The organism is Acinetobacter sp. ABJ_C4_1 (assembly GCF_044538495.1).
Lineage (GTDB): Bacteria > Pseudomonadota > Gammaproteobacteria > Pseudomonadales > Moraxellaceae > Acinetobacter > Acinetobacter nosocomialis_A.
Window position 1 is genome coordinate 1 of record NZ_JBIUCQ010000021.1, and the last position, 45,751, is coordinate 45,751.

At 36.4% G+C, this 45,751-nt stretch carries 41 protein-coding genes and 6 pseudogenes; 13 read left to right on the top strand and 34 right to left on the bottom strand.

Going from position 1 to position 45,751, the window contains the following annotated elements; genetic code table 11:
• Positions 1 to 155 precede the first annotated feature (155 nt).
• From ACIF8R_RS17400 to ACIF8R_RS17475, 16 genes and pseudogenes are all read right to left on the bottom strand, one after another.
• Positions 156 to 317 carry a hypothetical protein gene (locus ACIF8R_RS17400; RefSeq protein ID WP_396482223.1) on the bottom strand — a complete coding sequence of 54 codons (162 nt, stop codon included), beginning with the start codon at positions 315 to 317 and terminating at the stop codon, positions 156 to 158.
• A 473-nt stretch (positions 318 to 790) separates the two neighbouring features.
• A pseudogene (locus ACIF8R_RS17405) lies at positions 791 to 990 on the bottom strand (hypothetical protein); the annotation flags it as partial.
• Between the two features lie 187 nt (positions 991 to 1,177).
• Complete coding sequence (locus ACIF8R_RS17410) at positions 1,178 to 1,537, bottom strand: immunity 22 family protein (protein WP_396482225.1); 360 nt, start codon at positions 1,535 to 1,537, stop codon at positions 1,178 to 1,180.
• 239 nt (positions 1,538 to 1,776) lie between these two features.
• Positions 1,777 to 2,262: a DUF4265 domain-containing protein gene (locus ACIF8R_RS17415; protein ID WP_396482227.1), complete on the bottom strand. Its 486-nt coding sequence runs from the start codon at positions 2,260 to 2,262 to the stop codon at positions 1,777 to 1,779.
• Positions 2,252 to 2,530, bottom strand: coding sequence for a hypothetical protein (locus tag ACIF8R_RS17420; protein WP_396482229.1), 279 nt, complete (start codon positions 2,528 to 2,530; stop codon positions 2,252 to 2,254). Before ACIF8R_RS17420 ends, ACIF8R_RS17415 begins: the two co-directional genes overlap by 11 nt.
• Before the next feature lie 94 nt (positions 2,531 to 2,624).
• Positions 2,625 to 2,945 (bottom strand): annotated as a pseudogene (locus ACIF8R_RS17425) (RHS repeat-associated core domain-containing protein); the annotation flags it as partial.
• Positions 2,946 to 3,156: 211 nt separating this feature from the next.
• Complete coding sequence (locus tag ACIF8R_RS17430) at positions 3,157 to 3,579, bottom strand: hypothetical protein (RefSeq protein WP_001072479.1); 423 nt, start codon at positions 3,577 to 3,579, stop codon at positions 3,157 to 3,159.
• A gap of 368 nt (positions 3,580 to 3,947) precedes the next feature.
• Positions 3,948 to 4,058, bottom strand: a pseudogene (locus ACIF8R_RS17435) (RHS repeat-associated core domain-containing protein); the annotation flags it as partial.
• A gap of 16 nt (positions 4,059 to 4,074) precedes the next feature.
• A pseudogene (locus ACIF8R_RS17440) lies at positions 4,075 to 4,381 on the bottom strand (hypothetical protein).
• A 210-nt stretch (positions 4,382 to 4,591) separates the two neighbouring features.
• Positions 4,592 to 5,236 carry a hypothetical protein gene (locus ACIF8R_RS17445; protein WP_396482231.1) on the bottom strand — a complete coding sequence of 215 codons (645 nt, stop codon included), beginning with the start codon at positions 5,234 to 5,236 and terminating at the stop codon, positions 4,592 to 4,594.
• A gap of 379 nt (positions 5,237 to 5,615) precedes the next feature.
• Positions 5,616 to 7,051, bottom strand: a pseudogene (locus tag ACIF8R_RS17450) (RHS repeat-associated core domain-containing protein); the annotation flags it as partial.
• A gap of 30 nt (positions 7,052 to 7,081) precedes the next feature.
• Entirely contained in the window at positions 7,082 to 7,600 is a 519-nt protein-coding gene (locus tag ACIF8R_RS17455) for a CPCC family cysteine-rich protein (RefSeq protein ID WP_396482233.1), read from the bottom strand.
• A gap of 12 nt (positions 7,601 to 7,612) precedes the next feature.
• Positions 7,613 to 12,460, bottom strand: a complete 4,848-nt coding sequence (locus ACIF8R_RS17460; RefSeq protein ID WP_396482235.1) for an RHS repeat-associated core domain-containing protein — start codon at positions 12,458 to 12,460, stop codon at positions 7,613 to 7,615.
• 12 nt (positions 12,461 to 12,472) lie between these two features.
• Positions 12,473 to 15,619, bottom strand: a complete 3,147-nt coding sequence (locus tag ACIF8R_RS17465) for a type VI secretion system Vgr family protein (RefSeq protein ID WP_396482237.1) — start codon at positions 15,617 to 15,619, stop codon at positions 12,473 to 12,475.
• 570 nt (positions 15,620 to 16,189) lie between these two features.
• The gene (locus ACIF8R_RS17470; RefSeq protein WP_086495825.1) at positions 16,190 to 16,540 is read right to left on the bottom strand and encodes a co-chaperone YbbN; all 351 of its coding nucleotides are present in this window, start codon (positions 16,538 to 16,540) and stop codon (positions 16,190 to 16,192) included.
• An 85-nt stretch (positions 16,541 to 16,625) separates the two neighbouring features.
• The gene (locus ACIF8R_RS17475; RefSeq protein WP_396482239.1) at positions 16,626 to 17,048 is read right to left on the bottom strand and encodes an MAPEG family protein; all 423 of its coding nucleotides are present in this window, start codon (positions 17,046 to 17,048) and stop codon (positions 16,626 to 16,628) included.
• Positions 17,049 to 17,260: 212 nt separating this feature from the next.
• Here ACIF8R_RS17475 and ACIF8R_RS17480 point away from each other — a divergent pair, with 212 nt between their 5' ends.
• Entirely contained in the window at positions 17,261 to 17,578 is a 318-nt protein-coding gene (locus ACIF8R_RS17480) for a helix-turn-helix transcriptional regulator (protein WP_086495827.1), read from the top strand.
• A gap of 50 nt (positions 17,579 to 17,628) precedes the next feature.
• Here the strand turns inward: ACIF8R_RS17480 and ACIF8R_RS17485 are convergent, their stop codons facing one another.
• Positions 17,629 to 18,198 (bottom strand): TetR/AcrR family transcriptional regulator, encoded by a 570-nt coding sequence (locus tag ACIF8R_RS17485; RefSeq protein ID WP_396482241.1) that lies wholly within the window; start codon positions 18,196 to 18,198, stop codon positions 17,629 to 17,631.
• 714 nt (positions 18,199 to 18,912) lie between these two features.
• On the opposite strand from ACIF8R_RS17485, the gene ACIF8R_RS17490 reads away from it, so the two are divergent.
• Positions 18,913 to 20,160 (top strand): serine hydrolase, encoded by a 1,248-nt coding sequence (locus tag ACIF8R_RS17490; RefSeq protein ID WP_396482243.1) that lies wholly within the window; start codon positions 18,913 to 18,915, stop codon positions 20,158 to 20,160.
• 208 nt (positions 20,161 to 20,368) lie between these two features.
• Here the strand turns inward: ACIF8R_RS17490 and ACIF8R_RS17495 are convergent, their stop codons facing one another.
• The 3 genes and pseudogenes from ACIF8R_RS17495 to ACIF8R_RS17505 form a co-directional block, all read right to left on the bottom strand.
• Positions 20,369 to 21,481, bottom strand: a complete 1,113-nt coding sequence (locus tag ACIF8R_RS17495) for a hypothetical protein (protein ID WP_396482245.1) — start codon at positions 21,479 to 21,481, stop codon at positions 20,369 to 20,371.
• Positions 21,482 to 21,915: 434 nt separating this feature from the next.
• Positions 21,916 to 22,329, bottom strand: a complete 414-nt coding sequence (locus tag ACIF8R_RS17500; RefSeq protein WP_396482283.1) for a TetR-like C-terminal domain-containing protein — start codon at positions 22,327 to 22,329, stop codon at positions 21,916 to 21,918.
• A 72-nt stretch (positions 22,330 to 22,401) separates the two neighbouring features.
• A pseudogene (locus ACIF8R_RS17505) lies at positions 22,402 to 22,539 on the bottom strand (TetR family transcriptional regulator); the annotation flags it as partial.
• A gap of 86 nt (positions 22,540 to 22,625) precedes the next feature.
• On the opposite strand from ACIF8R_RS17505, the gene ACIF8R_RS17510 reads away from it, so the two are divergent.
• Positions 22,626 to 23,072, top strand: a complete 447-nt coding sequence (locus ACIF8R_RS17510) for a DUF6130 family protein (protein ID WP_396482247.1) — start codon at positions 22,626 to 22,628, stop codon at positions 23,070 to 23,072.
• Between the two features lie 106 nt (positions 23,073 to 23,178).
• Here ACIF8R_RS17510 and ACIF8R_RS17515 read toward each other — a convergent pair whose 3' ends face one another.
• From ACIF8R_RS17515 to ACIF8R_RS17525, 3 genes are all read right to left on the bottom strand, one after another.
• A complete protein-coding gene (locus ACIF8R_RS17515; protein WP_174736347.1) occupies positions 23,179 to 23,637 on the bottom strand; it encodes a hypothetical protein in 459 nt (152 codons plus the stop codon).
• Between the two features lie 252 nt (positions 23,638 to 23,889).
• Complete coding sequence (locus ACIF8R_RS17520) at positions 23,890 to 24,084, bottom strand: hypothetical protein (RefSeq protein ID WP_284118476.1); 195 nt, start codon at positions 24,082 to 24,084, stop codon at positions 23,890 to 23,892.
• A gap of 159 nt (positions 24,085 to 24,243) precedes the next feature.
• The gene (locus tag ACIF8R_RS17525; protein WP_396482249.1) at positions 24,244 to 25,194 is read right to left on the bottom strand and encodes a 3-hydroxyacyl-CoA dehydrogenase NAD-binding domain-containing protein; all 951 of its coding nucleotides are present in this window, start codon (positions 25,192 to 25,194) and stop codon (positions 24,244 to 24,246) included.
• A gap of 257 nt (positions 25,195 to 25,451) precedes the next feature.
• Between ACIF8R_RS17525 and ACIF8R_RS17530 the strand changes: the two genes are divergently transcribed.
• A complete protein-coding gene (locus ACIF8R_RS17530) occupies positions 25,452 to 26,150 on the top strand; it encodes a DUF1826 domain-containing protein (protein WP_396482251.1) in 699 nt (232 codons plus the stop codon).
• Positions 26,151 to 26,257: 107 nt separating this feature from the next.
• On the opposite strand, the gene ACIF8R_RS17535 is transcribed toward ACIF8R_RS17530, so the two are convergent.
• A complete protein-coding gene (locus ACIF8R_RS17535) occupies positions 26,258 to 26,716 on the bottom strand; it encodes a DMT family transporter (RefSeq protein ID WP_396482253.1) in 459 nt (152 codons plus the stop codon).
• Positions 26,717 to 26,740: 24 nt separating this feature from the next.
• A complete protein-coding gene (locus ACIF8R_RS17540) occupies positions 26,741 to 28,129 on the bottom strand; it encodes an amidohydrolase family protein (protein WP_396482285.1) in 1,389 nt (462 codons plus the stop codon).
• 134 nt (positions 28,130 to 28,263) lie between these two features.
• Here ACIF8R_RS17540 and ACIF8R_RS17545 point away from each other — a divergent pair, with 134 nt between their 5' ends.
• Both ACIF8R_RS17545 and ACIF8R_RS17550 read left to right on the top strand, forming a co-directional pair.
• A complete protein-coding gene (locus tag ACIF8R_RS17545; RefSeq protein ID WP_396482255.1) occupies positions 28,264 to 29,163 on the top strand; it encodes a LysR substrate-binding domain-containing protein in 900 nt (299 codons plus the stop codon).
• A gap of 188 nt (positions 29,164 to 29,351) precedes the next feature.
• Positions 29,352 to 30,380, top strand: a complete 1,029-nt coding sequence (locus ACIF8R_RS17550; RefSeq protein WP_396482257.1) for a MerR family transcriptional regulator — start codon at positions 29,352 to 29,354, stop codon at positions 30,378 to 30,380.
• A gap of 166 nt (positions 30,381 to 30,546) precedes the next feature.
• Here ACIF8R_RS17550 and ACIF8R_RS17555 read toward each other — a convergent pair whose 3' ends face one another.
• Positions 30,547 to 30,759, bottom strand: coding sequence for a cold-shock protein (locus tag ACIF8R_RS17555; RefSeq protein WP_002054492.1), 213 nt, complete (start codon positions 30,757 to 30,759; stop codon positions 30,547 to 30,549).
• Between the two features lie 749 nt (positions 30,760 to 31,508).
• Between ACIF8R_RS17555 and ACIF8R_RS17560 the strand changes: the two genes are divergently transcribed.
• Positions 31,509 to 32,231 carry a type 1 glutamine amidotransferase gene (locus ACIF8R_RS17560; protein WP_396482259.1) on the top strand — a complete coding sequence of 241 codons (723 nt, stop codon included), beginning with the start codon at positions 31,509 to 31,511 and terminating at the stop codon, positions 32,229 to 32,231.
• 176 nt (positions 32,232 to 32,407) lie between these two features.
• Here the strand turns inward: ACIF8R_RS17560 and metC are convergent, their stop codons facing one another.
• The 3 genes from metC to ACIF8R_RS17575 form a co-directional block, all read right to left on the bottom strand.
• On the bottom strand, positions 32,408 to 33,589 hold the full coding sequence (metC, locus tag ACIF8R_RS17565; RefSeq protein ID WP_396482261.1) for a cystathionine beta-lyase: 1,182 nt from the start codon (positions 33,587 to 33,589) through the stop codon (positions 32,408 to 32,410).
• 240 nt (positions 33,590 to 33,829) lie between these two features.
• The gene (locus ACIF8R_RS17570) at positions 33,830 to 34,558 is read right to left on the bottom strand and encodes an AAA family ATPase (RefSeq protein WP_396482263.1); all 729 of its coding nucleotides are present in this window, start codon (positions 34,556 to 34,558) and stop codon (positions 33,830 to 33,832) included.
• A 41-nt stretch (positions 34,559 to 34,599) separates the two neighbouring features.
• Complete coding sequence (locus tag ACIF8R_RS17575) at positions 34,600 to 35,070, bottom strand: Lrp/AsnC family transcriptional regulator (protein ID WP_004702573.1); 471 nt, start codon at positions 35,068 to 35,070, stop codon at positions 34,600 to 34,602.
• A gap of 238 nt (positions 35,071 to 35,308) precedes the next feature.
• On the opposite strand from ACIF8R_RS17575, the gene ACIF8R_RS17580 reads away from it, so the two are divergent.
• On the top strand, positions 35,309 to 35,629 hold the full coding sequence (locus ACIF8R_RS17580) for a pyrimidine/purine nucleoside phosphorylase (RefSeq protein WP_004702576.1): 321 nt from the start codon (positions 35,309 to 35,311) through the stop codon (positions 35,627 to 35,629).
• 120 nt (positions 35,630 to 35,749) lie between these two features.
• Here ACIF8R_RS17580 and ACIF8R_RS17585 read toward each other — a convergent pair whose 3' ends face one another.
• Complete coding sequence (locus ACIF8R_RS17585; RefSeq protein ID WP_396482265.1) at positions 35,750 to 36,454, bottom strand: SDR family oxidoreductase; 705 nt, start codon at positions 36,452 to 36,454, stop codon at positions 35,750 to 35,752.
• A gap of 314 nt (positions 36,455 to 36,768) precedes the next feature.
• Between ACIF8R_RS17585 and ACIF8R_RS17590 the strand changes: the two genes are divergently transcribed.
• The 4 genes from ACIF8R_RS17590 to ACIF8R_RS17605 all read left to right on the top strand — a co-directional run bounded on the left by ACIF8R_RS17590 (position 36,769) and on the right by ACIF8R_RS17605 (position 41,280).
• The gene (locus ACIF8R_RS17590; protein ID WP_396482267.1) at positions 36,769 to 37,587 is read left to right on the top strand and encodes an isocitrate lyase/phosphoenolpyruvate mutase family protein; all 819 of its coding nucleotides are present in this window, start codon (positions 36,769 to 36,771) and stop codon (positions 37,585 to 37,587) included.
• Positions 37,588 to 37,636: 49 nt separating this feature from the next.
• Positions 37,637 to 38,221 (top strand): GNAT family N-acetyltransferase, encoded by a 585-nt coding sequence (locus ACIF8R_RS17595; RefSeq protein ID WP_396482269.1) that lies wholly within the window; start codon positions 37,637 to 37,639, stop codon positions 38,219 to 38,221.
• Positions 38,222 to 38,379: 158 nt separating this feature from the next.
• Positions 38,380 to 40,548, top strand: coding sequence for a TonB-dependent siderophore receptor (locus ACIF8R_RS17600; protein WP_396482271.1), 2,169 nt, complete (start codon positions 38,380 to 38,382; stop codon positions 40,546 to 40,548).
• Positions 40,549 to 40,596: 48 nt separating this feature from the next.
• Entirely contained in the window at positions 40,597 to 41,280 is a 684-nt protein-coding gene (locus tag ACIF8R_RS17605; RefSeq protein WP_396482273.1) for a hypothetical protein, read from the top strand.
• Positions 41,281 to 41,331: 51 nt separating this feature from the next.
• Here the strand turns inward: ACIF8R_RS17605 and ACIF8R_RS17610 are convergent, their stop codons facing one another.
• Together ACIF8R_RS17610 and ACIF8R_RS17615 are read right to left on the bottom strand one after the other, a co-directional pair.
• Positions 41,332 to 41,802: a spore coat U domain-containing protein gene (locus ACIF8R_RS17610; RefSeq protein WP_396482275.1), complete on the bottom strand. Its 471-nt coding sequence runs from the start codon at positions 41,800 to 41,802 to the stop codon at positions 41,332 to 41,334.
• A gap of 232 nt (positions 41,803 to 42,034) precedes the next feature.
• Positions 42,035 to 42,289 (bottom strand): transporter suffix domain-containing protein, encoded by a 255-nt coding sequence (locus ACIF8R_RS17615; RefSeq protein WP_396482277.1) that lies wholly within the window; start codon positions 42,287 to 42,289, stop codon positions 42,035 to 42,037.
• A 295-nt stretch (positions 42,290 to 42,584) separates the two neighbouring features.
• On the opposite strand from ACIF8R_RS17615, the gene ACIF8R_RS17620 reads away from it, so the two are divergent.
• Positions 42,585 to 43,022, top strand: a complete 438-nt coding sequence (locus ACIF8R_RS17620; RefSeq protein ID WP_114271505.1) for a DUF2147 domain-containing protein — start codon at positions 42,585 to 42,587, stop codon at positions 43,020 to 43,022.
• A 95-nt stretch (positions 43,023 to 43,117) separates the two neighbouring features.
• On the opposite strand, the gene ACIF8R_RS17625 is transcribed toward ACIF8R_RS17620, so the two are convergent.
• Both ACIF8R_RS17625 and ACIF8R_RS17630 read right to left on the bottom strand, forming a co-directional pair.
• Complete coding sequence (locus ACIF8R_RS17625) at positions 43,118 to 44,422, bottom strand: MFS transporter (protein ID WP_396482279.1); 1,305 nt, start codon at positions 44,420 to 44,422, stop codon at positions 43,118 to 43,120.
• A gap of 175 nt (positions 44,423 to 44,597) precedes the next feature.
• Positions 44,598 to 45,158 (bottom strand): TetR/AcrR family transcriptional regulator, encoded by a 561-nt coding sequence (locus tag ACIF8R_RS17630; RefSeq protein ID WP_396482281.1) that lies wholly within the window; start codon positions 45,156 to 45,158, stop codon positions 44,598 to 44,600.
• Positions 45,159 to 45,751: the final 593 nt, after the last annotated feature.

Consider the following 45,751-nt stretch of genomic DNA (forward strand, 5'->3'; position numbering starts at 1 on the left):
GTTGTTACTTTATTTTCAAACTTATCAAGTATTTTAGAGTTAAAAACAAAGCCATCTACATTTATAACATAGATGACTTTCAAAAAGTTAATCTATAGAATTAAATTACTCATACATTGTAGCCGCTAATAAAATTTTACCCAAAATTTTCCAGTCTAATTGATTATTTTTCCCAAAGCCTCATAATCACTTACGTTTTCAAAATATCCATCCATATCATCCACCCAACTATTAATCCCCTCAAGATAATCGGCTAAATTATCATTTTCCCATTGATTTGTTGAAAGATCACTCACTAACAATTGTACAAATTCCAAAAAATCTTCTTTAGTATTGATTTTTGGACTTTCTGATTCAATTTATTCACTATTTTACCACCGTAGATTGCCCATTGCCTAATTTTAACCTCATTGAGATCCCACCATTTTTGATTGGCATTTTTCAAATTTTTGAGTCCACTTCTTGAGCATAAGCTCTGCTTTTGCTCTACACATATTCTATAATTATTTAATCTTCAATTAAATAATTATATATTTCACTGAGCCATTTCAAAGCATCTTCATTATTTTCAAAATAAATATTTGATAGTTGAGATATATATTTATAATCAATCATTTTTTTTATTAAAATTTCTTTAAACTCTAATTTTAACAAATCTATTTTTTCACTCTTTACTACCTTTTTATAATTTTTTACTACGTCCTAATATGTGATATCTTCATAATCTAAATCACTAAACCATGCACCAAGCAATTGATACATTAGAGGAAAATTACTTTCAAAATTATCTATCATTAATAAAGTGTTCTTCTGTGCCATCAGCATGTTTAATCTTTTCAAGTTGACCAAAAGCATTTAGAGGTAAACCCTTTATAATTGGTTCCCGATTTTCTAAGGTAAGTTCAGTATAAAATACTCAACTTTTTGTTTTAATACATTTTCAATACTTATTACACGACCATGCTCATCATATTACCACTTGGTCTCTTTACTTATATCTAATCTTTTATTTATGATTTAACAATCAATCTCTTATCCCTTCCCTTTAAAGAAGAGGGAATTTCTTTATTAACTAAATATTCAACACAACTAGACTTGTGCTAAAAATTTACTAACAAGTAGATAACAAATAAAAGTAGAATTTACTATAATCAACAATAAATTCAATCAACATAAATTAATCCCACTCATATTCACCAATATAGGTGAGCGTATTATATTTTTTATCTTTACTTACTTTAATTTGATCATCCCCCCAATAATAAAACATAGCATTAGCTTTATTAATGCCTTTTTCCAAACAGTCTTTTAGCATCTTTTCATAATGTTCAGGCTCTGGAGTTTCTTCAATGATAAGCTTTAAATCATCTACTTCTTTATCAAAATGATATCCCATAAAGTCCTGATCTAGCCAATCCAAACCTACTTCTTTACAAAAATTTGGTAATCCTTCGAAATTATCAAAATAACACCAATACTCTTGTTCATTTATCTCAGTTAATCCCAGCCAAAAATGAAGTTTAGTTTTGAAAGACATTACAGCTCGCTAGTTAATTCTATATATTAACGGTATTAATAGTATAACTTTCCTATATATTTAAAATTAACATTAATTTTTAAAAAATCAGGATGAATATCACTACTATGAAAATAGAAAATCTAATACAACTTATAATAAAAAACTTACCTATTGATCAAAATATTACCCTTAGAAAAAATATCGACCTGATAAGTTTAAGATTATCTAAATAGAGATGCTCTTAAAAATTCTAAAAATTAGCACTTCTTATCCCACCAATCTAATAATGTTTCATCTTCAAAATCTTCATAGTTTTTATAAATATTAGTAAATGACCAATTATTACCTGACAATTGGCTAAAATTAATAAAAAAACTGTTAATTTTTTGAATACCTTGGGCAGAGGGTACAGTAATAGCTATATTGTTTCCACTCAAACCATCTATAGTTCCTCCTAAATAGTCTAAAAGTTCACTTTTAAAATCTTCATAATCTTCAAGTGTTAAATTTGCTTTATAAATATGGATATTAAAATTCCCTCCTCGACATATAATTTTTACGGGCTCATCACTATTAATGAATTCAAAAGTATCTCCTTTTGCTAAATTTAGAGCCAATCCTGGCGCAGATAGTAGCTTATAGATGTTCCCCTCTATACATTCTACGAGGACTTCCTCTAATCTAGTTTTACCAGAGCTGGTTTTTCCTGCATAAATACTTAAAGTTTTAAAATTATCTTCCATATGGCGCTCCACAACTTCCCCTCTCTTTACAAGACATGCCTTCTTTAACATAACCACTATTTCCTGCGCTTAAATTACATGCTGCACCCTCTAATGCTGTATTTCCTGTACTTAAATTACCTCCTTTAGAAGTTAGAACTTTTGTGTGACCTAAATGCATATCATCTGGATTAGTAGAAGTTTGACCACAACGCCAGCAAGTATAAACCCCATTATTATTAGAATTATCTTCATCTAACAATTTTTGTCGAACTTTAAGATTGCCCACTTCGAGATCCTCCCCCAATTTTACTATCTGCTATCTCTTGAGCAGTAGCATTATGACCATCTTTTAAAGCATATTTAGATGGTTTTTTCTTTACTAATCCCAAAGGATCAACCCAACTTACTGGATTCGGTGTATATGCATATACATTATCTCCACCCAATAATCCAATCGGGTCTTTGGAAATAAAACGCCCTACATACGGTGAATAATAACGATAGCGATTGTAATGAAGCCCCGTTTCCCCATCAAAATACTGACCTTGGAAACGGATGTTATTACTAATAATTTCTGAATTTTCAAAGAAATCTGATTTAGCCGGTTCTACCTTACACTCACCCCAAGCTTTATATTGAGCTTTCCAAATGAACGCACCTGTATGATCCGTCATTTCTTGTGGCATACCCAAATGGTCACACTAAATTTTCATCCTTAGATGAAAAAACAAAACTTCGACCGATGTTTCATTCAATTTCTTAAAAACTGTTCTATTTGAAGGCTGTCCCCATTCTTTTATATATAGAGATAAAATGATTGATCTATTTATCAAAAATAAATTTTTCTTTAGTGTCTTGAACCATTATTTAGAACCTCTAGCTTTATAATTTGAATCACTATCAATTTTTTGTTCACCATTGTTCAGGAAAAAAAACACTTTGAGGTTCTAAAATAATACTACTAGGTAACTTATCTATATGGCTTTTTAGATTTAATATTTGGTCTTCATAATTTTTAGCAGAAAATTCTAAATGAAATTTTTCATCGTCATACTCAAAATTCCATACAACTTTTTCCCTATAATGCTTAACCACTACCCCTTCCCAACCACCATCATCAGCAATACCAGAAGCATCGGTAAAGATTAAAAACTTACCATCAGAATTTATTGATTTATGTAATTCACTAAATACAATCATTGCCTCTTCCACAAATTCAAGTGATCTAGAATCTATTTTAAGCCTAATTAACGCGCAATTAGAAAATTCAATATTATCAATATAAATCTTCTGATCTGAGCCAAAAATATCTAATCTTAATTCTAACTGATTCATTTATTACCTCTATCGACATATGGAAATTGTGTAGACCTTGTAGGTTTATCATGGCTGACAAAAACTCTCATTTCACCAGTCGGAGTATCTTTCGTACTAATATTAAAATCATAGGACTTTGAATATTTAGTAGTATTGTGTTCAGCATTATATACAACTGTTCCTGTCCGCATTGTATCTTCTCTCAATGCTTTAACATTGATATCTTGACCAAATTGAGATCTATTTTTTGTTGATGTCTTCGAATCATCATACAAATGCTTTTCTGAATGAGGTGTAATAAAATCTGCCTTATCAGAACCGCCATTTACCTTTTTAAATTCATCTGGAATATCATTTGATAAAGTAGTTGGCGGACAATTTTTGTTTAACCCCAAAGGATCAATCCACCCTACAGGATTCGGTGCATATGCATATACATATACATTATGCCCACCCAATAATCCAATCGGGTCTTTGGAAATAAAACGTCCTACATAATAATTTCATTATTTACTAAGGTATATCATTTAAAGCTTCATATAGTTTAGTTTTAATAATATCGTCTGGTATATTAATTACTTTAAGTAATGTAAAATCCCAATCTAAACTATCACCTATATCTTCAGAAGATGGTTTAGTCCATAAAGGTATAATAGAAAACTTTAGTTCAGGCTCACTATTAATATTAAAGTCAATATCTTTTTTCATCAATATTACTTTTACCATCAAACCAGAATGACTTAGCTTTTTGAATAGACTCTATAATATATTCTGAATTAATATTATTTAATAAAGGTATTATTTTATAGCAAAATTTTATGCATAAAAAATATGCTTACTCTAGTTCCAAATCATACAATTGGTCTATCAAATTATCCAACTCTTAATTTCCCTACTATCACATACTTTAAAAAAATTTATCAAAAGATTACCACTTAAATTAAGTAGCAAGAAAAATAAGAATCATCTTTGATACTTATTTTTCTTTTGGATAGAATAGTTATACCCCGCACTTATTTTAAATAAAATCCTATTCCTTTAATATTATTTTATCAATTTCATTTTTTATAATTATCTTTTCGTCTTTTTTTAAATTATTATATCTTTCAAAAAAATCTACCCCCAAAACTCTAGCAGACCCATTTAAATATACTTCCTCTATATCCTCTTCATTTATATCACAACAACCATTTATAAACTTATTATCAAAATTTATATAAATATTACCAAAAAAATCATTTTGAAAATCAATTGGAAATATATATTTCTCCCTATCTTTATCTTTTTTTGAAAAAAAAGAAAATCCTGAAAAACCACTTTTAAACAGATTCATATTTTGCTCCAAATAATCATGATAATAAGCTATATCATAAATATATAAATTATTATCTATATAAAATTTTTCACTATACACCTTCACCTTATTATATTTAAACATCTTATTTTGCCCAAATGCTCCTTTAAAATTAATCACTTTTTCCATTGATTCCAAATCAATAATTTGGGTTGAATAATTAATTTTAAAACTTTCAGTTAAGAGATAATCATTAATATTTTTCGTAAAAAAATCAATAAATTCATTTTTCCCCCCAAGAATAATTACTACTGATTCCTTTTTAAAATAATCAGGAAGTTTAAGAAATTCTGGTATAACATCAAAAGAACACTTTAGCATCTATGGTCATCGCCTCCATATTTATTTGTAGATCTAGCATTACCATTATCATAAGTTAAATGACCATCTTGTTTTACGCCATTTTTTACTACGTGATAATGTGGCTTCTCATATTCAACTGGGTTTTTATCTTTAAAAACATGCCCTTGTGGATGTAACTGCAATTTATCATTATATTGTTTCCCAGAACCATTTATTTTTATATTTTCAATATACATAGGTTTACCAGATGAGTCATTTCCCATAAATTTTAAAGAACTAGTATAACTTTGTGAGGTTGGTATACCAGCTTGACGCATGGCTTCTCTTCTTGCAGCTCGATTTGTTGAAAACTCTTTATCACCTTTAGTTGAATCTCTTCTAATTTGATTAGTAGTACTTAATCCCAAAGGATCAATCCACCCTACAGGATTCGGTGCATATGCATATACATTATCTCCACCCAGTAATCCGATCGGGTCTTTGGAAATAAAACGCCCTACATACGGTGAATAATAACGATAACGGTTGTAATGAAGCCCTGTTTCTTGGTCGAAATATTGCCCTTGAAAACGGATATTATTACTGATGATCTCAGAGTCTTCAAAGAAGTTAGATTTAGCTTTCTCAGCTTTACACTCACCCCAAGCCTTATATTCAGCTTTCCAAATGACCGCACCTGTATGATCCGTCATTTCTTGTGGTGTACCCAAATGATCACAATGATAGAACCAAAAATCTTTAAAGTCTTTTGCAGTTTTGGTTACTTTCCATAATGGGTCACGTTGTAAACTATAAGGCTTATCTGCCCAGTCAGGTGTTTGATGAAGCTCTATTTCTTCTGCATAAACCGCTTGTGCCAGTGGTACAAATGAATCTTTCTCATATATATAATGCTTGGTAATTTGCTCATTCGACTCATAAGCAAGTGTATTGCCATCCCATCCATAAATGATGTTATGTTCACCACCGGTATGATGATGTTTACTTCGCTTTTGAATACAGCGTCCTAATGCATCATAACGGTACTCTGCCGTATATTCAGCATTACGACTTTTAATCAGCCGTCCACACGCATCCCACTCAAGATATAAATTACCCTTGGTTGATTTCTGGCAAACCAGTTGTCCATAAACATCATATTGGTATTGTTGGTCTAAATATTCTTTAACCACGTTATTAACTAAACGATTATAACCATAGCCTGTTTCATCTAGCTTTTGTGAATGGCTTTGAACTTTCTGACTATGATATGAATCTAGAATGTTACTCGCAGGGTCAAAACTAAATGTTTCTTTACCTAACTTACTGCTAGCCTCAAGCAAACGCCCAACTGGGTCATATTTATAATTGATATTCCCCCTACGCGTATCATTAATTCCTGTTAATTGACCAGTTTTATCATATTGATATAAGCGTTGAATCAACTGCTGGGTTTCTTGAATTGCATTGTTCTGGCTAACTTGTTCATTTGATGGATAACCAAACTCATGACCATTAACAATATTTTGCTGGGTTAAACGTCCCATCGTATCGTAATGTTGTTCTTGGCTAATTCCGTTGGCATAGTGACGTGCGATTTCACGGTGTAAATCATCACGCTCGAAACTTACAGCATCTTGGCCGTTCACAATCAAGCTATGAACATGACCTGAACCATAAGTTAACCAGTCAATCTTTTGTCCATCTGGACGCACAGTCTTTATTCGATCATTAATTTCATCATAACTGTGTTTCCAGACTCCAGTTTTCTTGGTTTTATAGTCTTGATGATGTTTCCCGTCCCAAATTGCCAGCCGCATCATAAAACCATTGTAAAATGGTTTCAGCCACCTTTTTAAGTTATTTTCTTATTCAAGGTTAGAATTAAGTAATAAATTTTTGTTTTAATAGAGAATATTTATTATTTTTGAAAAAAATATTTCTATAATTATGTAAAGTACTTTTATTTGGAAACGAGTAAGTTGTCCCTTCACTTCCATCATCTTCCCATTTACAAATACGACAAATTTCATATTCCGATAATGTCTTTAAAGAATAAAATTCACAACATGGACATTTATATAAACTATTTCTCTCATCTCCTTCCACAACATCACAGATACCAAGATATTCTGATAATTTTTTTGAAATGTACACATTACTATATATCTTATTATTTTCGATTACTCCTATGACAACTACTTCATCAAAAAAATTTGAATATTCAGCAATATCACTAAAATCATTTTCTTTTAAAAAATTTTTCAAATCATCATTAATCTTTATATTTTCGTCTTCAAAAATGAACCAATAATCAATCAAAATATTTAGCTTTTCACTATCTACCATTTGATCAACTTCATATCTTGATATCATATTTAAAGCATCATTTCTTAATAACATAATTAACCTTCTCTATTTTTTCTTGCCAAGTCCACATTTTAAAGAGGCTAAAGCTACTGCCGCTTCAAATGCATTATCATCACGACCATCATTCTTATATAATGTTCTAATTTCCCTAGTTTTTATATTCCCCACAAAAATAGTATCTGTTAAAACATCTGCTTTAACAACAAACGTTCCACCAACAATAGTATCAATAGTGGTAGCGGTATCTGTTGCTGCAAAGTCCTTAGCCTTTTTCAAATATTCATTTTGAGTAATATTTCCAAATTCATGACCATGTTTATTATAATGCTCGACTAATTGTCCAGCTGAAAACCCTTTCCAACTTACATCAGAAGCTTTACATATTTCTTTTTTAGCCAATCCTAATGGATCAATCCAGCCAACAGCATTAGGACCATATTGATAACGGTTATATCCACCCAACAATCCAATCGGATCTTTACTTACAAACCTACCTACATATGGGGAATAATAACGATAGCGATTGTAATGTAATCCTGTCTCTTCATCAAAATACTGGCCTTGAAAACGGATATTATTTGAAATAATTTCACTGTTTTCGAAGAAATTCGACTTAGCTTTCTCTGCTTTACACTCACCCCAAGCTTTATATTCGGCTTTCCAAATAATTGCACCTGTATGGTCGGTCATTTCCTGCGGCGTACCTAAGTGGTCACAGTGATAGAACCATACATCATCAAACTCTTTACCCTGTTTTTCAGTTTTCCAAAGCGGGTCTCGGTGTATGTTATAAGATCTATCTGTCCAATCTGGTGTTTGGTGTAATTCTATTGGACTTAAATAAACAGCCTGTAGCATCGGCACGAAACTGTCTTTTTCATAGATGTAATGCTTGGTCAACTGCTCAGTAGACTCATAAGCAAGCGTATCGCCATCCCATCCATAAATGATGTTCTGCTCTTGACCAGTATGGTGATGCTTACTCCGCTTTTGAATACGGCGGCCTAAAGCATCATAGCGATATTCTACCGTATATTGACTATTATGGCTCTTTATCATGCGGCCATAGACATCCCACTCAAGGTTTAAATCACCTTGACTCGTTTTCTGTCTTACGAGTTGTCCATAAGCATCATATTGGTATTGTTGATCTAGATATTCTTTAACTACGTTATTAACTAAACGATTATAACCATAGCCTGTTTCATCTAGCTTTTGTGAGTGGCTTTGAGCCTTCTGACTATGATACGAATCTAGAATGTTACTGGCAGGGTCAAAGTTAAACGTTTCTTTTCCAAGTTTACTGCTCGCTTCAAGTAAACGCCCTACAGGATCATACTTATAGGCAATATTGCCACGGCGTGTATCTCGAATGGCCGTTAGCTCTCCTGTTTTGTCATATTGATAAAGTCGCTGTACCAGTTGACTAGTCTGCTCTAATGCATTGTTGCGCGGCTTATATTGGTTTTGATAGCCATTTTCATGTTCACTCAGCATCATTTGGCTTTTCAAACGACCTGCCAAATCATATTGCTGTTCTTGACTAATTCCGTTGGCATAGTGCCGTGCAATTTCTCGGTGTAAGTCATCACGCTCAAAACTAACTAGGTCTTGACCATTTACTATTAAACTTTGTACATGACCGCTACCATAGGTCAACCAGTCAATCATCTGACCGTCTGGACGAGTTGTTTTGATTCGATCATTAATTTCGTCATATTGGTGTTTCCACACCGCGGTTTTATTGATTTTATAGTCTTGCTGGTGTTCCTGTACTAAATTGCCAGCCGCATCATAAAACCATTGTAAATTGCTTTGAGCATTTTTAGCTTGAATGATTCGCCCCATATAATCATAGGCAAATTCTTCAGTCTGTTTTTCTTCGAGTTCTAAACCATAGTGACCATAACCCGCAGTACGCTGTTCTAAACGCCCCATACTGTCAAAGATAAATTGTTGAATTCGGTCTTTTGGTGCAGCTCGGTCTTTGAGGTCTTGTCCATAAGCAGATGCAACTTCAATACTGGTTGCAAGTTGGCCCGAGTTTTCATCGTAATGGTAAACCGTTTCCTTACCATCAAAGTCAATTTCTTTAACGAGTCGGCTTGCGACATCATAGAAGAATTGGTAACTGGCACCATTTTCATTAATGAGTCGGGTGAGACGTCCTAATCGATCCCATTTATATTTTAATTTGTGATTTAAAGCATCTGTACGAGACAGAATTAAACCCGCCTCATCATATTCATAGCGAGTGATGTTCTGTTTAGGATCTATATGTGCCAGTAAACGCCCTTCAGCATCATGAATGAAGTGTTCTTCTGTGCCATCAGCATGTTTAATCTTTTCAAGTTGACCAAAAGCATTCAGAGGTAAACCTTTTATAATTGGTTCTCGATTTTCTAAGGTAAGTTCAGTATAAAAATACTCAACTTTTTGTTTTAATGCATTTTCAATGCTTATTACACGACCACGCTCATCATATTGCCATTTGGTCTCTTTACCTGAACAATCTGTATAACTAATTAAATTCCCTTGGTCATCATATTTGAGTGACTTACTTCCACCTTTAGCATCTGTAATGGAAGTGACTAAGCCCATGGCATTGTAAGCATAAGCCGTTTCGTGCTTAAGTGGATCAATTTCTTTGATTAGATTACCAGAACCATCATATTGCTTAAACCAACGTCCCTGCTCAGCATCGACCATCCCTATCAGATTATCTTTGTCATCATATTCAAAGTAGCTAGTTGCACCATCAGCTTGGGTGGTGGTCAACATATTGCCACGCTCATCGTAAGTATATGAAGTTTTTGAGCCATCTTTAGCGATATGTAAAGTGATGTTCTTAGCATTGTCCCTAAAGAACCATTCCTGATAGTTGTCAGGATAAACAATACGGTAGGTATAACCATCTATATCGTAAAAATGTTCAGTAGTATTACCTTCAACATCAGTCACATAGGTTTTCCGGATGTTTTGATCCCACTCCAACTTTGAAGCACGACTAGCATTGTCGGCCCATTCTTCAATGGCTTTTGAAGTAGGTAAAATACCATCCCATTTTAGGTTCATCCCACGATGTGTAAGATCTGTATAACGTGTAATTAAGTGATGGGTATATTGATAATAATAAGAAGCTGCAAACTCATTTGTTGCCTGAACCAAATCACCTTGTTGATCATAGTTATAACTTGCCAAAACACGATCTAACTGGCCATTTTTGATGGTCCAAATATCGGAAACCAAACCTTGGGGAGTTAATTGCAAAGCTAAATGAGCGAGCAAACTCTCGTCTTGTTTAAATAAAATGTCCGATAAAATTGTTTTATTATCCGTAGAAACATGGTCATAACGTAAAGCGACTTTGAAACCATTTTTACGTTCTATATAGGATAGACGATAGTCCTCACCGTATTTTTCATAATAGCGTTTTTCGTCTTCACCGTAGGCAATTAAATGCAGCTGATCTGATAAAACTGTATAAGTGTATTGCTCAATCGGATCATAAATACTTTGTCCCTTCTTTAGGTCTGGCAAATCAATTGCCCGACCATCTAAACCGATGTATTCAAGCCCATTTAAATAGTCTTTATGGTCTTTTTTCTTTGGACTATATTTAAATTTACGAGAAATTTTTGTAGTAAATGGAGTAACCCAACGTGCTCCAAATATCGCGTCATCCATCTGGTAAAGGTTTGAAGCATAGGTACGGCTAATGCTGTCCTGAATTATTCCACCGAGTTGTGCATCAACATGAGTAAAGAACTCTGTACCCATTGCAAAGGTAATCGAACCATCAGTACTACCCATACAATTTTTGCACTTACCAGCATTTTTACCTGATGCTGCTTGTGATGTCGATTTTTCTAATCTAGCATCATCATGGTGTTTGTCTGCTTGAGATGTTTGACCTGCTTTGACTTGAGCTGCTTTTTTATCAGCTTCAACTTTTGACTTATGCTTCTTTACTGCCAATAATAAAACAGCTAACAACCACCCAATTGTAAAAGCTGTTTCAGCACCACCTAGCCCTTGTATTTTTGTTTTTGCTGTTATGCCTAATAATTTAATATTAGTTCCGAGTTTTAAAACAGTGGCTTTATCTTCATCTTTAACTACCCACATTGCACCTTTGGTTAGTAAGTTAGCACCGCTCTTTGCATTACCTTTGAAATTATTCTCTATGGTATATGCAACATTTTTCCCAGCCCGAACAATCTCTCCATTCATCAATCTCGGTATGATTGCATTTCTTTGTTCTTGAGCACGTTTATAATTTGCATCAGGATTTGCTATCGTTCCTTTCTCAACAACTTGACGTATTCCTGTATCAATTGTTGACGTACTATTTTCAACCCATGTACCAGTTTCTGTCAGTAATAAATTTAATCTTTTTTGGGCTTCGTTCGCAAACTTTTCAAGTTCACCTGCCACTGCTGAATTTAAGTGTTCTGATATAACACTAATAATCGTTACTTTAAATGCCGGACCTATTTGCTCTTTAGTTAATTTTTTTACTCCATTTTTAGTTATTCTTCTTACTTCCTCTCGCACTAAAAACAATGCAGGACGTGCCATTGTACGAGCGGTGGCTGTTGCTGGACCAGGAATTATCGCAATCGCATCAATCCCTAAGTTTGCCCAATCCATAATGTCAGCATTGTTGAATCCTTTATCATAAATCTGCATAAGATCAGAAACGACATCAACAGCAGCAAATACACTCCCTAACAAAGGTATATTTCTTGCAACAGTTTCAATCCGCTCCAAGGTAACATTATTATTTGTCTTCGCTTTTAACCATTGATCTATTTTTTCTTTCGAATTTTGAACATCTTTGATGCTTAATGTATTTAATGGTGCAACAACTTCTGGAGTACTTCGTGCCATATTCTTCTCAAATTATACAAACGTTTCAAAAGGTGATTGGATTTTTGTTATTGCTGTTTTGTCAGAGCTTGCTTGAGCCAATCTTCTGAGTGGATTACTCTGCTGACTTGAAGGCATAAAGCTATTTTGACTAACAAATGATTGACTTAACTTAGATCCATCACTCCCCCCTAAAACCTGTTCCATCGCCATTGGTAGCAATGCTTTAGCACCTTGATCTTTGATTTTTTTAACCGATTCAATCTTCTGCTGCGCAGATTTCACATTGCTCGCAAGTTGACTCAACTTTTTAAAATCATTTTTTAATGTTTCAGTTAACCCTTTACTGCCAGATGCAATGCCAATGCTGCCTTCTACATCATTTTGATTTGGCCACTCTACCTTGCGTTTAAAATCACTTGCCTCATCCCAAGGATTACGTGGGTCTGGATCGAACAGAATCTTTACTGAACCTGTTGCCAAACCAGAAACACGAGCGAAACCTTTATCGTCTAACTTTCCTTTAAAGACTTTTCCTAAAGTGTCTGTCACTGTATAGCCAGCACCTTTGACAAATTCTCCATGTACATAATCATGACGTAACTCTAAAACGCCTTGTGCACGTTTTGGTGGAGGTGGCAAACTAGATTGAACACTTGCCGATGCGCCGCCTTGGAACACATGCTGTCCAGCATTGACCTGAAATTTCCCGCCAGTTTTCGGAAAGATTCCTGAACCATTTAAGGTAATTTGTGAACTTGCACCAGTAATTACAATTTCTTTAGGACTACTAATTTCAATCCGATCTTCTGTAGAAGAAATGGTAATACCTTTATTAGCAAGCACATCTAAAGCATCTGACTGGGCTTGTATTTCTACCTTGCCTTGCGCAGCTACTGCTTTTAGTCCACTTTGCACTGCAAAGAGACTGAGCCTATTTTGGGCATGGGCAATGACATTCTTTTGAGTACTTATATTGATGCTGTCTCCAGCAATCTGATTGATTTGTGCATCAGCCGAGATATGAATATCCTCGGAGGTACTCAAGGCTATACCATCCGGTGAGCTTAAAAGCAGTAAAGCTTTTTCAAATTTAGCGATTTGTTGCTGAATTTGTGAGGCAAAATCTTTTAACTGCTCAATCGATTCTATTTCATCGGTTTTCTGGTTTTTAGCGATGTCACTCAGTGCTTTGCTGTTAGTTTGACTACCCTCAAGTTGCTTTTTCGCAACTTCGGCATCAAGGTGTTCACCTTTGGCATTATCCTGTTTATGGGTGGATACCAATAAACCTTGTCCCGCGCGTAAAGCTCCCCATTGGTCAGTACGCAGTTCAAAACCTTCACCGCGGTCTTCACTTTCCGCTTTATCTTTAGGATGACTTAATTTCCCGAGATTTAACTGGCTTGCACCATGACTGCTTTGTAGCTGGGTACTAATTTGGCCTGGTGTATCATCAAATCTGAGTTGCCCAAAACCACCACCTGAGACTTCTTTGGAACGGATACCACTCAGTTTTTTAGTGTCAGGAAGTTTACCTTTGTTATCAAACTTGGTTGGTTGGCGCTGTGCCTCATGAATTCGACCCATCACAAATGGTCGGTCAATATCGCCATTAAAGAAGTCAATAACGACAATTTCACCAATACGCGGTAAAAAACGCGCACCGTAACCTTCTCCAGCCCACGGTGTTAGAACATCAATCCAAGCTGAATCGGTATCATTGTTGTTGGTTCCAGCACCACCATCATGGCTATGGTCATCACTGCGGGTAAACAGGAAGCGGACTTTAATACGCCCCCATTCATCTACATAGATTTCTTCGCCTTCAGGTCCCACCACTTTTGCGCGTTGTGGATGAGTGACTGGACTATGAATTTGTGGGTTATAAGCTGGTGTTGTTGGAATATGACGACGTTGTAAAATCAGTTGATTCGCTTGGCGTTCATCACTGTTCTCAGGGTTTCGTATTGACCAGTTACTTTGCGCCAATAGACCATTAATTTGTTCATTTAAATCTTTAGGTAAATTATTCTGATTAAAGAAGTTTTTAGAAACAATCAAAAAGCTTTTATCTGAGCTTTCATGCTGGTCTATTTCTGGGTGTTCATTTAATTCGAAATAGTAACCCACATAGGCATCGCGGACCGTCGTTTGCGCAATAAAGCGTTTCGCCTGTGCCTCGTAGTAATTGTGGAGGTTCTGGTTTAAGCGTTCAACTTGTTGATTTCCAGATTTAGTTACACCATCCTCACCCTTTAAGTCACCAATCCATGCAGGCGCATAGTTCCAAGCTTGCTCTAAGCCAAGTGTAGCATTGTCATATTGTTCGCTATGCTGATGCTTACTTTGAACGCTTCCAATCCCTTCTTCTTGTTCTAATATTTCTGCTTGCCAACGTTGTATATGCATAACATTGGGTTGAAGAGTACGCTCGGCAGTTAAGCGAGTCATGCTGTCGTATTGTTCGACCGCACTACTACGGTGGTAACGAATCGTTTTACGGTCTAAAGGCTGATATTGACTATTGGCATCAATCAACCTAAGTTTTTGAGCTTGAATAGATGTATCTGTACTTGGAACAATATGCTGAGCTTCATCAATGAGCCAACTGATATTTTCACTACGAAGTAAGCGTGTGAGGAAGTCCCAATCACTTTCGTTATGTTGCATAACAAAAGGACGAACATCATAAGTTTGTGTTAAACCGCTTAAATCCAAACTTAAACTTGCAGCAAATAGCGGATTTTTAACTTGCCATTCTTTAAATAATATTTCCCATATCTCAACCACGCTTTTATTCATAAATACGCGCGAATTGCGGCGATATTTCCATAATGCGGTTGGATCTTCTAAGGTCAGCTTATATAAAGTTAGACTTCCATCTGACTGGCCTTGCTGAGCATGAGTAATAATGCCTGTAACGCGGGTTAATTCGCCTCGTTCCGTCACTATATCTACAGCGGCCTGAACACCAATAAAAGATTTTAGTTGAATCGTTGCATTTGTTGATAGACATAAAAGTTCTGCTTTTAAGCCATCATTGAGTGCATGTACACCATCAATTCTTTGCAGAAAGACTTGGTCATTCAATATCGGAGACGTAAATTGAATATGAATAGCACGTTTCTGTGGGCTAATACCCAAACTATCTAAAACTTGATGAATACTGTTCAACATCTTTATAGGACTGAATTATATTTAGTGGTATTTTACAAAGCACATACAGATCTGTCTATTTAATTAATAATTAATTTGCTATTTAAATTAAATATTAGCTCATGGTCCATATACCCAAATAGATTTGCATTCTAGTATGATCACAATAATTTTTAATTTTCCTATATTAAGCCTCATTTTAGACACAGTAACCAATAAAAATAACTTAATTAATCAAACACTTAAAAAAGAGTAAATAATAAACACCACACATAAAAAGTCATTCAATACAAATTTAAACTAAAACCCACAAACTACTGTTATATATAGTAATTTATATTTTAACTCCAGATTTCAATTTATTTTAAAATATGAATAAAAATGAGCTTATTTGTGTCTTTATTTTTAAAATAATTTAGATATTTTAAATTATAATTTGAAACATTTTTTAACTTTTCTTAACATTCCACTTATTCAAATAAAAAGTATAAAAAAGCGAAGAAAATAGCACTCTCAGTTGTTTTATTCAGCACAATCAAAAAAGATATATCATCACCATACACATTTGTATATGTAATAAAGCATCTCCCCTCAGGTCATATCTTTAAGCACTTGCTCTATTTGAGTAACAAGCTGGCTAAATGTAACTTCTCCAGCAATAACTTTTACTACATAAGATGCTTTAAATATAGCGATTGAGGGAACTGACTTAATACCATACTTTTGAGCTAAATTCGGCGATTGTGCAATATCAACTTGTCCAAAATTAATTGGTTTGCCATGCATATCATCTACAACTTTTTGAAAAACCAATTTCATATTTTTACAAGGCTGACACCAAGAAGCTGAAAAAAAGATGATCGCGATTTGCTCATTTAATGGTTCATGACTGCAAATAGCCGAAGAAAAATTATCTAAGGTGTATAAAGTAGGCTCTGTCATTTAGTCATATCCTTTAGTTGAAATAGGACAGCGTTTGGACTTAGAAAACCGCCCGCCGGTCCTATCGATTATGCGTTCAATAAAGCTATGCAATTTTAAGAACGATATAAATTCCCATCCAAATCATGGCAATAATTTGGGTGAAGAAAAAGATAAAGCGCCATGTGGCAACTCGATCACTTTGCACCAGACAAATATGAATCAAACTTTGGGCAATGCGTGCGACTAACACACCTATCGCTAGACTGTCGAGCACTGGTCTATAAAGCTCAAAGTGGTTGATGGCAATAACAATGGCTGCAAAAACAGGAAGATTTTCAATGCAGTTACGATGTGCTGCCATTGCTCGTTGATACCAGTCACTTCCCTGTGGCTGGCCTGCTTGCCATTCACTTATGGTCGCACGACCAGTCAAAATTCGTGACCAACGATAAACCCCTACCGTGCTAAACAAAATAAGAAGTGTCCAGCCAGCGAATGCAAGCAATATCCAAGTAGGTATGTTCATTGTCTAGGTTCCCAAATTTAGAAAAAGAGAAACTGCGTTCATGCATGCATTAAACATGTGAACGTAGTGATTAAGCTTGAGGTAAATTTAGTATATTAGATAAATCTAATTTAGCAATAGTTAATTTAGATTTATCTAATATAATGTTTTCAATTATGCTTATCCGCTATAATCATGAAATCTTGATTCGCAATTTCTCTTATGAGAGTGATATGACCGCTAGTCCTCAAAATGCAGATGATCTTTTTTTAATGGAAGGCGCTCAGAAAGCCTCTGAACTTTTAAAAGCGATTAGTAATAAACATCGTCTTTTAGTTTTATGTTTATTAATTGAAAAAGAAGAAATGACAGTCGGTGAAATCCAGCAAAGAATCTCTCTGAGCCAATCTGCTCTTTCGCAGCATCTTGCAAAAATGCGTGAAGAAGGATTAGTGACATATCGCCGTGAATCCCAAACGCTGTACTACCGTATAGAAAACCCAGATATTGCAAAAATCATCGCTCTACTTAAAAGTATTTTTCATGCTTAACAAAAGCCGCATGAGTTTATGCGGCTAAGATAAATCAGTTTCGAAGCATTTCATCTAACCAAAGATGTTAAAAACCCTCTTAAAAACCGTTCAAACAACTGTTCTTTCACATTTGAAATATCGGAGCTTAAAAGCTGAATAATGGTGCCTTCAATCATATATAAAAATAATTTGGCATCATGAAATGAGGCTTCCCTATTAAGCCCTCTAAGCTGACTGTAGATTTCATTGGTCAGCCATGTTCTATATTTGATGGCGACTTGGTAAGCATTTGAATAATTATTTTTAGTTTCAAAAATAGCTTTAAATAGCAGGTAATACGGCCCTTCCAAGTCGGTATGCAAGTCATAAAGTATTTTGAGTTTTTCCTTCACGTTTAGGTTGTGGTCGTACTCGACCATTGCAATGACTTTCTCTTGTAGCCGTTCTTTTTGCACAAGTAGGCAAATTTCAATAAATCGCGCTTTGGACTGAAAATAATGATAGAAAGTCATTTTTGTAATTTCAGACTCTCTCACAATTCTGTCGACACCTACTAAATGGAATCCGTGGTGGCGAAATAAATCAATCGCCTTATTAATAACTTTTAAAGCACGTGTAGAAAATACTAAAGGTGGCATAGTTTTTACCGTTATAAATTCTTGTTGTTTCTAAAAGAGAAAAAAGCCTGTGCCCTTTTTGGGAGAAAAAAAGGCACAGCAAAGCCATAAAGACTGTGCTTGGCACATCTCAAGTTTTATTGTTGATACAAATTTTTGAGCCGTAATGACTTAAAGCCTGAAAACCCCAAAGGCCATCAAACTGTTTAAAGATGATTTAAGTGGTGTCGTTATAGCTTTTGGCATCGAGAGCCAAGAAATAATGAATGTGCAAAGCCAACTCCTTCTATTGGGAGTTCTGCCAGACATTAAAATTATGGTGGCAGAACGGAAGAGGGTTCGCGGACTGGTTTCGACTCCAGCACACCCGAAGGTGTCCCTCTCCCGTCCTACCGCTACGGGAGGAGACGAGGAGATGCTCACACAAAACTATTCCTCAGAAGAAATAATCCTGATGTGGTCGAAAACAGCGGTCCGCGACGACCGACTGGCAATGTGGCCAGCAGGCAAAGGATAGTGTTCAAGCCTTTCACAGTCAAGCAGACAAAATGACATTTGCTTTAAAATAAAGCATTAAAAAGTAAGGGTAAATAATTTAGTTTTATTATTAAATGAGGGTTTATAAAATCGAAGAAATTTATATAGATATATAAGTTTTGATCGGTCAAAATGAATGCTTATTTTAAAACCATTTATAAAAAACTGTAGATGAGTCTGAATATAAGAGGACATTGAATGAAGAACTTTCTCACCAAGAAAATGTACACAACTAGAGCTTTATTTTTTGCTGTAGGCGTTATGGCTTTAAATGTTTCCCCTATTGTTATTTCTACTACTCATGCAGCGACAGAACAAAAAATGGATAATTTATCGACTACGCTTTCATCAATTTTTGCAGATAAACCCGTAGAACCTGCTTTATTTAGTCCTCAATTTTTAGGACAAGTTTCAATAACACAAATTCAAAAAATCGTTGATGATTTAAAAGCCTCTTTAGGTACTCTTAAAAGTATTAATGTTTCAAATGGCTCTGGGACGATTGATTTTGAAAAAGGAGAATTACCTGTTTCAATCAGCTTAGATGAGCAAGGGCAAATTAGTACCCTTTGGTTTAGCGCACCTCATTTTAAGACCATAAGCCTAGACGAAATGGTTAAAGGTCTACATGAAAACGCAATCGGTAAAACTTCTCTTTTAGTTGTTGTAGATAACAAACCTGTGGTTGTTGAAAATGATAAAACCCCGATGGCTGTAGGTTCGACTTTTAAGTTACTCGTTTTAAAAGCATATGAAGATGCGATAAAAAAAGGTGAATTAAAAAGAGAAACGATTGTTTCTTTAAAAGAAAAGAATCGCTCATTGCCAACTGGAGTTTTACAAAACTTGCCTGATGGCACACCTGTAAATCTGGAACTTCTCGCGCAGTTAATGATACAAATTAGTGATAACACAGCGACCGATAGCCTGATAGAGGTGTTAAAGAAACCTCGTATAGAAGCGTTGTCGCCGAGAAATTCTCCCCTGCTGACGACACGAGAGCTATTTCAACTCATTGCCCCAAGTAATGAAAAGCTAAAAAATAAGTTTAAAACAGGTACAAAGTCGGCTCGTATAGAAGCGCTCTCTGAGCTAGAAAAACTCCCACTACCGAGTGTGAGTAGCATTGGAAAATCGGCTACTTGGCAAGATGCTGAATGGTATATGTCAGCCAATGAGATTTGCCCTCTGCTTGAAAGTGTTCAAGATGCCCCAGCTCTGAACAGCTCTTTAAACCCACTTTTTAAAAATTTAAATTGGCAAAAAATTGGTTTTAAAGGTGGTTCCGAATACGGCGTGATTAACTTTTCTGTGATTGGAAAAACTCAAAAAGGTCATAAAGTTTGTGCAGTATTTACCGCAAATGGAAATGAGCCACAGCCTGAGTCAAAACTAGCCATATTATTTACAGGCATACTTCAAGCTATTGATTCTATAAATCCTTAAGTACAAAAGCCCATCATGAGTGGCTTTTAGCAATTCCTTATGATGGGCTGATTTGGAGTTATACAGATACTCGCGTACAGTCATTTTTAAAGAATTTATTATTAAATAAATAAGTGGTGATGAAGATGCCATTAATTATACCCGTAGCGATTAAAATAAAAATGAGTTATAGCTATAACTCATTTCTATAAAATTCTATAAAATAACTTTAAGACACAATATCATTATATCTTTTCTCGACTTCATCATATACCTGTTCTACTTTCCAATCTGCATAACTCTTAAATCGATTATTTTTCTTAATATAAGGCAAGGACTCGTGTACTAACTGATCATATAGAGGATCATTTAAATATTTAGCAAAGGTTAACCGATTAAATACCGCACCACTTGTAATATATTCTTTCTCATCCCCGTGATTAAACCATTGATTCAAAGTTTCTAAATCTTTATGTTGCTCCGCATCATAAATTAAAAAATCATAAATTTGCTTAAAAATACTTTCAAGCTGTTGAGTGTTCGTTATTGCTAAAGGTTTGCCTTCTATACCATGGAGTTCTGGTATAGATTGTAAAGTAAAGTCTTTAATAAAATGATCTCTAGGTATCCAAAAAGCTTTATTTTCAGAATACTGAATATAACTACTCAATGAAATTTTTGAGAAACCTAACTCATATTTAGATAAATTTGATGCAGTTATTATGAGAATCTTCTCATATGAAATTTTACTAAAATCTCTACAAAAACCAAATTTATCATTATATTGATGCTTTTTTTCTTTCTCTGAAAAGCCTAATTTTTTTTCGTTCCTCTTTAACCATTGATGAAAAAATTGCACCAATTTATCTTGATTAGCCGGTAATATTTTAAACTGGTTTAACTGATCTTTAGTAATCGGTTGAATAGTATGCAACCAGTATTTAATATCGGTCTGTTCCGGAAATATATTATCTTTACTAAAGAAAATATATGCCCCTGCATCAAAGCCCACTACATCATATTTTATAATTGCTTCAACAACAATTTTATATAAATAAGGACTTTTTTCAAAAAAGTAACGATCTATATCTAATACATTTTGTTGTGTTGGGACAATATAACCTTCAGCATTATCAAAAAAATCTATAATATCTTGATCAAAATTTTCTACAAGTTCTGGGTCAGTCACTATTTGAATGATAGAGCGTAAACATTGCTGTAGATTCTTGCTGTATCCCATATTCTTTGGATGAGTTGCGTAATACTCAGCTTGTTCAAGATTATTAATTTGAACATCAGGATGATGCTCATTTGCATCCCAGATATAAAATAATGATGACACGTGTTTCCCCTTATAAAATTAAAACAAAGAAAAGATAAATGAATTTCCTCTTCTTTTATAATTAGAATAATTTTCCGATGCTATTTTTTCAAAACGTCTAGCCAAGCATCAGATTATTCTTTCTAATCAAATATAATCAAATCTTCTTTATCATTTTGATAAAAGATTTAACTCTAGTTAGATTGAACACATTCTATGAAAAAAATTTCTTAAAAGTAAATCTTTATTATTTAATTCCATATAGAAAATATTATCCAAGTATATAAATAAAGCTCTATTAAATACCTAGGTGAACTATTGTCTTTATAAAGCCTATTTGCAAACTACTTTTTAAATAAAAAACCGCCCCAAAAGGCGGTCGCTGAGTATAAACCAGTAGGCATTGCCCACCCTGTTTAAGACATTGAATATGACTTAGAGATCAGAATGAAATCTCAACGCTTGAGGCGATCAATTTGTTCATTGATCAGATGTTGTGCAAGCCCAAGATAGTTCCCTGACTCAACTTCCCAACTCTGTAACTGTCCATCAATGTTCATACGGGCAAGGCCATAAGCCAATGCACGAGTAGACAACAAGGCATCTTCAGCCGAAATACCGACGAGCTCTCCACTCGATACAGCATCATTCAACAGTTGTCGCATCTGGCGACGAATCTTGTCGTTGGATGCCCGAAGCCCACTTCCCTCAAAATCGATGACGGCGCGTGTGGAAATCACTTGAAAGTGATGTGGATTTTCAAAGGCCCAAATCAGGAACGCCTGTCCTAATGCACGGTATTGCTCTAAGGGTGAGAGACTCGCTGCTTGTGTGAGTGCCTGATCGATTTGCATAGTGAGACGAATCATGGCCTCTTCTGCGACCGCATTCAGTAGTGCAGTTCTCGATGGAAAATGGCGAAACGGTGCACCTGGTGAAACACCCGCCCGTTTGGCTGCCTCTCGCACAGAAACGGCTTCAATCCCACCCTCTTTTAAAAGAACTAGCGTCGCATCAATAAGTGCGGCTTTCAGTGCGCCGTGGTGATAACCCCGTTGTGTGTCTGCCATGAATTTCATCACTTGTAAATTTACGATAGTTTAACTTTGACAGTACTTTGAGATCAATGTAATCTGTGCTTACTTTAATCTTAGAGTGCTTCGTTATGAACACAAAGTTACTGGTCACAGGAATATTGGGGGTATTGCTTTTGGGATCGCAAGCCTATGCGAACGAGACCAGTGTTGGCGTATCACCAGTGCAGCAAAAGGATAATGCTCCCCATTTGATTATTGACTCTCCAACAGATCATCAGGTCATTAAAGGGGTGGTCATTATCCGCTGGCATGCGCAGAATATTCGAATATTGTCTGTTTATGGCGATGCGGCGCTCGCGGTTAAACCAAAACTCGGCCACCTGCATGTATCGCTTGATCACAATTCTTGGCATTGGGTACAAGCATCTGAAGAACCAATCGTCCTTCAAGGATTGGCTCCCGGTGAGCATACCATCTCTATTGATTTAGCTGATGCGACACATCAAGTGTTAGATCATCAGACATTGACGTTTGTCACCACAAACATAGACTCTAGAAATACGCATCCCCATTGACCAGTAATGGTGTAACACCCATAAAAAAAACCGCCCCAGAAGGCGGTCGCTGAGTATAAACCAGCAGGTATATAGAAGTATGGTGGACGAATACTTCTATATTCTTTTATGAAGGAGTTTTCTCGGTTTTCAGAAAATCTTTCGATTTAAAATAATTAATAATCATATCTGCATGCTCTTCTTTTTGAGGAGCAGCTGTCACAGGGAATGATTCTTTAGACATTTTAAATCCGTGCGGGATGAGCTGTGAAATTGGCGGGAATTTGGGTTTCCCACCTTCTGTAATCCGCTCGATAAAACTTGCTAACCAGAGTAAATACTCTCCTTCATTTTCAAACTTAGGCATGACACTTAAATCGACTTTGACTTTGCATTCACTAAGAGGCTTCGTGAGCTGTTCATCAAAATCAATGTAATTGAACTTAAGTTTAAACTCAGTCCCTTTAATGGCCTTACGTATCTGACTGATTAAACAATTCAGATTTTGTGTAAGGTCATTGGTGAATAAGTCGTCTTTTTTAATATTCTTATAAACCTTTTCAGCCACGGCTAAATACTTTGGCATTTTTTACCCTCCTCAATCTCAATTGTTATAAAGTTTTGATCTTAAAATGTTTTATGGTTCTGATTATGGTGAAACAAGTGTAAAGGAGTGAAACATTATTATAGTCAAACGTAAGAAGTTAAAGCTTTATGTAAACCACACTAAACAATCACATAAAAAAAGTATGGTTTTGATAACTCATCCGCAATTTTTCTAAATTATTAAGATGTTTTGAAATATTTATTTTCAATTAAAATTTACCATTTGGTAAAATCAATACGGTCGCATTTGCTGATCTCTTCTTACCAGCCCTAAAACTGATCTACGAACTCTAATTTCTTCTTCAGAAAATGGTAAGTGTTCTTTTAACTCATCTATAGAAAGAGAATTATTTTCTATTAAAAAACAGTCTTGTTCGGTCGTCCAATGTGAAGCCACCGATCCAGTTTGCTTGTAGTAACGTTTCATATACCTGAGTAAATTTATGACCATAAAAAGCTTAAGCATACAGCAAGCTCTTTATAAGTTTTGAGCAGAAAGAAGAATAGGAATACTACCGAAATACGCCAAAATAAAAAAGCCAAACATTGCAGTAAAGCCCTGTTTGGCACTTCTAAAAAAACCAGTTTAATCCAACTCTAACTGTTGTCTTAGTTTAAGAATATCGACTAACCCTTTATCTCTTTTTTGATATAAATCGACATCTTTGTAATGTTTTAAAAGCTCTTTGGTTTGTTCTTCTAACAACTCTGTCGTTTCTTCTGAGTGTTGGAAAGCCTGCATATCATTCCACCATTCGGTCATAGGTGGCCCGAGGTGATGAATTGCCTCTTTAAAGCCCTTCTGGTTCGCAAGCTCCATATTTATATAGGGACCAAATAATGCCCATCTCAACCCTGGCCCACTGGTAATTGCGATATCAACATCTTCGGCTGAACATACCCCTTCTTTAACCAAGGAAAATGCTTCTCGCCATAAGGCAGCTTGTAAGCGATTTGCCACATGCCCTTTTACTTCCTTATTTAAAATAATCGGGTGTTTGCCTAGTCTTTGATAAAACTCGGAAGCGCGCTTTAAAAACTGTGGGGCTGTTAAATTTCCACCTACAATTTCAACCAAAGGTAACAGATGAGGTGGGTTAAATGGATGACCTAAAAGTATACGCTCGGGATGAGTTGCCTCTTTTTGAAAGTCTGAAACTTTTAGGCCGGAAGAACTTGAGGCAATCAGCGTCTTTTCAGGACAATATGACGTGATGTCTTGATATAACTTTTGCTTTAAATCTAAACGCTCTGGTGCATTTTCTTGAATAAAATCGACATCGGTTACGGCATCTTTTAAGTTGTTGTGAAGCTCTAGATTTGAAAGAACATCTTGTAAAGAATGGCTAGGCTGCTTTTGCAAATCTAGATCACTTAGATCTTTTAAATTTGCTTGTATTCTCTTTTTAAATAATTCTTCATCTATGGGGTAAGGGTCATATACCTTTACTTTAAAGCCTTTATATAAAAATAATGCTGTCCAACTTGCGCCAATGACACCAACACCAACCACACCGATGGTTTTAATTTCTTCCATACTTTCCTCGCGACCCTATTACTTTTAAAAACTGTCCTTATTTCCTTACACGACTATAAAAATAGTCGACTTCTCATCTTGTCTTGGTTACTTAAAACCATTTTATAATAGGCAAGCTGAACCCAAAGTTCATATCATTATTGTACTTTTCTTGCATTATATTCATTTTTTAACAGCTAAAATTGCGGCTAAAGATTGCAGCCCTAGAAGCGCTAAACGTGTATGATTGGCAAGGTTTTGAGCGATTTAAATTTCATATGACAAATACATTTTCTGACCATAAGCAAGTTGAAGTGGTGTCTACTTTTGCTGAACTTGTAAATACACATTTTCAGGGAGATAAGAATGCTATTTGTTGGCACAGAAATTTGGTGGGCGACTTTAAAGAAATTGTGGCTAAGCTTGAGTTAAAAGAAAATATTACCGAAATTTCTACTGAAGACCTGTTAGCACTTGAGCTTTCAGAACAAGGTAATTTGGCTCGAGACATTATTTTAAAAGACATGCAGCTTTTAAGTGATATGGGTGCATCGCCTGTACTTAATTTACTTAAACATTATGAACGTGATGAAGAGCTAGATTTTATTTCAACAGATGTCTATTCATTTCACGTTGATCGTTCCCCTATAGAAACCGATACTTTTTTATGTACTTATCACGGCGCAGCCAGTGATATTGTGCCTAATGATCAGGTTGAACAAAAAGTTTTAATTCCTGGAATTAGAGAAAAGCTCAAAGCATTACACGACGGCCCAGAAGCAGAATTTGAAAGCTTTTTAGCAGAGTATTTTTTTGATTTACATTACCAGCCTAAAGCCCATGCACAACCTATAAATTTGGGTACAGGACACTTGTGGCGTTTGGCTGTAGATCATCCCACTCTAAAGGTTTTACCGTGTGTGCATAGAGCACCAGTTGAAAATGATGGTGAATATCGGTTGCTGTTGATTTGTTAAATGTTTAGGTAGCTCACTGGTCTTTAATGACTGAAATATATATTGCCACCCCATGACTGGAATGGCTTGAAGTCACTTTATATCAACAATATTGGTTTTAAAGCCTCTTATCTGTCACCGAAAAGAGCAATCCCTAGACCTATCAGCATGACCAGTGTTCCACATAGTTTAAACATGGAAACTGGTCGTTCGACCACCCCTAGTAATCCAAAATGATCAATCAACAATGACGAGATAATTTGTCCAGCAATTGCCAGCCCCAGCAAAGCCGATAACCCGATTCTAGGTGCAAGGACGACGTAGCTCAGTAATGCACAAGAACCTAGAACTCCGCCCATAAGACTCCACCATGGTTGATTAGGAATAGCGATCAGTGAAGAAGCTATTCCGCCTCGAACCAGAGAATAAAACCCAAGGCATACCGCACCAGCAGTAAATGAAAATAATGCCGCAGCGACAGAATTCCCGCCTATACCTTTAGCCAGTTGGCCATTCAATGTGGTTTGTAGAGTAATCCCCAGCCCCGCACCAAAAGCCATGAGGTAATAGATAACATTTATAGACATATTGTTTGCTCCCTCTTAGACAACTTATTCCAGAGGTAGAAACTTCTCGGCAAAAATATCTGGAGTATAACCAGCCGCAACGAAAAGATGCTGGCGAGATTCATCAATCGCTGCACGAAGTCGCTCACTGTCCACACCCAACACTTTACCATCACGTTTAACGATTCTTCCGCCAATCATCACCGTATCGATATTGCTGCGTTCAGTTGCATGAACAACCGTGCCAAATGCATTACCAGACGGATAAAGATTAATGTCATCCGTTCGAATTAATATCAGGTCAGCTTGTTTACCGGGTGTCAGGCTGCCGATTTTTTCTTGCAGACCTGCACAAGCAGCACCATCAGCCGTTGCAGCTTTGAGAAGGTTTTGCGCCTGAAAGGTCACTGGCGAATGTGTTGAGCCACAACATTTGTTTTGGTGCATGCCCATTACACGCTGTAAGTAAAATGCTACACGCATTTCCATAAACATATCGCCACTATAAGACGTTTCATTATCTACACTCAAACCAGGTCTAATACCATGACGTAGAGCCGATTGCATGGCAAACATACCGTCTTCGATACCATAGTGAGCATCTGATCGTGGGCATACGTTTACTCGCACTCCAGCTTCGCGCAAAATTTTCCATCCAGCATCTGGCAGCGAGGTACAGTGGTTAAAGATATTATCTGGCCCTAACAGACCTTGTTGATGCAGACCCTCTAATGCAGCAGCCATTTCCCCACCAAAAAATTCAGTAATGATTGGTAGCCCTAATCTGCGTGCCTCAGCCCATAATTCGGGTTCTAACTGAGCCATGGCAGCTAATGACACCAAACCGTTTTTACTATTTTTAAAATATTTTTCTTGAAGACGTTCGAGATTGCTAGGCCAGTTGGCTCTGTCCCAGTCTCCTGAGACTGGTGCACCAGAAGCGTGTACAGCTCGAATACCGGCATCTAGTAAAGCTTCAACAGCCGCATCAGAGTGAGCTGCACTACGACTATTGTGCGAGTTATCAATCACTGTTGTAATACCGGCATCTATGCAGCCTAGAGCTGTAAGTAAATTACCAATGTACATATCTGCTGGGCGATAGTACTTCGCAAAAGAATAATGCGTCGCGTTGCAATAGTCTTCTAAGCTTTCGGCATTCGGATTAATCCGTCGTAATTGTCCTTCCCATGAATGTCGATGAGTATCGACCATACCCGGCATCGCGATCATATTGGATGCATCAATAAGAGCTGCACCTTCGGCTTCTAAATTTTCATTCACGGCAGTAATCATGCCGCTCTCGATAAGAATATCTCCGCGAACCATGTTCCCAATCACACTATCCATGCTTAGGATCGTCGCCCCTCGAATGAGCATTCTATTTGGTGAAGACTCAGTAAGCTGCACTATATTTCTGTTGTAATCAGTCATCATTATTCCAACTTCTCAAATGTATGCTGAAAATCTATCTGAAGTGATAAAGCTGAAAAAGCTGGTTAAACTGTTTTTATTATTCAGTGAAAGCGAATAATCTAAGAGTGTGAGTATAGTATTGGGACAAAGGTATGAGATTGGATCGTATTCAAGCAATGCAAGTTTTCGTTCGGGTGGCAGAAGCTGGAAGCTTTATCCATGCGGCAGAAGCACTTTCCCTACCTGCCTCAACAGTCACTAGTACAATTAAAAATCTTGAAAAGTATTTACAAGTGCGTCTGTTAAACAGAACAACAAGACGCGTTAGCCTGACGCCAGAGGGAGCAGAATATCTGACCCAGTGCCGAGAAATACTCGACCTGATTGAACATACCGAATCTAACCTGACTAACGCTATCAAACAGCCACAGGGTCGATTACGAGTTGATATGCCTGCGGGCATAGCTCATTCGGTGATTATGCCGAACCTGCAAGAGTTTCAAAGGCGTTATCCCGATATCTACCTCATGATAGGTGTCAGCGATAGACAAGTAGACCTTATTAAGGAAGGTGTAGACTGTGTAATCCGCATGGGAAATTTGGAGAACTCCACGCTGGTTGCCCGCCCTCTTGGTGAGTTCCGCTGGGTAACATGCGCTTCAGCACTATATTTAAAAGAGAAAGGAACTCCACAAACTCCCGATGATTTAGCACATCACCGAGCTATTCATTATTTTTCAGGGAACAACAGACATGCGGGTGAAATGCGCTTTGTACGAAACGAAGTGAAAAAAACTGTACAAATGCAAGGTACTGTTGCTGTTAATGAAACTGAACTTTATATAAAAATGTGCCTTGAGGGATACGGACTCGCTCAACTTGCTGAAAGAATTGTGATAGAACACTTAAAAGAAAGAAGGCTCATCGCAGTATTACAAGAGTGGTGCCCACCACCTGTTGCTGTGACTTTACTTTATCCGCATCAGCGGTTTCTTTCACCCGCAGTACGTGTATTTGCAGACTGGATAGACGAGCTCATTAGGAATTATTAAACCAACTCACTTTAAAAGACCTTTTTTTAAGATCTCACAATGAAACTCAGGTAATTATTGAAATAAAGAGATAAATTTGAATATTTACTAAAGCGAAAATAATGAAAAATTATGATTTAAAGTAGTTGACCCTCACGTAACGTAAGCCCCTAGCATAAAACACGCCTAAGGAAGAAGGAGCTAAAAAGATGCTGTTAAAAGTTGGTGAATTGGCTAAACAAACAGGACTTACTGTCCGCGCTCTTCATCACTATGACGATATCGGTTTACTTCAGCCTTCGGTCCGTTCCGATGCTGGTTATCGACTATATACCCGTAAAGACATTACTCGTTTGCATCAAATTCAAGCATTACGAGGAATGGGAATGTCGTTAGCCGAAATCCATACGGTTCTTGAAGACCCCAATCTTGCGCTTTTACCCATTATTGATCAGCAGATTCAAGCAATTGATCAGAGACTGAACGAGCAAAAGAAATTGCGAAATCAGCTCAGTAAATTGAAATCTCAGATTATGAGTGGTGAAGAACTTGGTTTGGAGGATTGGCTAAAAACACTGGAGCTTATAGCAATGTTTGAGAAATACTTTACAAAAGAAGAGCTTGAAAAACTTACTTTCTTACAAGCAGGTAGCAAAAGTCACCAAGAGTGGCAAGAGTTAACTCAGGCAGCAAATGCACTATTTAATGCTGGCGAACCATATAATAGTGAAGCCGCTCAAGATCTGGCACGAAAGTGGATGAAAACTCTTGAGCAGAATACGCGAGCTAACCCCGAATGGCTTGTTAAATTAAATGCCATAAATTCAGCAGAACCTGAATTTCAGGAAAAATTAGGGGTTACACCAGAAGTTGTTGAGTTTTTACTTCAAGCGTTTTCTGAAAGTAAGCTGAGTATTTTTGCCCGCTATTTATCTGACAATGAATTTGCTTTTCTAAAAGAAAACTACATTCGTGAGATGAAAAAATGGCCTCAATTGTTGGTCGATATTGAAAAATTGATTGATGTCGAAGTCCAACCAGATAGTGAAGGTGCACGGCGTTTGGCTCAACAATGGCTTTCTATGCTACAAAGCTATGCTGGTAATAACCCAAGTACTCAAGAAAAAATTCGTAAGGCAATGCAAAATGAACCGAGCCTTGCGGACGGCACTTGGCTCAAACCAGTTACCCTACAATTTCTGGAAAAAGCAGTAGCAGCTTTAATGCGCAGTGCTTAGCTCTATCAGGTTAAATCATTCTTTTTATACTAATAAGGGTGATTTTCCCTAGGTTATTAAAGTACTTATTCAATATCGAATTTAAAATCGAGAAAGAAAAGCTAAACCTTATTGCCAAAAAAAAGCCCTCTAAAGAGGGCTTTTTTTATTTATTCTACAGAAATAATTACTGTGGAATAATGTTAGTAGCGCTAGGGCCTTTTTGACCTTGCACAACATTAAAAGTCACACGTTGACCTTCATGTAAAGTTTTGAAGCCAGAAGATGCGATTTCTTTGAAGTGAGCAAAAACGTCTGGACCAGAATCTTGTTGAATGAAACCAAAACCTTTAGTTTCGTTGAACCACTTAACTGTACCAGTAGCTGTGTTGTTAGACATGATATACATCCTATTGAATTTTAAGAACTTAATGTCATGAGACATGACGGGTTTAACTTGGAAAAAATAACGAATTGAGCTTAAGATCTTAAAAACGGAGGATTATGAATAAAGCTTCGATACTAAAAGAGGATTTACTAAACTAATAAGTCTTTTTTCTAGTTAAGCTAATTATACACCAAAAAATCACTTATACAAACTTTTTATATGAATTATTTATTACGCCTATACTAAACATTTGTTTACATCTGTACAAATAATTACACTTTATGATCTAAACATATAACATTTTATTTGTTATAGCCCCTTCTTAAATCTTAGATTTATATTAATTTAAAACCTTTATTCGGCTTAACAGTATTGATTAATTACAATAACTTAGGCTATGTCTCTACCCTATTCTATAATATTACTAAATATTATGAGTATCCTATGCTATTCAAAAACTATCACGGTTAGAAATATATAAGAATATAAATATTATTAAAAACTCTATTAGAATAAATATAAATCAAATTAATTTTAAAATAAAAATTCAATCATTATTATATTTTAACCAGTATCGTTAAAATCATTATTAAATAAACAGTCTGTTGTAAGCGCCTTTTCATAGGCACATCCCCCTTTCACTGGACCATATAACTTTAAAAAACTGGATGTATTCATTAGGCCTTAGGGTTCGTAACCTATCTTTGGCTTATATCTAGCAATGAACCTATCTATACACTCTTTAAATTTTGAGGACTATCATGCGCCTACATTTTATTGTTCATGAAGATTTTGAAGCACCTGGTGCATATGAAATTTGGGGTCAAAATAATAACTTCAAAATGACATATTCAAGAGTGTATTTAAATGAAGAATTACCTTCTACGGTTGAAGAAATTGATTTTCTTATTGTGATGGGTGGGCCGCAAAGTCCAGATACGACCATTGAAGCATGTTCTCATTTTAATTCACTCGCTGAACAAACTGTCATTAGGAAAGCCATCCAAGCAAACAAAGTTGTTTTAGGAATATGTTTAGGTTCACAGCTCATCGGTGAAGCTTTAGGTGCCAAGTTTGAACATAGCCCTGAAAGAGAGATTGGTAAGTTTCCTATTATGCTGACAGAGTACGGTTTTAAAAATTCTCTATTCTCACATTTAGGAAAAATGACAGAGGTTGGCCACTGGCACAATGATATGCCCGGGTTAACGAGCGATGCAAAAATTATTGCTTTTAGTGCAGGATGTCCACGACAAATCGTTGAATACTCGAAATTAGTTTACGGTTTGCAGTGTCATATGGAGTTAACACCTAAAGTCATCGAATTACTCATTCAACATTCAGCAACTGAACTCGATCAAGCTCATGATTATAAATTTGTTAACACCCGTGAAGAATTAAGAAAACACGATTACCAAGAAATGAATCAAAATCTATTTATTTTTCTAGATAAATTAAAAGATGAATATTTACAACTCAACTAAATCACAGTAAAGCCCTTTTATCAGGGCTTTCTTTCGTGAAGTGAGTTGAGCTGTCATGCAGTTAGCAATAGAGACCCAAGTAGTAGATGGTCGCTATACAACATCTAATAAAATAATAGCGCCTGTCACACATGAAGCGGCTGATATGCAAAGTTAGCTTTTAGGTTTTAAGACGGCTATATCACACTTTCAACACGCATTTGTTCTGCGCACTGTAGGGCATGTTGCAAATCTTTTTGTAAATCGACCACCGATTCTAATCCAATATTTAAGCGCACCAAATAGCCATCTTTAGGTAGATTGGTATGGGTTCGATAAGCTTGTCCAACAGGTAAAATCAAACTTTCAAACCCACCCCAAGACAAACCAATGTGAAATAATTTCAACGAATCAAAGAATTTTTGCACATAACAAGGTTCAGATTCTTTTAAATAAAAAGCAAATACTCCAGATGAACCATGAAAATCTCTTAACCACAAATCATGATAAGGACTAGTTTCTAAGCCAGGATGAAGCACTTCCTTAATAGCCGGATGTGTTGCTAGAAATCGAGCAATAATTAAAGCACTATCTTGATGCTGCTTTAACCTTACCGCTAAACTTCGCAAGCCCCGTGAAGCCAAATAAATGTCGTCTGGGCTTGTGGTCTCACCAAACAAATGTCCAGTTTTAGCGAGTTGTTCATATGTTTCGGCGTTTGCAGTAGCCACACCCATTAGAATGTCAGAATGACCACCAATGTATTTGGTTACAGACTGAATCGAAATATCAGCGCCATGCTTTAAGGGTTGAAAAAGCAACGGCGTTGCCCAAGAGTTATCGACTAATACTTTTGCGCCGTATTGATGGCTAATTGCAGAAATTGCCGCAACATCACTCAGTTCAAATGTCATTGAACCCGGTGACTCAATAAACACCACACTGGTACGATGATTAATTTTTTCAGTTAATGCTTCAAGGCTGGTAGAGTCAAAATATTCAACACTTACCCCCATTCGAACTAATATATTGTCAGCAAAATTCCGTGTTGGGCCATAGATGTTATCGGCAATCAAGACATGACTATTTGCCTCTACACAAGCCATAAGTGCATGTGTACATGCCGATAACCCAGATGGAAACACCAGACTACCCGCACCACCTTCAAGTGCATTGATTGCACTTTCAAAAGATTTAGCTGTTGCGGCGCCGAAACGGCCATAATGTCGATATACCCCACCATTTCGTTTAAATTCTTCCCACTCACTAAAGCTATTTACAACAATAGTAGAACCACGAAAAACAGGTGTGTTGACTAGACCATCAAAGCGCTCGGGTGTTCGTCCTAAATTAATGACATCTGTACTGAATTGATTCACTTTTATATTCCGAGAAACATATCAACTTAATTACCAATTCATGATAGTTAGGTTTCAATAGATATAAATTTTAATCTTTTCTATTTTTTATCTTAATATTAGATTTTTATTTCCTATTTTTACTTAAAATTAGAATTTAAATCCGATATTTATTTTTTATAGTAAAATATTATCTTATAGCGTCCTTTGCATTGATCTGCTTATTGTTCGAACTTGCTCTTATGAAAGGCACTTCTCACACTATTCTTCATCCATGATTTGCTGGATACGCTTTTGGTAATTATTTAAAAAATCATGCGTCACACGGAAATGTTCCGTTTGCTCATACTGGATTTCACGGATTCCAGTATCAGAAAAGTGATAGATTTTAGCGTTGGGATAAGCCAGTAAAATTGGGGAATGCGTTGCAATGATGAGTTGTGACTGTTTTTTGCATAATTCATGAATAGCCGACAAAGCGACAAATTGCATGGTAGGTGAAAGAGCAGCTTCAGGTTCATCTAATAAATAAAGCCCCTCACCTTGTAATTTATTGGTCAGCAGTTTTAAAAAGCTTTCCCCATGTGAACACGCATGGATATTGCCACCATAACTTTTTACATAGTTCAGTTCATTCATATATGTGCCGACATTGTAATAACTCTCGGCTCTTAAAAAGTAATAGTCTTTAGGCTTTTTAAAGCTTTTAATCATTCTTAAATACTGAAATAAACCTGATGAACTACTCGCTGAATTAAGTCGCACATTTAGAGTGCCGCCTTCTTCGGAAAAGCCAAGTGCCAAAGCGATGGCTTCCATAATCGTCGACTTACCAGAGCCATTTTCACCAACAAAAAAAGTAACGTCTGGATGGAACCTTAATTGTTCAATATCATTAACGGCTGGTATTGCAAAAGGATAAATTGACCAGTCTGCCTGCATATTTGCTTTAATTTGTACCGAACGTAAATAAGGCTTAGCTTCTAGCATTTTTGCAGGTCCTTAATTTTTAATAGTATTCGCAGTTTTTATTAGAAAAAATTTAAAGGCAGTTCTGTCGTATATTTAATTTGCTCCATGGCAAAACTAGAACTCACATCAGCCAAGCCGTTAATTTCAATTAATTTTTTATAAACTTTATCGAATTCAGCAACATCCGATACGGCGACTTTAAGTAAATAATCCGTTTCACCTGCCATTCTATACACTTCAATAACTTCATCTATGCTATAGATATGAGAGTGAAATTTTTGAATCCACTCAATATTGTGTTGAGCAGTTTTAATAAACACCATCACAATCACATTAATGTTGAGTTTTTTACGGTCTAGCAAAGCGACTTTTGCACGAATAATACCTTCTTCTTCCATCTTATGTATTCTGCGCCAACAAGCCGTGTTGCTTAATCCCACCTTTTCAGCAATATCACCTATTGCCAATGTGCAGTCCTTCTGTAGAAGATCTAATATTACACGGTCATATTTATCTAAATTTAACTTCATACCTTCAAGCTTCTCTGCACTATGTATTTGCAATAAATCAAATCAATGAACAATATATTAGATTGTTATTCTAATTTTAATAAAAAAGATATTTACCTATATTTTAAATGATCTTCGTGCATTCGAGACGCATTTATTTCTATTGTCTACCTAACAATCTATTTTTAAAGCTTGAAAGTTTAGATGAGCTTTTATTATTATCTTGTACATATTCGGTACAATAAAAGAGACAAGAAAAATGCCAAATCAATTTGATGCTGTTTCTATAACAAAAAAAGCGAATGTTCATTACGAGGGACACTCTATTAGTCATGTTATTGAACTTGAAGATGGTACAAAAAAGACTTTAGGGGTGATTCTTCCAACAGAAAAAGCGTTAACTTTTAAAACCCACGTTTCGGAACGCATTGAGATTATTTCAGGAAAATGTAGTGTTCAAATTGGCGATGATCCGGATACTAAAGTCTACTCAAGTGGTGAGTCTTTTAATGTTCCAGAAAACAGTAAATTTAAAATTATCACAGATGAAGTGATTGATTACGTCTGCCATTTAGAATGAATCAACATTACAAAGCCATAACTTTCATAGGATGTGGTTTTCCTATGAATATTCCTATCTTTTTTAAAAATTAGACAAGATGAAGTTTGAATTTTAGTACCTAAGCACTTTTACAATTATCTATAAGCTTCCACCACCATCAACATTGAGAACTTGGCCGGTAATAAAGCCCGCATGATCTGACAATAAAAAAGCGACTGCATGTGCAACATCTTGTGGAGTACCTATTCTTCCCAAAGGAATACTTTCTAATATCGCTTTTTCAGCTTCACTTCCAACGGGTCGGGTTTTTCTAAAAAGTTCCGTTTCAATTGGCCCCGGCGCGATACAGTTTACCGTTATTCCAAACTCAGCCAACTCAAGTGCCCAAGTTTTAGTACACCCGACCAATGCACTTTTTGCTGCCGAGTATGCTGTCCGTTGTTTTGCTCCGTAAATTGCCCTGCTGCCAATATTAATAATTCGCCCAAAGCGCTGTTCTTTTAGTTGCGCAACAAAATGCTGAGTCACTTGTATAGCCGCTCTTACATTTAAGTTCCAAACTTCCTCTAAGGCAAGGAAGGAAATCTGGCCCAAAGGTTGGGGCAAACTAATTCCTGAGTTATTTACGATTCCATGTATGACATGAGATTTAGAAATTAATGCTAAGGTTTCTTCAGTTTGTTCTATATTGGATAAATCACAACTAAAAAGCTGTCCGGGAAAGTCTATATAGTCGATATTTCTGGCAATGCCAATGACGTGATGTCCCTGCAAGGACAGTTCGTCGCTAATTGCTTTTCCAATACCTTTCGTAGCGCCTGTAACTAAATAAGTGTTCTTCATAGCGGATCCTTATTAGACATAAAATAGTTTCTGGTTCGTTCTCCCCTGTTAACTACAAAAATAATAAAACACTCACTATGATTTTTTATGACGATAAGCAGATTTATATAAACTCAAGAAAACTATAATCAATATCTCCAAAATGGACATGACTTTATTTTGATTTTCTTATTTGAAATTAAGAAGTGGTTGTATTTGTATACGTTAAAAAGTTGTTATAGTCATTTGACTTGAGTTGGTCTTTCAAGCTCTTAGTTTAAAGGCAAAATTGAGTGGCTAAGTTTAAGTAAATACATTAAAAAGAGTACGAAATAATGAAAAATTCAGTCGATGATAAAAGAAGAATTTTCCGCGATCTCCATAAAGACGGATGCTTTATTTTGCCCAACCCTTGGGATGCAGGCAGTGCAAAAATACTCGAACAACTGGGCTATAAAGCACTGGCAACAACAAGCTCAGGTTATGCATGGGCTTGCGGAAAGGCCGATGGTCAACTCGACCGAGATGAAACCTTGGCACATTTACGTTATATGGTTCAGTCCACCAACCTACCTATAAATGCTGATTTTGAAAGTGGCTTTTCAGATACAACTCAAGGCGTCATTGAAAATGTTCTAATGGCAATTGATACAGGTATAGCGGGTATTTCTATTGAGGATTCGACTGGAAATAGTGAAAAGCCGCTTCGTGATATTCCTGATGCTGTTGAAAGAATACGAGCAGCTCGCTTAGCAATCGACCAAAGTGGAACTAACGTCATGCTTATTGGTCGTGCTGAAAACTTCTTTGTGGGTGTACCCGATTTAGAAGATACCATTAACAGGTTAAAAGCATATTCAGAAGCTGGTGCTGACTGCTTGTATGCACCTGGTATTAAAACTCGTGAACAAATCATCGCTGTGGTGAATGCCGTTTCACCAAAACCTGTAAACGTTTTAATTGGTTGGGATAGTGATTTAACGGCAGCAGAACTTGCAGACTTGGGTGTAAGACGTATTAGCCTTGGTGGTGCATTAGCACGTTCAGCTTGGGATGGTTTTATTAAAACAGCAAGTGCGATTGCCGAGTCAGGCAATTTTCATTCGCTCAATACTTCGGTTTCAAGTGGCGATCTTAATAGTCGATTTAAATAAGATTTGGATAAACCTCTTTATTTAGTACCTTTTAGCTAGGACCTCTGTTATGCCTTTAAACATAACGCTTTCAAGCCATCGTATACGACTGCGCCTATTCACTATTGAAGATTCAAAAGACCTTGTTAACGCTGCTTCAGATGGAGAACTATGGAACCTTCCTTTCACTGTAGTTCCTTCAGCAGAAACAGTAAATGACTATATTCAGCATGCACTAGAAGGTTACCAAGCTGGTACGGTTCTTCCTTTTGTAGTCGAAGATACCGCTACAGGAAAAATTATTGGGTCTACCAGATTTTGGAAAATAGATAGAAAAAATTTAAAGTTAGAAATTGGAAGTACTTGGTACTCAAAATCGTGGCAGCGAACATACGCAAATACCGAGGCGAAATATTTACTGCTTCAATATGCCTTTGAAGAGCTAAATTGCGTTAGAGTTCAGTTCACAACAGATGTACTTAATGAAAAATCCCAGAATGCGATTTTAAGACTCGGTGCCCAGAAAGAAGGTGTGGTTAGAAATGAGCGAATCATGCCTGATGGCAGGAAAAGGAATTCAGTCAGATTCAGTATTATTGATGAAGAGTGGCCGAGCATAAAAGATAATCTTATTAAAAAGTTAAATTGTTATTAATTTTTCCATCGGCTTTATTGCCTGCAAACCATTGCAAATGAGTCTCATTTATATATACTTTACACACTTTTTTGAGTCTAGTCGGCACTCCTGTTTATTCGCTTGAATAGTCGCTCTTTTTTAGCCTTTCACGATTTTTATATCACTTAGGTATACTTATGTTTGCTTTCTCCCCGCGTAAAAATTTAATTACTGTTGAAATTTTAAAACATAGTAGTCCCTTACTTTTATCCCTCATCCCGATGATGTCTTGGGCAGAAGCAACCGCAATTCAACCAGCACAACTAGAAACGATTAAGGTTCAGGCTGAAGCAGACTCAAGTTATATCGCAACACAAACGGCGTCGACCCTCAGAGGCAAACAAAAAAATCTAGAAAGCCCGCAAACCGTAAACGTTGTATCGAAGCAATACATGAAAGATTATTTACCTGCAAACTTGGACAATGCACTGACCCAAGTCAGCGGCATTACGCAGGGTAATACTTTAGGCGGTACACAAGACACCGTAATGAAACGCGGCTTTGGTGATAACCGTGACGGTTCAATTACCGTAAATGGTATGCCTATTGTACAAGGCCGAACCATGAATGCGGCAGTTGAACAAGTCGAAGTTTTAAAAGGCCCATCTTCATTACTCTATGGCATTATGGACCCGGGTGGTGTGGTCAATGTCATTACAAAAAAACCTGAGACTACCCAGAAAACTGAACTTTCCGTTTACGGCTCAAGTTTTGCAGCAGGTAAAAATGGTTTAGGTGCAAGCATAGATACCACGGGCGCAATTGGTGACAGTAACTTTGCTTATCGCTTTATTGCCGATCATTCTGATGCGGACTATTGGCGTAATTTTGGTAATCTCAAACAGACTTTAATTGCTCCGTCTGTAGCATGGGATAATGGCCAAACTAAAGTAAACCTAAGCTATCAATACCGTCAATTTGATGTGCCATTTGACCGCTCTACCGTTTTTGACCCGAAAACCAATAAAGCCTTACCGATCTCTAAATACCAACGTCTAGATGAAGCGTTTAACCAAATGAAAGGCGAAGATCATTTGGCGCAATTGTTGGTAGATCACCAAATTAATGATAACTGGTCGGCTCACTTCGGCTATACCTACAACTATGAAACCTATGATGCCAACCAGTTACGTGTACTTTCATTAGATACTGCTAATCACACCGTGACACGCCGTGCAGATGCGACTTTAAATGCACAGAGCGTAGATAGTAATGCTCAAGCTTACATCAATGGTTCAACCAATCTGTTTGGTTTAAAGCATGATATTCAACTTGGTTCAGACATCGAATATCGTAAGTATTTCCGTCCCGACATGGTTCGTAGTAAAACTACTTCCACAATAGATTATTTAAATCCAAGTTTTGGAACTGTCGAACCATCTCGTGAGATTAGCAAAGATGATAGTGATCAAACCGATAAACTGCATACCTATGGTTTTTATGTGCAAGATGCAATTCACTTAAATGAAAAATGGATTGCTGTACTGGGTGGACGTTACCTGAACTATCAGCAAACTGCTGGGCGTAGCAGACCGTTTAAAGAAAACACCAACACTAACGATGATGCTTGGCTTCCACATGCAGGTTTGGTTTATAAATGGAATGATCAACTTTCATTCTATGGTAGCTATACCGAGTCACTTAAGCCGAATTCTACAATTGCGCCTTTAGGTGATGCTGTCATTAACTCCGATGTTCAACCAGAACAAGCCAAGTCTTATGAAGTTGGTGCAAAATATGAGTTAAATGACCGTATTAAAGCCAATTTTGCCCTCTACGATATTAAAAAACGTAATGTGCTCACCCCAATAACGAATTCCTCAAAAGTAGTCGAACTGCATACGACAGGTGCGGTGCGTTCTAAAGGTGCTGAACTTGACCTAACAGGACGTGTGACCGACCAGCTTGATGCGACCCTCACCTATGCTTATACAGACGCAAAAGTGACTGAAGATGAAAATGGTCTAGAAGGCAATCGTCTAATTAATGTGGCGCGTAATACGGCCTCTTTAGCATTGGCTTATAATTACGGCGAACTTTACAACGGTAATTTACGTTTTGGCGTAAGTGGTAATTATGTGGGCAAACGAGCTGGAGACGCAAAAAATACCTTTGACCTGCCAGACTATACCCTTGCCAATGCCTTTGTAAATTATGACACGACTATTGCCAAACAAGCGGTTACGTTCCAATTTAACTTAAATAATATCTTTGACAAAACCTACTACACAGCTAGCGTCAATAATTTAGCTGTGTCTCAAGGTGACTCTCGCCAAGCGGTATTACGTGCAACCTTTAAATTTTAAAACATGGGATCAGAGCAGTGCCTAAAGTACTGCTCTTTTGAGAACATTATGAAAAAGCTTCTTTCTATCATGATGATGGCCACTGCACTCTGTGTGTGGACATCTTCTATTTATGCTCAAACACGAATTGCTTTGATCTCACAGGTTAAGGGTGCCTCTGCAAATACCGATATTGCCATTCAAAAATACTTACAAAGCAAGGGCTATCAAGTTGAGGTATTAGATCAATCTGTTTCACCAAATAGTTTAAAGAACACAGACTTAGTCATTATCTCTTCTACAGTTGCTTCTAAAAATCTTCAATCTGGTTGGCGTCAACTGCCCCTTCCACTCATGACGTGGGAAAACGATTACCTTGATGACTTGGCTATGACAGGTAAACGCATTAATAGCGATTTTGGCGAAGTCGAGAAAGAACGTTATCTGTGGCTAGTCAATGCACCGCATCCCCTATCTGCACAGCTTCCAGCTGGAACTCATAATGTATATAAAGCTCAAGCGCCTATGAGTTGGGGTAAGCCGGGTTTAGGTGCCACCATTATCGCAACGATTTATGGACAACCGGAAAAAGTAGCAATTTGGGGATATGAGAAAGGTGCAACGATGGATTATGAGTCTTTAGCGCCTGCAAAACGTCTTATGTTCTTTCTTAACAATGATACCTTTACCAATCTATCTGACGATGGCTTAAAACTGTTTGATGCCTCAATTCAATGGCTCACCAATAAATAAAACAATTTGTGCAGCTCTCAAGGTTTCTCATTACACTTTGTAGAGCTGCAATTAATAAACAACATTTACGCGCACCCAATCTTCATACTTTGTAGCCTGAACATTGGTACTCGATGTAATTACCCCATGTATAGGAATATTTTCTTTCATACCTGTTGCTACACCTGAGTGTATGTTACTTCCTGCCCCGCCCCAAATTTGGGTATGACCAACATCTTGATACAGTACATATGCCACAGATGCTGGACTAGTAGCTGACTTAAGTTCAAAGTTATTATCTGATGTGACCGCCACTTGATATGGCGTATTTTGGCTACATTGGACAGATACATCGGTTCTTGCCGCAGCAACTGGCTGAGCGCGTACAACTGAACCAAAATCTAAATTCCCTTGGGTTGAAACTTCACAAGTGTCTACAATGGTTAAGCTAACCTTTAATGAAGTAGATGCATTTCCAGCCTCTGCGCTATTTATTATCAACACTCCCATAAGGGAAAATAAGGCGTATTTAATGACTTTCATTTCTTCTCCTTATCTTTTTTTGTTCTAATTTCTACTCATCTTTATATTGTCATTTTTCTGTTTTACTAAAGAAACAGTTTCAGGGTCATTAAGTTATAAAACTTAATATCGCCTACTGTCAATCGATAATAATCACATGATTTTCATATTATTCTTATAATTTGTGATGAATTAAACGTAATTTATTTAGTTTAAAAAGTAGTTAATATTTTTTATTTCCATTCAATATAAATTAATTTTCTTCGGGTTTTACTTTTCTAAATACTTTAGAAAACCATTGTTTAATCTTAGCCCAATATTCCTTACCTAATAGAGCAATTGCAATTAAAAATAGAACCTCTCCTAGTACCATCAACCCTGTGATCACGGCGGCTTTATAAGGAATATCTAAAAAAGGAAGAATAGGAAACGAAATCCAATACAACGCAACGAATCCTAATAAAACTAAGCCTATTTTCTTTTTGAGGTTCAATTGAGGACGTGTCATAAACAGCTTTTAAACTTAAAAATTTATAAATCTCATTATTCACTTCTTTGTGTATAGAGCATTGAAGAAGTGTGTAAAAAGCATGGAGAAATAAAAATCTTTAAAAACCGAATAATTCTGTCCATTCTCGCAATTGCATAAAAAAAGGCATCAAAATAATATAAGCCCCGATAGAATATAACTTTACATATTGTTTAGCTTATAGATTGAATACTAAGAAAACTGTGAAGTTAAATTTAAAATGAATAATTCTAGCGGCTAAAATCATCCACTTTTAAATCGAGAATCCATTGATATGAAAAAATATTTATTATTACTTTTACTTAGCTTTTATTCGATTCATTCATTTGCTTCGGACAAACTACATGGCAGTGTTTGGAAAACCATTGATGATGCAACCAATCAACCTAGAGCACTAGTCAGATTTAGCGAAGACAAAAATGGGCTTCTCTCTGCGAATATTGAAAAAATCCTTGTTCCAAGCGAAGCCAACAAATGTACGATGTGTGAAGGTACTTATAAAAACAAATCTTTAATTGGTTTAACCATTGTCAAAAATTTAAAAAGTATAGGTAAAAATAAATATGACAAAGGATCTATTCTCGACCCTCAGTCAGACAAGACCTATCGCTTTAGCGTAACTGTATCGCCGGATGGTGAAAAACTTACCGCGCGTGGCTACATTGGTATTTCTGCAATTGGTCGTAACCAAACGTGGTATCGAGTTAAATAATTCATAAAGTAGCTTTTGATTAACTCTCTTTAGCTACTCACCGATCATAATTACGGTCTATATGTGCACTATGTAAATTATGTATGTAGACAGTGTTATGATCGGTACTTAGCCTGAATAATCAGCATGATAATCACAAATAGCGAAGGTATTGCTGCAATCACAAATAAATGGGTAATGACCAAAAATTGAGAGAGATACCCGCCAAATAAAGGCCCAATGACCGAACCCAAGCGCGCAATTCCAATACTCCAGCCTACCCCTGTAGTACGAAGTGAAACTGGATAATAACTGGCAGATAAAGCATTAATGGCAGGTTGTCCACCCACAATGGCAAAACCAGCAATAAAAATAATAATAAACAATAAAACGATATGGCTAACAGCATAGCCAATTAAAGCAACACTTATCACTGCGACTAAAAACACAGGAATTAATACTTTATAAAATCCAGTCTTATCAATTTTAAGGCCCATCACCACACTACCAATCGTACCGCCTAATTGTAGGGTCGAGCCGATCATTAGTGCCTGATTTAATGATAGCCCTGACTCTTTAGCCAAAGTCGGTAGCCAGTTCGACAGGAAATAAAGGCTGATCATATTTAAAATACTAATGATCCAGATGGAATAAGTGAAAAACGCACGCTTATTTTTAAACAACTCAAGCGGAGACTTTTTAACTTGAACTTCAGTGTTATTGATAATTTTTATTTCTGAATTAAACGTTAATGCGGGATAAAACTTCTTTAACCAAAACAAAATTTTAGGAGTGTTTTTGCTATTTTCACTCAAAAAATATAAAGACTCTGGCAGTTTAAAGAATGTAATAAAGAAAATGATTAGAGGAATAATTCCGCCAAAATAAAAAATCGACTGCCATCCTCCCCAAGGAACTAATAAGGCAGATATACCGCCCCCTAACATTGCCCCTACCGTATAGCCACAAGAAATGACCATCATGGTAAAAATACGAGATTTGTATGGAACAATTTCGGAACTATAAGCCATCACGTTTGGCATGATACCGCCTAAAAAAATTCCTGTAACAAAGCGGATTGCGGTCAGTTGTTCAATATTGCCTACATGGGGTGTCAACAGCATCAATACCGAGAACATAAAGGTCGAGATAAGTAGTATCGGACGGCGACCAAACCGATCGGAAAGTGAACTTAATAAAAATGATCCGACAAATAAGCCAAATAAGCTTGCGCTAAACACAACGCCTAGCATGGTTTTTTGAACGCCCCAGTCTTCTATAATCATTGGGGCTGCGTAAGCCATGGATTGGATGTCATAACCATCCATAATCATGAGTAATAAACAGGTGACCAGAATAAATTTTTGATAAGGTCCAACTTTCTGCTGATTGATCAAATCACTCAATGCAACTTCTTTCATGGTATTCCTTTCTCCATGAGGCGCTTTAAATTAATTTCATTTTAATTATGATATACGTAATCTATTTACGATTAGCGTAAAACAAAATAACACACCTCATCGCACGGCGTCTATGGTCTGCTCATCTCACAAAACCCCAAGCAAACCATATATCCCATTATTTAAATAACCCCATTTACCTCAAACAAGTCGACTTAAAAAAGCATTCTACGGCTACATCCCTATGCTCCAGACTGTTCGAGCTTAAAACCTGTAGCAGCAAACCATCTATTAGGTTTACCACCATATTGGCATCAAATTTTGGTTCATTAATTTCTCCGCTAAAAATCAGGTCAAAAATTTCATGGCGCAGCCACTTTCGATATTCAACCGCCATACGGTAAGCTTGCGGATGAAGTAGTTTTATTTCAAAAATAGCTTTAAGTAGAAGGTTGTATAGGCTGTTTAAATTGGTATGTAAAACTATAATTTCTTTGAGTTTATCTTTTGACGTGTAGTAACGGCTTGAGTAGATGATGGCAAGTACCTCTTCTCTGAGCAGGCTTTTTTGAAAGGCGATACACATTTCGATCAGGTGTTCTTTCGAGCCAAAATATTTATAAAACGTGGATTTGGTGATGTTGGCTTCTTTAGCAATCAGGTCTACGCCTGAGGTGTGAAAGCCACGAGTAGTAAGGAGTTGGATTGCGGTCTGAATAACCTGTAATTTCTTGGAAGATAGTTCTAAAGTTGACATAGTTTTACCGATTAAAATAATTTTTTGTTGTATATAAAAGAGATAGAAATGCCGTCACTCTTAAATTGAGTGCTAAATACAGGCATGCGGAAGCCGCACAGTAATGGTGTGCTCGCCTATCTCGGGTTTATTGTTGCTATGATTTTTAGTCGTAACGATTCTTAAGACGTAGAAAACCTAGAGTCGATTAAACCGTTTTATAGACTTTTTAAGCGGTATGGGCAGAGAGAACTTGGCAAAAACCAATAAAGAAGAATTAGTACACATAGAGGGCTCCTCATGTCTAAAGAAGTTCTACCGAATCACTGTCAAACGATTATGGTGGCAGAACGAGAGAAGGTTGACAGACTGGTTAGACGCCAGCACACCCGAAGGTGTCCCTCTCCCGTCCTACCGCTACGGGAGGAGACGAGGAGCTTACACACGAAACTATTCCTCAGAAGGAATAATTCTGATGTGGTCTAAATCAGCCTGTCAAAGCCGGCTGGCAATGTGGCCAGCAGGCAAAGGATAGTGCTCAACCCTATTGCAGTCAAGCACACAAAATGACATTTGTTTTAAAATAGATCATTAAAAAGTAAGGATAAATAATT

Excerpts from the sequence above, each read along its gene's own strand:
- ACIF8R_RS17465 (WP_396482237.1), bottom strand. The coding sequence starts at position 15,619 with ATGTTGAACAGTATTCATCAAGTTTTAGATAGTTTGGGTATTAGCCCA.
- ACIF8R_RS17560 (WP_396482259.1), top strand. The coding sequence starts at position 31,509 with ATGCGCCTACATTTTATTGTTCATGAAGATTTTGAAGCACCTGGTGCA.
- ACIF8R_RS17515 (WP_174736347.1), bottom strand. The coding sequence starts at position 23,637 with ATGCCAAAGTATTTAGCCGTGGCTGAAAAGGTTTATAAGAATATTAAA.
- ACIF8R_RS17590 (WP_396482267.1), top strand. The coding sequence starts at position 36,769 with ATGAAAAATTCAGTCGATGATAAAAGAAGAATTTTCCGCGATCTCCAT.
- ACIF8R_RS17445 (WP_396482231.1), bottom strand. The coding sequence starts at position 5,236 with ATGCTAAAGTGTTCTTTTGATGTTATACCAGAATTTCTTAAACTTCCT.
- ACIF8R_RS17605 (WP_396482273.1), top strand. The coding sequence starts at position 40,597 with ATGAAAAAGCTTCTTTCTATCATGATGATGGCCACTGCACTCTGTGTG.
- ACIF8R_RS17595 (WP_396482269.1), top strand. The coding sequence starts at position 37,637 with ATGCCTTTAAACATAACGCTTTCAAGCCATCGTATACGACTGCGCCTA.
- ACIF8R_RS17630 (WP_396482281.1), bottom strand. The coding sequence starts at position 45,158 with ATGTCAACTTTAGAACTATCTTCCAAGAAATTACAGGTTATTCAGACC.
- ACIF8R_RS17545 (WP_396482255.1), top strand. The coding sequence starts at position 28,264 with ATGAGATTGGATCGTATTCAAGCAATGCAAGTTTTCGTTCGGGTGGCA.
- ACIF8R_RS17500 (WP_396482283.1), bottom strand. The coding sequence starts at position 22,329 with ATGATTCGTCTCACTATGCAAATCGATCAGGCACTCACACAAGCAGCG.
- ACIF8R_RS17460 (WP_396482235.1), bottom strand. The coding sequence starts at position 12,460 with ATGGCACGAAGTACTCCAGAAGTTGTTGCACCATTAAATACATTAAGC.
- ACIF8R_RS17550 (WP_396482257.1), top strand. The coding sequence starts at position 29,352 with ATGCTGTTAAAAGTTGGTGAATTGGCTAAACAAACAGGACTTACTGTC.
- ACIF8R_RS17490 (WP_396482243.1), top strand. The coding sequence starts at position 18,913 with ATGAAGAACTTTCTCACCAAGAAAATGTACACAACTAGAGCTTTATTT.
- ACIF8R_RS17475 (WP_396482239.1), bottom strand. The coding sequence starts at position 17,048 with ATGAACATACCTACTTGGATATTGCTTGCATTCGCTGGCTGGACACTT.
- ACIF8R_RS17455 (WP_396482233.1), bottom strand. The coding sequence starts at position 7,600 with ATGTTATTAAGAAATGATGCTTTAAATATGATATCAAGATATGAAGTT.
- ACIF8R_RS17535 (WP_396482253.1), bottom strand. The coding sequence starts at position 26,716 with ATGTCTATAAATGTTATCTATTACCTCATGGCTTTTGGTGCGGGGCTG.
- ACIF8R_RS17600 (WP_396482271.1), top strand. The coding sequence starts at position 38,380 with ATGTTTGCTTTCTCCCCGCGTAAAAATTTAATTACTGTTGAAATTTTA.
- ACIF8R_RS17620 (WP_114271505.1), top strand. The coding sequence starts at position 42,585 with ATGAAAAAATATTTATTATTACTTTTACTTAGCTTTTATTCGATTCAT.
- ACIF8R_RS17580 (WP_004702576.1), top strand. The coding sequence starts at position 35,309 with ATGCCAAATCAATTTGATGCTGTTTCTATAACAAAAAAAGCGAATGTT.
- ACIF8R_RS17410 (WP_396482225.1), bottom strand. The coding sequence starts at position 1,537 with ATGTCTTTCAAAACTAAACTTCATTTTTGGCTGGGATTAACTGAGATA.
- ACIF8R_RS17575 (WP_004702573.1), bottom strand. The coding sequence starts at position 35,070 with ATGAAGTTAAATTTAGATAAATATGACCGTGTAATATTAGATCTTCTA.
- ACIF8R_RS17430 (WP_001072479.1), bottom strand. The coding sequence starts at position 3,579 with ATGAATCAGTTAGAATTAAGATTAGATATTTTTGGCTCAGATCAGAAG.
- ACIF8R_RS17615 (WP_396482277.1), bottom strand. The coding sequence starts at position 42,289 with ATGACACGTCCTCAATTGAACCTCAAAAAGAAAATAGGCTTAGTTTTA.
- ACIF8R_RS17530 (WP_396482251.1), top strand. The coding sequence starts at position 25,452 with ATGACAAATACATTTTCTGACCATAAGCAAGTTGAAGTGGTGTCTACT.
- ACIF8R_RS17480 (WP_086495827.1), top strand. The coding sequence starts at position 17,261 with ATGACCGCTAGTCCTCAAAATGCAGATGATCTTTTTTTAATGGAAGGC.
- ACIF8R_RS17570 (WP_396482263.1), bottom strand. The coding sequence starts at position 34,558 with ATGCTAGAAGCTAAGCCTTATTTACGTTCGGTACAAATTAAAGCAAAT.
- ACIF8R_RS17525 (WP_396482249.1), bottom strand. The coding sequence starts at position 25,194 with ATGGAAGAAATTAAAACCATCGGTGTGGTTGGTGTTGGTGTCATTGGC.
- ACIF8R_RS17510 (WP_396482247.1), top strand. The coding sequence starts at position 22,626 with ATGAACACAAAGTTACTGGTCACAGGAATATTGGGGGTATTGCTTTTG.
- ACIF8R_RS17625 (WP_396482279.1), bottom strand. The coding sequence starts at position 44,422 with ATGAAAGAAGTTGCATTGAGTGATTTGATCAATCAGCAGAAAGTTGGA.
- ACIF8R_RS17415 (WP_396482227.1), bottom strand. The coding sequence starts at position 2,262 with ATGGAAGATAATTTTAAAACTTTAAGTATTTATGCAGGAAAAACCAGC.
- ACIF8R_RS17520 (WP_284118476.1), bottom strand. The coding sequence starts at position 24,084 with ATGAAACGTTACTACAAGCAAACTGGATCGGTGGCTTCACATTGGACG.
- ACIF8R_RS17610 (WP_396482275.1), bottom strand. The coding sequence starts at position 41,802 with ATGAAAGTCATTAAATACGCCTTATTTTCCCTTATGGGAGTGTTGATA.
- ACIF8R_RS17555 (WP_002054492.1), bottom strand. The coding sequence starts at position 30,759 with ATGTCTAACAACACAGCTACTGGTACAGTTAAGTGGTTCAACGAAACT.
- ACIF8R_RS17485 (WP_396482241.1), bottom strand. The coding sequence starts at position 18,198 with ATGCCACCTTTAGTATTTTCTACACGTGCTTTAAAAGTTATTAATAAG.
- ACIF8R_RS17540 (WP_396482285.1), bottom strand. The coding sequence starts at position 28,129 with ATGACTGATTACAACAGAAATATAGTGCAGCTTACTGAGTCTTCACCA.
- ACIF8R_RS17470 (WP_086495825.1), bottom strand. The coding sequence starts at position 16,540 with ATGACAGAGCCTACTTTATACACCTTAGATAATTTTTCTTCGGCTATT.
- ACIF8R_RS17585 (WP_396482265.1), bottom strand. The coding sequence starts at position 36,454 with ATGAAGAACACTTATTTAGTTACAGGCGCTACGAAAGGTATTGGAAAA.